Source organism: Gottfriedia endophytica (assembly GCF_017814275.1).
Taxonomy (GTDB): Bacteria; Bacillota; Bacilli; order Bacillales; family Bacillaceae_G; genus Gottfriedia; species Gottfriedia endophytica.
Genome location: NZ_JAGIYQ010000003.1, coordinates 173,015 through 230,685 on the forward strand (window position 1 = coordinate 173,015; position 57,671 = coordinate 230,685).

A 57,671-nucleotide genomic window follows, 5' to 3' on the forward strand; every position below is an offset into this window, starting at 1 on the left:
CGCATTCTTAAATTGCATCAAAGTTTACGAAAACAGTCTAAAAGAAAAAGACTGACTATATTTCGTCAGTCCTTACTTATTTTTATTATATTGCAATCGTAAAAAAGCTAGGTTTTAATTCTTTAGGTGAGAAGTAAATTAACATTGCATATTGACCTTGCTTGATTGTGTTATTTTCTAAATATTCATCAATATCAAACCCGATTGGTTCGATAATAGTATGTTTATTTAAATCTTTTTCACTTAATGATAGTTTAACAAAATCTTCGCTTACACTTTCAGGTGTCGTAATAATTTGCTTATACAGTTCTTTTGCGAAGTCTTTTTCAGACACTTCATCCCACCAAGGTTTTCTAGGTTTGTATTTATGATTTAAAAAATAATCAAGTTTCATTAAATCTTTCGTAACGGAAAGATCGGTTTTTTCATTATTTGTTAAAAAGCTGAATAATCGTTTGAATAAATCTTCTAGTTGGTGACCAATTCTAGACCAGCCTTGTTCCTCCCAATACGAACCAAATAATTGGAAAAAGTCAAACGGCGTTTCAAACACTTCATTTATTATATATTCTAAAGTATTATCCATTCTATGGTCATTCCAGTATTTTTCAAGTACATCCTCAACTTGTTTAATCCGAACAATATCTTCAAATGGAAGAATGTTATTTCCTAGTATTTCATAAGGAGCATAATCCATGTACGCATAGTCATGTTCTTTTGCACGTAATCGAACTCCTGTTCCACGGAGCATTTTTAAAAATCCTAATTGCAATTCCTCAGGTTTTAGTGCGAAAACATCATTAAATGTTTTTCTGAATGAATGGTAATCCTCCTCTGGAAGTCCTGCGATTAAATCTAGATGTTGATCAATTTTGTTTCCTTCTCTTACAAGATTAACCGTACGAGAGAGTTTTTCGAAGTTTTGTCTACGTTGAACGAGTTCATTTGTTTCTTCATTTGTTGATTGAACACCTATTTCAAAGCGGAATAGTCCTTTTGGAGCATTTTCGTTTAAAAACTGAATGACTTCTGGTCGCATGATGTCTCCTGTAATTTCAAATTGAAATACAGTGCCTTCAACATGTTCATCAATTAAAAATTGAAACATGTCCATCGCATAGCTTCTGCTAATATTAAAGGTTCTGTCAACAAATTTAAAGACCCTTGCACCTTTTGCCATCATATATCGAATATCATCTTTAATAACTTCTCGATTAAAATATCTAACGCCAACTTCAATTGAAGATAGGCAAAATTGGCAACTAAATGGACAACCACGACTGGTCTCAATATATTGAATTCTATTACTCAGTTCAGGAAGATCTTCTTCAAAACGATATGGAGAAGGTAGCGTTGTTAAATCGATCTTTTCAACCTGTGGGCGAATGATATTTTTACCATCCTGTCGGAATCCGATTCCACCTATGTTGCTGAAATCATTGGTTGTTTCAATTGCTTTTAAAAGTTTTTTAAATGTGATTTCGCCTTCACCGATTACAACGAAATCAATTTCTAAGGCACGGTCTAACCAATATTGAACATCATAGCTTACTTCGGGTCCGCCAACAATGATGACTACATTTGGATCAATCTTTTTATACAATTGAATGACTTCAATTGTTTCTTCAATGTTCCAAATGTAACAACTGAAACCTAACACTTTTGGTTTACGTTTATATAGGTCAGTAATGATATTTAAGCTTGGATCTTTAATCGTATATTCTGCAAGTTCGGGGTTGTACTCAGGTTGTGCATGAGCTTTTAAATATCGAATGCCTATATTTGTATGAATGTATTTGGCATTTAAAGTTGCTAATACTACTTTCATTTTAATTCCTCTATTTCTATATGTTATTTTCACCGTATTTTATCATATTTAAGGCTAATGAGAAAATTTGAATGAAATCTCCTGATACCACTCTTTAATAGGGAACAGGAAATAGGGAACAGGGTGTAATCAACTAACGCATTCTAAAATAGTAACAATGTATACGATAACAGCCAAATAATTAGAAAAAATATGTAAGATTAATAATAATCGTTCGACATGATTTGAATGAAAAAAGAATAGATGTGGAAGGAAACCAATAAATAGAAAGCGTTTTCTATAAAACAAAGTACAATTTAAAATACCAATAATGGAAGAATGTCACCTTACGTTGAAATTAGAAAAAATATGTTGAGAAACTAGATGTGTCCATAGGGGGATGACTATTGACATTAAAAGTGCACCGTGACATAATTTAATTAAATTTTAAGAATATTTTGAAGTTTAATGATCCGTATATAGATAAACATACTACATGGAGGTGCTAGCAATGAGTTTGTTTTTAGAGCAATGGAAAAAATTAGCTTATATCAAATGTGACTTAGCAAAACGTGACTGGTTTTATGGTACAAGTGGTAATCTTTCTATGAAAATTTCAGATGATCCACTATTATTTCTTGTGACGGCAGATGAAAAGGATAAACGTGACCGATGTGATGAAGAATTTATAGTAGTGAATGAAAAAGGTGTACCTGTTTTTGATACAGAATTAAGTCCATCACTTGAAACGTTGATTCACGCAAATATATATGAACGAACTGCTGCAAAGTGCGTATTACATGTTCATACAGTTGATAATAATATTATTTCAGAATTGTATGGTGATGAAGGGAAAGTTGTATTACAAAACAACGAAATGATTCATATATTAACTGGTTCTTTTGATAATCTATTAACGATACCAATCATTGAGAATGCTACGGATATGGCTCAATTCGTCAAAGCATATACACCTCATATCTGTCATGATTTTGGTGCTGTACTTGTTAGAAATCATGGAATAACAGTTTGGGGAAGAACACCTCTGGAAACTAAAAAATGGTTAGAGGGGATTGAGTTTTTAATTAGTTATCATGTTAAAATGCTTATGATTCAAGGACAGAAGATAAAAGCTTTATAAAGAAAAACCTCATGACAAACTCATGAGGTTTTTTGTTTTAGGATTATGTTTAAATGAACCCAAAAATAGACAGTTTAGAGAAGATTCCGGTGAATATCAACAATGTAGTTAACAAAGCTTTATATAAAAAACTAGTAATTAGGAATGAACACTATAAAAAAGCTGACAATTAGAAAATGTCAGCTTTTTAGTAATATAGACTATATTATTTACGCGGAAAAGCAAAAAAGTAAAATGTGAATTAACAGGTAGGAAGACTCCCATCTCAAAATTGAAAGAGGCAAAGAAGATAAAAAGCGGATAATTGCCCGTTAATTTCGATGATTTTAACTAATCGTAAATGATGAAGTAGAACCCCCTATCAATGGAAGTTTCACTTTAAACTCTTCTGTTTCCACATCCACAACCCCGTTTCTTACTAATCGATTCGTTTGAATTAGAGTAGGGAGGTCTGTTTTGGTTGTTTATATTGTTGTATGGATCGTAAGGATTGTGCGGGTTGTAAGGATTGTTTGGATCATTTGGGTCATTTGTTGACTTTGAAGGACGGTTATACACAAAATCAACTCCTTTGTTTAAAATAAACTAACTGATTTTAATGAAAATGTTAGTTTGACATGGTAGATTTCAATTATCCTAACTTGAACTTACCATATATCATTAGAATATGCTGGGGTTGATAACTTGTCTGTGCAGTTAATCAAATAGTAGGAAATTAGAAGTAAGCTATATAATAAAATTGAGTATTTTTACTACAATCCAATTCAATGTAGCTAACTTTTATAGAGTTTAATATATGTTAAATAGTAAATATGATATGGATTGGATAAAAAAGAGATAAAAAAGTTTAAAAACTACTAGAGAAATAGTCAGATTTACCGATAGATAAATGTGTGGAAAAAATTAATTACTAAGTAATAAAAATTAATTACTAAGTAGTAAAAATAATTGGCTCTAAATAAGCAGTTCTTCCGTGGAAGTGGAGCGAATTTAGAGGAATATCACGATATAAACTTAACAAGAACTAATGATAAAAAAGTGAGCATTCTACACCATTGAAAAAATAGTCAAATTTTAACCTTGAAAGGGGCTTATGATGATGGATGATTCACAACTTAGAGAACTGCTTATAAGTATATCATTAAAGAGAGATGAAATGATTTACTACGCAGAAACTAGTGGATTATCAGAGAAGAAGACAGTGGAAATTAGTCAAGAGCTTGATAATTTAATAGTACATTATCAAAAGGAAACTTTGTCAGTTAAAAATAAAGCTTACTATTATAAAAAATAATTCCCTTTAATAAAAACACTGTTAAAGATAATTGTTGATAAATTATAAAGATGAGGCCAATTGGGTGGGCTAACTATCAGTGGGGGATAAAAAAAACCTCATTGATGGAAGGTTCACTTAATCCAAATCAACAATCTTATTTAACAGTGCCTAAATAAAAATAAAAATTCCTATGCATTGACGGGTATTTTTATCCATTCTATAATTAAAAATAGTAACAAAAAGATTGGATAAAACTAGAGGGTGTTATGATGGAAAAAAATGAGCGCCAAGATGTTGAGCTTTCTTTAAAACTCTTTGTGGTATTATCAAGAGTTTATCGTAAGTTGACAGATTTATCGAATAAATCTATTGCGCAATATAAGTTGAATCCAACTGAATTTGCTGTATTAGAATTATTGTTTCATAAAGGCAAACAACCATTACAATTAATCGGGGAAAAAATATTAATTGCAAGTGGAAGTATAACATATGTTGTAGATAAACTTGAGCAAAAAGGACTAGTAAATCGTCAACAATGTTTAAGTGATCGACGCGTAATTTATGCTCAGTTAACGGACGATGGTGTGAATCTAATGAAAGAAATTTTTCCAAGTCATGAATTAATTCTTCATGAACAAATGAGTGATTTAACGACAGAAGAAAAAAGTTTCTTAATTCACTTATTAAAGAAAATTGGATTTCATGAATAGAAAAACAATAAAGAGAATGGGCTAAGCCCATTCTCTTTATTGTAGAATCGTATTCTTATGATTAGGTTGTACGAATATTTCAACACGACGATTTTTTGCACGGCCCGTAGGAGTATTATTACTAGCAATCGGTTTGAATTCTCCGTAGCCTTTTGCACTGAATAACTGTGGCTTAAGTTGATTATTTTCCAATAAGACTTTCATAAAGTTAACAGCACGAGATACACTTAAATCCCAGTTTGATTGAAATAAATCATTTTTTATTGGGATATTATCTGTATGACCACTTACGATTACATTAAATGGAGGATTAGAAACTAACATGTTTGAAATTTGCTTTGCTATATTTTTTTCTTCTGGTTTTACAATAGCACTTCCTGAATCGAATAATACATCATTTGTAATAGTGATCAATAATCCTTCGTCTGATAAATTTGTTTTTAAGTTACCACTCAGATTTTTTGCTTTAATATATTGATTAACCTGGGCTTGCATCTCTTTTAATGCCTTTTGATCAATATTTCCACTTCCAATATTATTTCGATGTTTTTGATCATTTTTTGTAGGTGGATTCGTTGCATTTAGTGGAGGTGTCTCACTTGGAAAATTCATTACACCATATCCGCCATTAAAGATTGTTTCAAATGACTCAGAAATTTGTTTGAATTTTGTTGAGTCAACTGAACTAGATGCAAATAAAACAATGAATAAAGCCAATAACAATGTTAGTAGATCAGCGTAAGGTATTAACCAACTCTCATCCATATGCTCATCATTGTGCTTATTTTTTTTTCTTTTTCTACTCATCTAACTTCTCTCCAGCAGAATTGATTAGTGATCTTTCTTTTATTGGTAAATAAACAGCTAGTTTTGACTCAATTAAACGAGGAGGTTGACCTTCTAAAATAGATAAAATACCTTCTATCATAATTTCTTTACGCTTAATTTCACCATGTGATTTACGCTTTAGTTTGTTTGCAAAAGGATGCCATAAAACATAACCTGTAAAAATACCCATCATTGTAGCAACAAACGCAGCTGCAATTGCATGTCCTAATAAATTTGTATCACTTAAATTACCAAGTGCCGCTATAAGTCCAATTACCGCTCCTAAAACACCTAAAGTTGGTGCATATGTTCCTGCTTGAGAGAATATCAATGCTCCGGAATTGTGTCTTTCCTGCATAGCATCTATCTCTTCTTCTAAAACATCCCTAATATATTCAGGGGCTTGTCCATCGATTGCTAATGTTAATCCTGACTTTAAGAAAGGATCTTCAACCTCAGATAGCTTTGCTTCAAGTGCAAGTAATCCATCTCTTCTAGCTATGACAGCTAATTCAGAGAATAAATGAATGACATCTAAAAGGCTTTCTTTCTCTTCTTTCCCGAAAATTATTCTTAATAGTTTTGGAATTCTCTTTAATTCACTTAAAGGAAATGCAATACAGATTGCTGCTAGTGTACCTACAAGAATAATTAAAATAGCTGCAGGGTTTACCAATACAGAAGGAGAAACTCCCTTCAATACCATTCCAACGCCAACTGCTATAAATCCTAATAGTAATCCTATTACTGAACTTTTATCCATGTCCCCCGAAATTCCTTTCTCTATATACTTTGACTATGTACGTGATCCGTTAGATGAGATTTTTGTTAAAGTTTGTGAAAAAATGTCAAATCTTCTCCCTTCATTGTATTTAGTGTGCAGAAAATGGAAAAGGTAAATTAGTATCATTTTTTCAAACCTCAAAATAGTCCTATATAATAAAGTATCGGTGAAGTTTGATATATTTTTATAGAAAATAAAAGTAAATTTCATTTATTTAATTCTTAAAATTCGGAATTAACTACATAATTTGGTTATTTAGTATGAAAAATCTGATATAATTATAATAAATGGAAAGGGAGGTATTAATATGCCATTTCAAGATTACAAGTATAGTAGACCGAACATGAAAACGATCGAAGCTAATTTGAAAAAATATCTTCAACAATTTTTTGATGCTTCAACAGTATATGAGCAAGAAATCGCAATGAATGAAATTAACGAAATTCGTAATGAATTTTTAACAATGCAAACTCTAGTTGAGATTCGTCATACTATTGATACGAGAGACAAATTTTATGAAGAGGAGCAAAACTTTTTTGATGAGAATGGACCAATCATTCAATCATTAGGACAACAATTTTATAAAGCTCTTCTAAACTCACCATTTAAAGAAAAATTAGAAGAGAAATATGGAACTCAATTGTTTGCTATAGCAGAAAGTGAAATAAAAGTATTAAGTGAAGAAGTAATCCCAAGTCTGCAAAAAGAAAATAAATTAAAAACTGAATATGATAAGTTAGTTGCCGCTGCAAAATTACCTTTTAAAGGTGAAGAGAAAACATTAGCTCAAATTTCTGCTTATTTTGAAGATCAAGATAGTGAAACAAGAAAAGCCGCATTTGATACATATTTTTCTTATTTTGAACAAAATCAAGAAAAGTTCGATTCTATTTTTGATCAATTAGTTAAGCTCAGAACAGAGATTGCTAAAAAGCTAGGTTTTTCAAATTTCACTGAACTTGCTTATGCACGTTTACTAAGAACAGACTATAACGCTGCTGATGTTAAGAAATTTAGAGATCAAGTATATGATGTGCTTGTTCCAATTACGACTGAGCTTAGAAATCGTCAAGCAAAACGTATTGGTGAAAATGAGCTTGCTTACTATAACAATAATTTTGAATTCTTAACAGGGAATGCCGCGCCAAAAGGAAGTCCGGAGTGGATTATTGAAAATGGTAAAGCGATGTATGAGGAACTTTCTCCTGAAACAAGTGAGTTTATTAATTTTATGATTGATGAAAACTTACTTGATTTAGTAGCGAAGGAAGGGAAATCAGGTGGGGGATATTGTACATATATCCCAAATCATCGAGCGCCTTATATTTTCTCTAACTTTAATGGAACTTCTGGTGACATTGACGTGTTAACACATGAAGCAGGTCATGCATTCCAAGTGTATGAAAGTCGCCGATTTAATATCCCTGAGTACTTATGGCCAACATATGAAGCTTGTGAGATTCATTCAATGAGTATGGAGTTCTTCACATGGCCTTGGCAAGAAAAATTCTTTAAAGAAGATACTCAGAAATATTATTTTACACATTTAAGTAGTGCAGTGACATTTATTAGTTATGGAGTAGCCGTAGACGAATTCCAGCACGCTATTTATGAAAATCCAGATATTAGTCCTGAAGAGCGTCATAGCTTATGGAAGAAGATTGAAGAGAAATATTTACCTTACCGTGTGAATGATGGTAATGAGTATTTAGAAAAAGGTGGATTATGGCAACGTCAAGGCCATATTTATTCAACTCCTTTCTATTATATTGATTACACTCTAGCTCAAATTTGTGCATTACAATTTTGGAACAAAATGCATGAGAATCGTGATAATGCATGGGCAGACTATCTACATTTATGTAAACAAGGTGGAAGTCAGTCATTCTTAAATCTAGTAAAAGAAGCTAATTTAGAATCACCTTTTGAAGAAGGGTGTATACAAAAAACGCTTCAACCTGTAAAAGAATGGTTAGATAAAGTAGACGATCAAAGTTTATAATTTGTAATTCTATAGCTATAGAAACAAAACCCCTTCATTTTGAAGGGGTTATTGTCGATTCATATTCAATTAATTTTTTGTTCTTTTTCTTTCACTACGTGCAAAAAATAATTCATATACAACTGGGATGAAAATTAATGTTAACAAGGTAGATGATGTCAATCCACCGATAACCGTAATAGCCAGACCTTTCGAAATTAGCGTCCCAGAAGATTTCGTTAATGCTAAAGGTATTAATGCAGCGATTGTGGCAAAAGCCGTCATTAGAATCGGTCTTAAACGTGTTTTACCACCCTCAATAATTGCTTCACGGAGAGGTAAATGTTTTTCCTCCATGTTTTGCCCAATTCGATCTACAAGGACAATAGCATTTGTTGTAACGATTCCTATAAGCATTAGTAATCCAATCATAACACTGATCGATAATGGTTCTCCTGATAATGATAGTGCAATGAAAGAACCGATTGGAACGAATACTAATGCAGATAGAATAATAAATGGTATTCTAGCTTTTCCAAAAGTTATTAACATTGTTAAATAGACAAGACCAATTGCGACGCCCATTGCAACACCTAAATCTTTAAATGTTTGCATTGTGTCATCACTTCCGCCTCCGCCTTGTAATGAAACACTTGAAGGTAGCTTAATATTTTTTTGAACTCCATCAATTACATCTTTAGAAACCTTAGCGATATTATTTCCTTTAATCTGTGCTGAGACAGAAGCATACACTTTCCCATCAAGTTTTTGAATCGATGTGAATGTATCTAAATCCTGTACATCAGCAACATCGGTTAATTTGACTGGGCCATTTTTACCAAAAAGGATAACATTTTTAACATCATCAACGGAAGATAATTTTTTATTATAGGTTAGCTGTACTTGTTGGTCTTTTCCATCAATTTTCAATGTACCCATATTAATAGGATTCGTTTGATCAGCGATCGTTCCTAAAATTTGACCAGCAGCTATTCCGTTTTCAGTAGCTTTTTTCTCATCAATTTTAATAACTAACTGACGTTGTTTGTCAGAGAAATTATTCGTAACGTATTTTAAGTCTTTATTCTTATTCATGTAGTCTTCAACTTTTTTAGCTGAATCTTGAAGGGCATTTAAATCATTTGAATACAAGTCAATATCAACTGTATTATTTGTTGGTGGTCCCCCAGAAGAGTTTTCTTGGATTCCAACTTTAGCTCCTTTTACTTCTGAAGTTGCAATTTCTTGCATATTCTTTTGAGCTCTTTTTATAAAAGAATCAACATCTTTTGCATTTTTTAAGTTAATAAAATAACTTGCTTTGTTTTCGACTTTAAGTCCAGTTTGGAAATCACGGCTACCAACCCCGGTTGAAACTTCTTTAACTGCTGTATCGTCTAATAACATTTTTTCAAGCTTCAATGAAACAGCATTTGTTTTATCAATTGAAGTAGAAGATGGTAATTCTAATGATGCAATAATCGATTTTGAAGATTCATTCGGAATAAATGTAAAACCTAATCTTCCTACTAATGAGAATGCTCCTACTAATAAGACAACAGATACTAAGATGACAACCCACTTTAGATTTAAAGATTTTTCAATGATTCGACCATAAAAACGTTGTAGAGCGCCTTCGTTCTCTTCAGGTGGTACTTTTTTAAATGAGAATCGTGCAAGTATCGGTACGACTGTTATAGCGACTAATAAAGAAGCTAATAATGAAAATACAATTGTTAAAGCAAAAGGTAAAAAGAACTTACTTGTTATCCCTCCAACTAATCCTAATGGTAAGAAAACCACAACAGTTGTAATCGTTGAGGAGGTGATTGCTTTTAAAATCTCTTTTGTTGAACTTAGGATTAATTCGTTGGTAATACCTGTCTTTGATTTTCGGACATTCCTAAAAATATTTTCAATTACAACTATACTATCGTCTACTACTCTACCAACAGCTACGGCCATTCCACCTAAGGTCATAATATTCAAACTAATATTTAGACGATTTAAAAAGATCGTAGCAATTAATATTGAAAGTGGAATCGAAACAATCGCAATTACAGTTGCACGAATGTTTCGTAAAAATAAAAGTACGGCTAATGATGCAAAAAGAGCACCTAGTAAGCCTTCTCTAATTAATGAATCAACAGACTGCTTTATTCCATCTGCAGAACTAAAGCCTACATTATATGAAACATCATTTTTATATTTATTTAAAGTTTTAATTACTTGATCCGCTACTTGAACTGTATTGGCATCTTGTTTTTTCGTAATCGCTAAAGAAATTGCATCTTTGTCATTGTACCGTATTAACTCAGATTTTTCGGAAACGGATTTAATTGTAGCAATGTCACCTAAAGTGATTCCTTTCGAAACTGGCGTTAGATTTGATTTACTAAAAGAGTTTCCATGTTGATTCATTGGATTTTGAGCTTGAGCAGTAGAGCCAAATGAACTAGGCTGAAGCTCAAGGTTTTTTAATTTTTCAATTGTATCTAATTTTTCTTCAACTCGAACAGGTATTGTAATATCCTGATCCGTTATTTTGCCAGCTGGAAAAGAAAGGAAATTTGAATTAATCGCATCATTGATCGCATTTAAAGATAATCCAAGTTTATTTGCTTTGTCCTTATCAACGTTGATAGATAAAAGTTGTTCTTTACCGCCACCAACAGTGACACTATTAACACCGTCAATTTTGTTTAAAGCTGGAACAATCTCATCATTTAATTCTTTCTCAAGATCAGTCCCATTTTTAGAGAACATTGAGAGGTAATAAATAGGGAATGTTCCAAATGAAAAACGATTAACTTTTGTAGTAACTTTATCAGGTAATTTTGCATTTTTAATGGAGTCGTTAATTGTTTGCTCAACTTTATCCATATCGGTATCAAATGGAAATTCTAGATTGATGATTGAGACACCATCTAAAGATGAGCTTGCTAGTTTTTTTATTCCTTCTATTCCTTTAAAGGAATCTTCAAGTTTTGAAGTAACTTCGTCATTAATATCCGTTGGTGAAGCTCCAGGATATACGACTTGTACAGAAATCTGAGGGAATTCAACGTTTGGTAATAAATCCACTTTTAACTTTGAATAAGAATATAACCCTCCTAAAATTAATAAGAATGAGATGATAAAAACGGCTACGGAATTTTTTAAGCTAAATTTTGTTAAGAAACTCATTCAATACCTTCCTTTCAAAAAATATGAGTAATTATGTACGATGTAACAAACGAAAATAACTATAATAGAATAAAGAGAATTTTTTCCCGCAGGATTAATTCTAAAATGTGGTAAGCCAAATGTAAAATAAATTATTTCGAATATTATTTTTAACTAATTGAAACAATAGCACTATGGTTTAATAATTTTTCGTAAGGAGTGATACCATGTCAAAATCTAAGCATGAAAGAGAGCGTAGTTGGAACGAACGGAAAACGAACCAACAGCCTCATGATAAAGTAAAGTCATTAAAAGAATTAGATCAAGAAAGAAAATGATTTTTAAATAATGAATTTTGTCTGTACATATTTTAACAAAAATAAAAAGTCCCGTGTCATTTACGGGACTTTGGTCTTTATTATTAGACTTTCAAGATTTTATAATTTTTATGGTTTACAACTGTTAATGGCTCCATCTCCAAATCGCGAAAGTTATCCATAATTGTGATATCTACAATTACAGAGTTTTTATTAACTTTTTGAACTCTTCCTTTTAGACCTTGTTTAAACTCAATTATATTTCCTGCTTCTGCAATTTTCATGGGCAATTCTCCTAAACCAATAATTTTAAGATTATCTTAATTTTATCTTAATTTTATTCTGCATGAAAACGCTACAAAGGTAAAGAGAAATTTTAATTTTCAGGCAAATTTACCTAATTACCCTACACTAAAGGGTAGTAATACCCCGATTGATTCAGCAAACCCTCTTAATGGAAATAACAATAAATAGATTTATAGATTAGTCTCTTTTTAAAGATTGTTATTTTTAAGTTTTGTATTTTAAAAGACAGAAGTTGATTGGAACGGAAGGTTGCCCAGGCTTCTGTGGGAGATGCGGGAAGGCTGAGACCCTACAGGAGCGATAGCGACGATGAGGCTCAGCTCACGCCCCAAGGAAAGCGAGCATCCTGGAGTGGAAATCAACTAACACATATACTAAAATAGCAACGATGTATACGAAAACAGCTAAAGATTAATAACTGGGATGTATGGATTAGTTTCTAATTGGTAAAAACTGTTATATTGATTATTTTTTCTATAGTGCAGTGGGAATACCACTACTATAAGTTTACTTAATTGGAACGATAAATTTTTTGTTTGATGAGGAGAACAGTTAGAGTGTATAGGAAAAAAGATTTATCTAAACTGATCGAGGAAGAATTATTTCGATTTGCAAATTCGAATGTGAATATTGGTGAGTGGAAGACGCTACAGCATGGAATTTCTATTATCCCAGTTTACACAATTATATTAGGCGTGCTTGAATCTAAAATAAAAGGTGGGAATATGAATCTTATACCCAGTGTATTTATTGTTTCAAAAGGAAAAAAATTATTTATTCAAACGATCGAGAAAGATACATATTATTATGAGAAGGTAATCGATGTAGCCCCACAAATACTAGATGAACTTCAGAGAAGTTTTTAGTTTTGGATTGCTTTAATTCACATGATTAAAAGGTTGAATGAAATGAGTTGGTTTGAGATAATAAAATGATTTATTTAAAAAAGGGGATATAAAATGAACCAAGAACAAATTCACTCAATTCTTCAAGATTTATCAAATAGAAATGTAGAAGAAGTTTTAATAAAAAAAGAGGACTTTCTTATATTTAGAGCGGAGCTTGTCAAAAGGGAGGATTTCAAACATTTTCGTGGAATTGCCCATCATGGTGGAGATACTATTTATACTTATTTAGATGAGCCTCGTAGTTAAAAAATAATATGAAGAAAAAACAGATAGGATTATTCTATTAACTTACACTAATAGAATAATCCTATCTGTTTTTACATTAATTAGTTTAGAATCTAGCTTCCAATGTCTTTCGGAGCTATCAAGTCTTCTCCACATTTCGCTCTGTCTAGCTGCAGCAACCATCTCTTCGGTCGTTTCACAATAATGAATTGAAGTGAAAACCGCACTTCATTTCCTTATTGCTCCAACGCCTTTCAGAGATAAGCAGGTTGCCTCCGCATTTCAGTATTGTCTAGTTCCGAGGAGCTACCAAGTCTTCTCCACATTTCGCTTCGTCTAGCTAAGGCAACTATCTCCTCGGTCGTTTCACAATAATGAATTGAAGTGAAACCCACACTTCATTTCATTATTGCTCCAACGCCTTTAGGAGATAAGCAAGTTGCCTCCGCATTTCGTCGTGTCTAGTTCCGTAGGCTAACTCCTCGGCCATTTCACAAAAACTAAAAGAAGGGAAAAATCACCCTTCTTTTAGTTTTCGCTCCAATGTCTGTCGGAGTTAATCAAGCCTACTCCACATTTCGCTTTGTCTAGCTACGGCAACTATCTCCTCGGTCGTTTCACAATAAGGAATTGAAGTGAAACCCACACTTCATTTCATTATTGCTCCAACGCCTTTAGGAGATAAGCAAGTTGCCTCCGCATTTCGTCGTGTCTAGTTCCGTAGGCTAACTCCTCGGCCATTTCACAAAAACTAAAAGAAGGGAAAAATCACCCTTCTTTTAGTTTTCGCTCCAATGTCTGTCGGAGTTAATCAAGCCTACTCCACATTTCGCTTTGTCTAGCTACGGCAACTATCTCCTCGGTCGTTTCACAATAAGGAATTGAAGTGAAACCCACACTTCATTTCCTTATTGCTCCAACGCCTTTCGAAGATAAGCAAGTTGCCTCCGCATTTCGAATTAAATTTCAAATGTTGTTAAGCAGTCTGTTAATACTGGAACAATTTGTTTTTTACGAGATACAACGCCTTTTAATGGAGCTGTATTGTTTGTTAGTGTTACGTTATATGCTTTTTCTACTGCTTTTGCTGCACTTCCTAAAGCTAAGCCGATTGAATCGTTTGTTAAAATATCAGTTACAACAAATAAGAATAAGTCTAAGTTCTTATCTGCAATTAAGTTAGAAATAGTACTTTCTAATTCTCCTTGTTTTACTAATACATCATTTGTATCAACTGCATTTACTTGAGCAATTTCAACTTTATAATTACCCATTTGGAATTCTTTTGAATCCAATGAGATTAATTGTTCAATTGTTTTATCACTTAAATCTGCTCCTGCTTTAAGCATATCTAATCCATATGTCTCAAGATTAACATCTGCAATTTGGGCTAACTCACGAGCTGCTGCGATATCTTGGTCTGTACATGTAGGTGATTTAAACAATAATGTATCAGAGATAATAGCAGATAACATTATACCTGCAATTTCTTTTTTGATTGAAACACCATGTTCTTTGTATAGTTTATTCAAAATTGTTGCAGTACATCCAACAGGTTCTGCACGATAAAATAATGGTTCACTTGTTTGGAAGTTTGCAATGCGGTGATGGTCAATTACTTCTAATACTCTTACTTGCTCAATGTCATCAACACTTTGTTGACTTTCATTATGATCGACTAATATAACGCCATTTACTTCATTTGCAACTGTATGTACTAATCTAGGTACTTCTACTTGGAAATGATCTAAAACAAATTTCGTTTCACCATTAAGATCTCCTAGGCGAACAGGTTCAGCTTGAACTCCGATGCTTTTTTTCAATTCTGAATATGCAATTGCAGAACAGATTGTGTCTGTATCTGGGTTTTTATGACCAAAAACTAATACTTTTTCCATTTCTAAACTCCTTTAAAATTAATCTTGTAGGTTAATAAGTATTCTTCGTACTGGGGTGAAGATTACTTTTCTTTTTATATCATTCATTCTATCACATTGTTGTCGATTTCACTCTTTTTAAGACTTAGAAAACAAGAGTTTATTATAAATAAAAAAGTATTATCGGGCAACCTCGATTTGCAACCTTTTAAGCATTGACAAAAAAAATATTTTCCACTTTATTGACACTAAACTTCATTTTTTGATAAATTTTTCTTATTGTGCAGTGGTATTTCAGAATTGTCGAATACTTTCGAAAATAAAAATTAAAACTATATATTGTGTTATGGACTAAAAGATAATACAATATGTAGGTAAATTAGATTCGGATCGAAAAAAACGAATTATTAAAAATGACTGAAGGTGTTCAAATGGTAATAGTTTATAGTTCTATGACGGGAAATGTGAAACGTTTTGTTAATAAAGTAAATTTACCGTCAATTCAAATTAAAGATGGACTAGAAGTAGAGGAGCCATTTGTACTTATTACTTATACAACAGGGTTTGGTAATATACCAGATAACGTAGAGAGATTTTTAGAAAATAACAGTCATCATTTAAAAGCAGTTTCTGCTAGTGGGAATAAAAATTGGGGAAATCTCTTTGCAGCTAGTGCAGATAAAATTTCAAACCAATATAAGGTACCCGTATTATCAAAATTTGAGCTAGCAGGTACGAATCGTGATGTCAAAAATTTTCTAGAGGGAGTGGAAAAGCTTGAAGCATATTGAACTAAATAATGAACTAATGATCAAAAAGGATGGCTTTTTTAATCTAGAAAAAGATCAAGAAGCACTACTATGTTTTCTAAAAGAAATTGAAGATAAGAAAGTTAACTTTTCTTCAATAAAAGATCGTATAACATTCATGATTCAAGAAAACTATTATTATGATGTGTTAAAAGATTATACGTTAGAAGAAATTGAGCAAATGTATGACTTAGTAAATAATGCGAAGTTTACATTCCAGTCTTATATGGCTGCTTCTAAATTTTATATAGATTATGCTCTAAAGACGAACGATGGAAAGAAATATCTTGAAAGTTATGAAGATCGAGTTGTAATAGTTGCTCTTTATTTAGGAAGAGGTAAGATTAATACAGCACTGTCTCTTGCTAATATGATGATCAAACAAAACTATCAGCCTGCTACACCGACTTTCTTAAATGCAGGGAGAAGTAGAAGAGGTGAGATGGTTTCATGTTTCCTACTCGAAATGGATGATAGCTTAAACTCAATTGGATTCCAAATTAATACAGCAATGCAGCTATCAAAAATTGGTGGTGGGGTAGCACTTAATTTATCAAAGCTCCGTGCACGTGGAGAACAAATTAAGGAGATTGACAATGCAGCAAGTGGTGTTGTTCCTGTCATGAAACTATTAGAAGACTCTTTTTCCTATGCTAATCAATTAGGACAACGTAAAGGTGCCGGTGCAACCTACTTAAATATCTTCCATTGGGATGTTATTGAATTCCTTGATACAAAAAAGATTAATGCTGATGAGAAAAGCCGTATTGCATCTCTATCAATTGGATTAATCGTTCCAAATAAATTTTTCGAAATCGCTGAGAAAAATGAGCCATTTTATGTATTTGCTCCTTATACAGTTTATAAAGAGTATGGAGTTCATTTAGACGATATAGATATTGATGAAAAATATGATGAGTTAGTAAAAAATGATCGTGTGAAAAAGAAAAAGCTGGATCTCTCAGCTCGTGATTTACTTGTAAAAATTGCTACAATTCAATTAGAGTCTGGATATCCATACTTAATGTTTAAAAGTAATGCGAACGAACAACATCCACTAAAAGATATTGGATCAATCAAGATGTCAAATCTTTGTACGGAAATCTTCCAATTACAGGAAACTTCTGAGATTAACAATTATGGTTCAGAAGATCATATCCGTCGCGATGTAAATTGTAATTTAGGTTCTTTAAATATTGTAAATGTTATGGAAAATAAAGAGATACGTGAATCAGTACATGTGGGTATTGAAGCTTTAACAGCAGTTTCTGATATGACGAATATTGAAAATGCTCCTACTGTCAAAAAGGCAAATGAGGAACTTCACTCAGTTGGACTTGGCGCAATGAACTTACACGGTTACTTAGCGAAAAATGGAATTTCTTTTGAAGGTGAAGAAGCAAAAGATTTTGTAAGAACATTCTTTATGATGATGAACTTTTATTCACTTGAGAAAAGTATGTTAATTGCAAAAGAACGCGGGATATCTTTTAAAGACTTTGAGAAAAGTGATTACGCTAAAGGAACATATTTTAAAAAATACATTGAACAATCATTTGTACCAATAACGGACAAGGTTAAGCAATTATTTGAAGGAATTTATGTACCAAACGAATTTGACTGGGTTAAACTAAGTAAAGAAGTACAAGCATATGGTTTATATAATAGCTATCGTCTTGCTATTGCTCCTACTCAGTCAATTAGTTATATACAGAATGCTACTTCTTCAGTTATGCCAATTGTAAATGTTGTTGAATCACGTACATACGCTAACTCAACAACATACTATCCAATGCCATATTTATCTAAACAAAATTTTTGGTTTTATAAGTCAGCATATGATATGAATCAATATAAGATCATTGACTTGATTGCAGAAATTCAAGCTCATGTAGATCAAGGAATTAGTACAATCTTATATGTAAACAGTGACATTTCAACTAAAGAACTTGCACGTTATTATATTTATGCAAATAAAAAAGGTTTAAAAAGCTTGTACTACACTCGAACAAGAAAATTAAGTGTAGAAGAGTGTATCAGTTGTTCAGTATAATATTGTAATTAAATGATGAATAAATAAAGTCAATGTATCGATATACAGGCTTTCTAAAGCTCGAATATAGAATACTGTAAAGTCCCTTCTATATAGTCGAGCTTTGTTTTTGAATCAAGGGGGCTAATGGAATGAAAGCTGTTAACTGGAATAAAAAAGAAGATGATTTTAGTTTAATATTTTGGAAGCAAAATTTATCTCAATTCTGGACAGAAGAAGAGATTGTCGTATCTTCAGATAAAAATGCATGGAATCAATTATCGAAAAGTGAACAAGAAACATTTAAAAAAGTACTAGGTGGATTAACGTTACTTGATACAAAGCAAGGTGGCGAAGGAATGCCACTTATTTTAATTCATCTTCAAAACTTACAAGCTAAAAGTGTTTTAGCGTTTATGGGTGCGATGGAAGAAATTCATGCGAAAAGTTATTCACATATCTTTACGACTCTAGCAACAGAGGATGAAATTGAAGAATTATTCAAGTGGGTTGATGAACATCCTGTTTTAACTAAAAAAGCAGAAACGATCTCATCTTATTACATGAACTTATTAAAGAAAGACGTAACCGAGGAAGAACTATTCATGGCTATGGTTGCAAGTGTATTCCTAGAAAGCTATTTATTTTATAGTGGATTCTTTTTTCCTCTATACTTGGCTGGTCAAGGTAAGATGACAGCAAGTGGTGAAATCATAAACTTAATTTTACGCGATGAAAGTATTCATGGTGTGTATGTAGGAATTCTTGCACAACAAATTTATGCTACTTTTACAGAAGAAAAAAGAGCGGAACTTTTCAAAGAAACAATGGCTTTATTAGTAAAATTATATGACTTTGAGTTACAATATACAGAAGAAATCTATAAAGAGGTTGGCTTAGTGGATGAAGTAAATAAATTTATCCGATACAATGCTAACAAAGCATTAATGAATTTAGGATTCGATCCATATTTTGATGAAGAAGATATTAATCCAATTGTTTTAAACGGGTTAAACACAGACACAAAAAACCATGATTTCTTCTCTGTAAAAGGAAATGGTTACGTAAAAGCAGTAACAATTGAAAAATTATCGGACGACGATTTCGTATTTGATTTTTAATCTTTAGACTCTGTTCTATGAAGTCTAAAAGAGCTAATCTTTAAAACATAAATTCTTTTCTAAAGGTGCTTTTTTAAAGATTGTTGCTTTTAGGTTATGTAATATAAAAGGCAGAAGTTGATTGGAACGGAAGGGTGCCCAGGCTCCTGTGGGAGATGCGGGAAGGCTGAGACCCCACAGGAGCGATAGCGACGAGGAAGCTCAGCTCACGCCCCTAGGAAAGCGAGCATCCCTACGTTCCAATCAACTTACACATACTGAAATAGCAACAATTTATACGAAAACAGCAAAAAACAAAACAGCCTCCTAAATAAGTCATAAAGAAAAGGAAGAATGCCATCATGAAAGCACTTGTATTTAGAGAGTTTGGTAATTCAGAAGTTTTACATATGGAAGAAATAGAAAAACCATCTATTCAAAAAGATGAAATATTAATCGAAATGAAAGCAGTTGGAGTAAACTTTGCAGATATTTATCGTCGAAAAGGAAACTACCATTTAGCCGGTGAACCTCCATTTATCCTTGGATATGAAGGTTCTGGAATCGTTTCAAAAATAGGAGAATCAGTAACAGATTTTAAGATTGGTGATCGAGTTGCTTTTGCTGATGTGCCTTTTGCGAATGCTGAATATGTGGCAGCAAAAGAAACTCATGTCGTTCCAATCCCTGATGAACTTTCTTTTGAGATAGCAGCATCAATTATGCTTCAAGGCTTAACAGCTCATTATTTAGTAAATGATAGTTTTCAAATAAAACAAAATGACATAGCACTTGTACATGCTGTTGCAGGTGGTGTTGGCCAACTTTTAACTCAAATGATTAAATTAAAGGGTGGAAAAGTTATCGGTTTAACTTCTTCTGAAGAGAAGAAAAATACTGCACTAAAAATCGGCGCAGATGAAGTATTTCTTTATTCCGATAATTGGGTAGACAAAGTAATCATTTCAACAGGTGATAAAAATGGCGTAGATGTCGTTTATGAGTCTGTAGGGTCTACAATTATGGATAGTTTCAAATGTACAAAAATTCATGGAACGGTTGTGTTCTATGGTATGGCAGGTGGAGACCCTGTTCATATCGATCCACGAATGTTAATGGATACTTCTAAAACATTAACAGGTGGGGATCTTTGGAATGTTCTAACTTCTAAGGAAGAACGTAGAAAAAGAAGTACTGAGCTCTTTAGTTGGATAGTAAACGGTCAAATTTCAATTCAAACGCCTACGATGTTTTCACTTGAGGAAGGCAAAAAAGCGCATGAATTACTAGAGAGCCGTAAATCAACTGGAAAAATTATTTTAACCGTTTAACGATAAAACAACTTCTTCTCGTATATTATGTGTGAAGGGGGTGTTGATCATGGAATTTTGGTTACAGTGTATTAAAGAAGTCGGTTTTCCAATAGCTGTGACATTGTATTTATTATATCGAATTGAACAGAAGCTAGATATGGTAATTACTTCAATAAAAGAGTTGCCAAATGAATTGTATCAACCCACGCACACAACAAAAGGACCTTTTGCTAACTAAAGCAAAGGTCTTTTTCGTTGTAATTTACTTCTAAACTAAATTATAAATTATAAACGTTTGTTAAGACAGGTAGTCTAACCGTAAAAGTCGTACCTGATGAATCACTTTCTACCTGAATTGTACCTTTATGGTTTTGGATTAATTTCCGTGTAAGTGGAAGACCAAGTCCTGTTCCTTCATCTTTAGTAGAAAAGAATGGATCAAATACAAAAGGTAAAATTGAATGTGGAATTCCTTCACCGTTATCTTTAAAAAAGATAATGATTTCATTGTCTACCAATTGACTCGATAGTGTGATACATAAAGAGTCTTTTGATGTAGATTCAACTGAGTTTTGGAACAAATTTAAAAAAACTTGAACTAATTGTTTTTTATCAATATAAACTATCAAGTCATCCAATTTAGGAGATAAATCATAGCTAATTTGAATGTTTCGTAATATAGCCGTACTGTTAAATAATTGAGACAGATATTGTTTGAAAAAAAGATTTATATTTAAAGGTTCAGGTTTATAGGGTGCGTTTTTTGTAATTGATAAGAAATCAGTTATAATTCCATTTGCGCGATCTAACTCAGGTATTAATAAATTATGGAATAATTGTTTCATTTCATTTGATACGTTATCTTGGAGAAACTGGAGATAGCCACGTACGGTAGTTAGTGGGTTTCGAATTTCATGGGCAATTCCTGCAGCAATTCTACCAGTCATGACAAGTTTTTCTGCATTTCGAGCATCATTTAAAAATTGAAACAACCCTACAACTCTAATAATTTCTCCCTTCGAATTACGAAGTATACGAGTATTAATAATTCCGTAATTTACATCATGGATTTCCTTATTATGTACTTCCTTACCTGTTTCTAAGGTTTTTAGTAATTCAATTTGACTATTGTCAATTTGTAGTAAATCACTAATATGTTTGCCAATAAATTCAGTTTTGTTTATCTTAAAATCAAGAGCTGTTTGTTGATTATATAAAGTTATTAAACCGAATTGGTCAATAATTGTTATATGAATTGGTGTGGCGTCTAAAATTGTTAGGATCCATTTGTTTAATATCTGTTTAAAGTTTGCATAATTAGGAGAAGATGTGATTTCTTTTTCTAAAATAGTTGATTTACTGTTTTCGGTAAACAGTATTAGGTCGAATAAATCTTTATATAGAAAGTCATCATTTTCATTCGTATTGATTGAAAAAGATTTGAGAAGAGATTCATAATGATGTACTTTTTCTTCGAGAGATTTAATTTTTTGTAAAAGTTCATTTGTTGATAGACTACTCATTAGCTCTTAACTCCAATTCTTTGAAAGCGTATCTTATTATTAGTATATCAGAAAAAACGGAATATTTTTAAATTTAGTGTCCTATTTTTGTAAAATAATGGAAAATAAGGACAAAAAGGAGGTGGAAGGATGATTAAAATAGGAGTTACTGGATGGGGAGATCACGATATTTTATATAAAGAGCGAACCTCTTCCAAAAGGAAATTAAGCATATATAGTACGTATTTTCCTATCGTAGAGCTGGATGCCTCTTATTATAGTATTTTACCAACATCTAATTACCAAAAATGGGCACTCCAAACTCCAAATGATTTTTCATTTGTGATCAAAGCATATAATGGGATTACATTACACTCAAATAGTTTTCGCTCAAAAAGTGAACAAAAAAAGATGATTGAGTCATTCATCCATTCAATCAATCCCCTCCAAGAGGCAGAAAAAATAAAAGGAATACTATTTCAATTTCCACCATGGTTTTCATGTAAAAGAGAAAATGTGGATTATTTACGTTTTTTAAAAGAGGAAGTGAATGAATATCCTGTAATGCTAGAGTTTCGTAACCGAACTTGGTTTTACTCACAATACATTGATCAAACTTTAGCATTTATGGAGAAAGAAGGGTGGATTCACACGATTTGTGATGAGCCTCAAGCTGGCATCGGATCAGTTCCAACTATATTACATCCAACTAATAAGGATGTTACATTAATTCGATTTCATGGTCGAAACGTTTACGGATGGAATAATAGTGGACAAGAAAACTGGAGAAAAGTAAGGTTTCTATATCGGTATAATCAAGAGGAATTGGAAAAATGGGCGAAAGATATATTGAAACTCCAGGAACAAACAAAAGAAATTTGTATTTTATTTAATAATAATTCTGGAGGAGATGCAGCGGACAATGCGATTCAATTGATGAAACTGTTAGGAATTCAGCATGGGCCATCATTGTCCGAGCAACTTGGCTTGTTCTAAGATAGTTATTTTGTTTGACGAAGTAAATAGATACTACTAATTGTTATGATGACAAATGCTAAAAATGCAAGCATTGGAATCGTGATCCATCCGAACAAATTTAAGTAATCTCCTGTACACGGTACTGGTCCGCATTGTATTACCGTCTCTTTAAAGTAAGGAACTTTTTGGACTAAAATATGATAAAAAGAAATACACATACCAATTAAAGAAAAAGGTAAAACATAAATTAGATCCTTAATCTTATTTTTGTATAACATAATTCCTAATAGAAATACGATTGGATACATAAAAATCCTTTGATACCAACAAAGAGAACACGGTACCCAATGATTGATTATTGAAAAAGATAAACTACTTATTGTAGCGACAATACTGACAATCCAAGTAAAACTTAGGATGAACTGATTTTTCTTCATAATATATTACCTTTCTATCATTTTCTATATTCCTATTGTACAAACTGTAACCTTGAATGTGAAATAGTTTGATAACATTAATATAAAAAATGGATGTTTTCAAATCTTTGATGCTATTTAAGAATGAGAATAGTCACCGATCTAGGGGACTAGGAATGAAAAAAGGAGAATAAATTAGGAGAAACGTATTTTTAGTGAAATGAATTTGACGGAAGTTGTGTAACTAGACAAAAGAGCTGCCCTTTAATAAAGGACAGTTCTTTTACTTATTCTGCAATCGCAGCATCTAATGCAATACGGATCATATCATTAAATGTCGTTTGACGTTCTTCTGCAGAAGTTTCTTCACCAGTGAATACATGGTCACTTACAGTTAATACAGACAGAGCCTTAACATTGTGTTTAGAAGCAATTGTGTAAAGTGCAGTAGTTTCCATTTCAATTGCTAAAACACCATGCCCTGCAAGCTTTTTAACCATATCCATGTTCTCACGGTAAAATATATCGGCTGTTAAAATGTTACCTACTTTAACACTTAAACCTGCGTTTACAGCAGCATCATAAGCCTTTTTTAATAAATCAAAATTTGCGCAAGGTGAAAAATCAAATCCAGGGAAAGTAAGACGATTCATATTTGAATCAGTACAAGTTGTCATAGCAATAATTACATCTCTTACTTTAACGTCTTCTTGGATAGCTCCACAAGTACCGATACGAATTAATGTTTTTACACCATAGCTATTAATTAATTCGTTTACATAAATACCGATAGATGGAATACCCATCCCAGTCCCTTGTACAGATATTCTTTTTCCTTTATAAGTTCCCGTAAAACCTAACATACCACGTACTTCGTTGTAGCAAATAACGTCTTCTAGAAAAGTTTCAGCAATATATTTTGCACGAAGTGGATCTCCTGGTAATAAAATTTTGTCAGCGATTTCATTTTCTTTTGCAGCAATATGTATACTCATTTCATACCCTCCCAAAAATTACTCCCTAAACTATACACTAAAAAAACGATTACTTCCATACAGCTTATGCTTTCATATAAATGGAAAATTATGTATAGGAAAGAATAGTTTACAAGAAAATGTACGATGAAAACTATTATTTTTTATCTCATATTAATAGACATTTAAAAAATAAGTCTCTTTTAAAATAGATTTTGTTATATGAAACTGATGAAAAAGAAGTTGATTGTAGCGGAATTCAAAGTCTCTCATTAAATATAGCGACAAAGTTTTCAATAATAACCCAAAATATTGTAAAAATTTGTTTAAAGGAAATAGAGAAGGAATGTTGTACTTTTATTTTTAAGCTCTTTTTTTTAGATTGTAGCTTTTAGGTTTTTCCTAATTTAAAAGACAGTAGTTGAATGGAACGGAAGGGTGCTCGACTCCTGTGGGAGATGGGGGAAGGCTGCTGAGACCCCACAGGAGCGTATGCGACGAGGAGGCTCAGCTCACGCCCCAAGGAAAGCGAGCATCCTGGAGTGGAATTCAACTTACACATACTGAAATAGAAACAATGTATACGAAAACAGCCATTTTTAAGAGGGACTGTTTACCAACATTTTGGATATTTACTTAAAAACTGTACTTTTAATAGACCGAAATTAGAAAAAAGTTAGGGGAGAAATAAATGAAAAAATATAACATTTATGTGCTATGTCTTGGTTTAATTCTACTGGTTTTTATCGCAAAATATATGCACTTAACTCCTGGGAAACTAGAGCAAAATCAACAAGTATTTTCTAAAAATATAGTTGAGGATGTAAAGTGGCAGCTTAGTTCAAAAATAAATAATCAAAGTTTAAAAATCAATTCAAAGCAATTAAATGAAGAATTACGTGATCAAATAAAGGTTTTTATTACTTCCAATAAAACTGATAAATTTACGATAATTCAACCAGAATATATTGGGAATGATGAATATACTTTTCATTATAACTTTAAAAAAAATATTCCTTATAATCTAGCTTTGTTTTTAGAAGGAACTACTCTATCTACATTTACCTATCAAAATGAAAATAATCAAAATGACCCTATTTTCCCTTCAACAATCTTAACAAATAAAAAATCAAATTATACAGCTTCACTATTGTTTGGCGCACTTTCTCCTAAAGTTAATGAAAAACTTACTTTTCATTTTACTAACTTTAGTGCAACAAAACATGAGTTTACGAATCAACATCTTTATATCATGAATATGGACGGAAGTAGTTTCCAACAATTGACTGTACCTGACGCAAATAAATCAGACTATCGGTTTACTTATCACTTTCCAAACGAAGGTAACTATAAGCTTTGGTATTTATTTACGTTAAACGGGAAAAATGAAAAATTATCATATATACTAAACGTAGATAAGAAAGAAAATAAAAAGGGGTAATGAAATGCATAACATCTTACTTAATGCTGAAGTTCTTGTTTTTGACTTAGATGGTACACTTTATGATGGGACAGAGCATTATGATTATTATGCTTCGCAATTAGAAAAAGAAGTTGATGTACGCTACCTGGAATCATTTCGAAATGATTACGAGCAAATGAAAAAGAATAATCATATTCTATCAATCGGCAAAGTTTATGATTCTAAAAATGATTATGTTTTAACGTTGGATCCACTTACTTTAACGATATCTGAAGTGCATACTTGGGATGGTAAACTAGTTGATAAAAATCAACTAGATGACTCATACATACAATCTTTTTCATTAACAGAACCTTTTATCCCCATCGGTGATGGTTGGTGGTTACCTTTAGTTACTAGTTATCATTACGGTGCAAGAGATGTTTGGCACTGTTATGATAAGACAAAAGAGTTCATGTCAACAGAACAATTTAAAATCCCTCAGATAAAAGGCTTAATTGAAGGATTACATGCGATAAAAGATACAAAAAAACTTGTCTTACTAACAAATTCTGACCGTGCAGATGTGACAAGACTATTGAAGATTTTAAATCTAGATAACTTATTCCATTTAGAATTAACTGATGGTAATAAACCGCTAGAAACTGAAAAACATCTAAAACACATTATGAATTTATACAATGTTAAACCAGAAGAAGTAGTCTCGGTTGGAGATAACTTTATTAATGAGATTGCACCAGCTTTAAAGCTTGGAATGCATGGGGTTTATATTACTGATCAATCTTTTAAACAAATAAGTCCAACCCTATCTATCATTCCGAAATTAGACATGTTATTTGAATAGGATATATAACCCGAAAGTAGTTAACTTCTTTTGGGGTATTTAATTTGACAGTATTTGTATACATTGTTGCAATTTTAGAATTCGATAGTTGATTACAACTCCAGGAGTCTCGCTTTCCGTGGGGCGTGAGCTGAACCTCCTCGGCAAGCCTGCGGGGGCTCAGCCTTCCCGCTAATCCCACAGGAGTCTCGCACCTTTCGTTGTAATCAACTTTTGTCTTTATAATGACACATCTCAAAAGCAACAATAATTTAAAATAGAGCCATTAATATTTATGATAAAAATACTACATAATTTCATCAGCTTCTGAAAAACTATTTTTAGGAGGAACGCACTGATGAAAAGAAAACTTGTTTATAAAATCCTCAGTTTATTTTTGATAATGGGTATTTTCGTTATTTCTATTCATAAAATATCAGCCCAAGCATCAACTCATTTACCATCATTATCTAACGAATTACTTGTCATCCGGTTCCTAAATGTTGGCCAGGGGGATGCATCGCTAATTACTTTTCCGAATGGGAAAGTAATGCTGATTGATGGTGGAGATATTGAACATGGTAAAGTTGTGGTAAATAAGTTAAAGAAATATCATGTCCAAAAAATTGATACGATTGTTAGTACTCACCCAGATATAGATCATATTGGTGGTCTCATTACTGTTTTAAAACAGTATAAAGTTGGGAAAGTAATTGAAAGTGGTAAGAAATACGGTGGACACGCCTATTATCTGTTTAAAAAAGTCATTCAATCCAAGCATATTCCAATTATTATTGCAAAGAAAAATAATAAGATTAATATTGATCATAAAGTGTCACTCACAATCTTAAACAGTGCCCATAAAAATGAATCCAATAACGATTCTTCCATCGTTATTAAATTACTCTATCATCAACTAAGTGTATTATTTACTGGAGATATTGAGAAAAAGGCTGAAAGTAGATTGATAAAAAATCCAGATATCTCTTCCAAAGTGTTAAAAGTTGCACATCATGGTTCTTTTACTTCAACCACCTCGAAGTTTCTCAAACAAGTAAATCCAATGGTCGCAATCATTTCATATAAAAAGCGAAATCCATATGGACATCCTCATAAATCGGTAATGAGAAGACTACAGAAAAATGGATTAAGGATCTATTCAACAGCTAAAAACGATGATGTTGAGATTGTTTCAACAGGGAACCGTCATTTTATAGAAGATGAAGAAGTGAAGTTTGCTAAGTAAGGAAAACTTTACTTCTTGTTTTTTATTTATCACAAATTAACGGACAGTAATAGCCTCACTGATGGAAGTTTCACTTTATAGAAATAGTAAAAAGTGAGGAAATTAGTAATGATTAAATAGTAGTACAGACAAATAATGCTCTGTATTTTATGATAGAAATAAAAAAAGATAGAAATTATTTCGAATTATATATGAATTAAATGTATTTTCGAGAAAATTAACGGCTTTTTTCTATAATATTGTTGCTTTTGAGAGTTTTAATATTAAAGACAGAAGTTGATTCGGGCGGAAGGTGCTAGACTCCTGTGGGAATAGCGGGAAGGCTGAGACCCCGCAGGCTTGCCGAGGAGGCTCAGCTCACGCCCCAAGGAAAGCGAGTATCCTGGAGTTGTAATCAACTAACGCATTCTAATGTAGCAACAATGTATACGAAAACGAAAACAGCCAAATTAAAAAATATATTTCATTCTATTTTTACATGGAGTGATAACTGAATGAAAAGTTTAATTAATGTAAAAATCTATACTGGTAAAAATATAATTGAAAATGGTTATTTACGCTATGCAGAGAAAATAGAAGAAATTGGTTGTATGAGTGAATTTAAAGTAAGAGAAGAAGAACACGTGAAAGATGGACAAAACTCAATTGTTATTCCAGGAATGATCGATATTCATATTCATGGTGGGTATGATGTGGATGCGATGGATGCAAATCCACAAACTCTTCTAAAATTAGGACATGCATTGATGAAAGAAGGTGTCACCACTTTCTTTCCAACGACCATTACGCAATCGCCTGATTCTATTCAAAAGGCATTACTTGCAATTAGGGAAGCGAAAGATCTTGGTGGGCACTTTGACTATATTCATCTAGAAGGGCCGTTTGTAAATAAAAAACGTGCTGGTGCACAACCACTTCAATACATCGTAAAGCCAGATGTAATGCTTTTTAAAAAATGGCAAGAAATATCGGGGAATTTAATTAAATTAGTTACTTATGCACCAGAGCTCAAGGGCGCTTCAGAATTAAAAGAAGAATTTGAAAAGATGGGTGTTGTAGGAACCGTTGGGCATTCTGATGCAAAGATAAATGACTTTCTAGGTAAAAAAATTACGCATGCTACACACTTATTTAATCAGATGAGAGCTATGCATCACCGTGAACCGGGAACCGCCGGATATGCTCTTTTATCTGATGAAGTAATGGTTGAGATCATTGCAGATGGAATTCATGTACATCCAGACATGATCAAGCTTGCATATAAGTTGAAAGGGCCGAGAAAAATAAGTGTAATTACTGATTCTATGAGAGCAAAGGGGCTCGATGAGGGTGAATATGAATTAGGTGGACAACCTGTATTCGTAAAAGAAAAAAGTGCAAGGTTAGCTGATGGTACTTTAGCAGGAAGTATTTTAAAAATGGATGAAGCATTTCGGAATATAATGATATTTACAGGCTGTTCAGTTGAGGAAGCGGTATTAATGACCTCAGTTAATCAAGCAGAGGAATTTGGCTTATTGCAAAAAGGTGTATTAGAAATTGGGAAAGACGCAGATTTTGTTGAAATGACCCTAGATTTTCATGTGATTGAAACAACTAGACTAGGTAAAACATATGAAGAGGTGACAGTATGAAGGTTATTGAGGTGAAAAATGCAGAAGAACTTTCTATGGTTGCATATGAAAAAATAGTAGACAAAATTAATTCAAAGGAAGAAGTAACATTAGGACTAGCAACTGGAGGTTCACCTCTTGGCATATATGAATTGTTTCGTATAAATAAACCGAACACTGCGCATGTCACTACAGTGAATTTAGATGAATATGTTGGGTTAAATGAAAATGATCAAACAAGTTATCATTCTTATATGAAGAAGCAGTTGTTTAATCATCTATCTTTTAAGGCTAATTATCTGCCTAATGGAAATACAACAAATTTAAATGAAGCATGTAAAGCATATGAAGAAATAATTCGAAAAAATCCAGTAGATCTTCAGCTTTTAGGATTAGGAGAGAATGGTCATATTGGATTTAATGAGCCAGGAACATCATTTACTTCGTCTACTCATATTGTAGAATTAACCAAATCAACAAGGAACGCAAACAAAATTTATTTTGAAAACGAAAAAGATGTCCCTACATATGCAGTTACAATGGGAATCGGTTCAATATTAAAAGCGAAGGAAATTGTAATAATTGCTTATGGTTTGAAAAAAGCAGCGGCGGTAAAGGAAATGTTAATTGGACAAGTTTCTGACGGTTGTCCGGCTACAGCTTTACAAAACCATCCAAATGTTACGGTTGTTGTAGATGAGGAAGCATATACTCTTTGTAAAAAGATGGTTTTACAATAATAGAATAGTAGAATTTTTCGTTAAATTGTATTTGATTTAAAAGAGTATTTAAAAACAAGCTTGGCTATTTAGCCAAGCTTGTTTAAGTTATAACTTAACACCCTTTCGACTGCTTCCGCAACTGATTTTACAACATGAGAAGCACTTGATTTTACCTGATCATCAGCATTCATCATTGCAAAACTATGAGGGGTAATAGAAAACATAGGAATGTCATTATAAGAATCTCCTACACAAGCCATTTCATTTGGAGTTAGATCTAGCTTGTCCATTAAGATCGAAATAGCAGATCCTTTACTAACATTTGCTGGTACAATATCTAAACAATTTTTTGCAGAAATAAATGAAGTAACTAATTCTGGCATTTCTGTTTGTAACTGTTCTTGAAGGGTTAATAAGTCATCATCTTCACCTAATACGACAAACTTTCCAGGGATGACTGATATTCCAAGTTGATTTTTTAGGTCAGGTTCTTCAATTGTAAGTAACTGTGCTTTTTCTTCAATTTCCTTTACAAGCTCAGTTTTTTCTTCGATGTAATAAGCTTTATCGTCCGCAGCATAGCGTAAAAACTTATCTGGAGATATTGCTTCATAAATTGTAGTTAATGATGAAGGTTTAAAACTAGCTTTTAATAGTTCATCACCTTCTTTTGAATAAATATATGTTCCATTCATACTAATTCGATGGAAATTTCCACCAAGCTCTTCCATAATCGTTACAATTTCATTGTCTACTCGACCGGATGCGAAGCAAAGATAAATATCTTGGTCTATTAGTTCTTTTAAGGCTCTAATATCAGTTTCAAAAAGCTGACCTTCATGTAACATCGTACCATCTAGATCACTTACAAAAAGTTTAATCATATGTAAAACTCCTTTAGTTATATGGAAATAGAAAATTATACCAAATTAAAAAATACTATAGTAAACAGTTACAGTAAAGTTTATTCTACTATTAATGGTAACAAAAATGATTATTCTCTTTGGGGAAAATTATTATTCTTCCTACAAAGAAATAGTGTATGCTATGATGAGAATGTTTTCAAATAAAAAGGGAGGGAGATAGTTGGAGCGCAATTTTATTGTAAAAAAAGTACTAAATAATAATGTCATTATTGCTAAGGATAATGATAATGCTGAAGTTGTTCTAATTGGAAAAGGAATTGGCTTCAACAAAAAGAAAGATGATCATTTACCAATCGATCCAGTTGAAAAAATATTTGTACTAAAGGATGAAGAAAAGCAAGAACAGTATAAATTACTGTTACCATATATGGACGAAAAATTAATGGGAATCATTCAACAAGCTATTTTTACGATTGGACAAAGTATTGGTTCAAATTTAAATGAACAAATTCATATATCATTAACAGATCATCTACTCTTTGCAATTATAAGAATTAGGAAAGGATTTTCTGTTGATAATCCATTTTTATATGAAACGAGAGCGATGTACCCTGATGAATTTGCGATAGCGATGGAAGTAGTGAATGAGATTAATAAAGAATTAGATGTAAAATTGCCGATTGAAGAGGCAGGATTTATTACATTGCATATTGTAAGTGCTTTAGCGAAAGAATATGCATTCGATGTAAATAAGTATTCACAGATCATGAAAAATTTAATTGAAGTTATAGAAGAATCCATGCAAGTAAAATTAGACAGAAGCTCGATTAATTATATTCGATTAGTAAGACATCTAAGGTTTTTAATTGAACGGATTATTCGCAATGAACCATCTAAGGAATCGCAATCATTATCACTTATTTTAAAAAATGAATATCCCGAGAGCTATAGTTTAGCATGGAAAATCGTTAAATCGTTACAAACTAAATTACAAAAACCGGTTAGTGAAGCAGAAGTAATCTATCTTACAATGCATCTAGAAAGATTAATTCAAGCAAAAAATTAGAAAAAATATTTTTCTATAGTTTATTGTTGAAACATTCACATTATCTATGTATAATGTAACCGTAAACAATAAAACGTTTGCAATTTCAAAAGAATAGAACTTGTATTCTTTCGTGTTACTAATTCGATTAGGCATGAGAAAGAAAAGTGTGAATTTTTAAGAATGGGTTGGAAAAACTATGCCCATGATTAAAAGTACATTTTTCTATCTCATGCCTTTTTGTATGAAAATAAAAGGAGGAAGACCTTATGTTTAAAAAGCTTTTCGGTGTTTTACAAAGGGTTGGTAAAGCATTAATGCTACCTGTAGCAATTTTACCAGCTGCTGGTTTACTACTTGCATTTGGTAATGCATTTCAAAACCCACAAACACTAAAATATTTACCATTCTTAGATGCTAGTTGGTTCCAATTAGTTGCAAAAGTAATGGAAAACTCAGGAAGTATTATTTTTGGTAATTTAGCACTTTTATTCGCAGTAGGTGTTGCAGTTGGGTTAGCTGATGGGGAAGGTGTTGCTGGTTTAGCAGCAATTGTTGGCTTCTTAATTATGAATACAACAATGGGAACTTTCTTACATGTAACTCCACTTATGGCTGATAAAAATCCAGCTTATGCAAGCGTTTTAGGGATTCCTACAGTACAAACTGGGGTATTCGGTGGTATTATCGTAGGTCTTCTAGCCGCATGGGCATATAATAAGTACTTTAATATAGAATTGCCATCATATTTAGGATTTTTTGCAGGTAAACGTTTTGTACCGATTGTTACAGCTGCGTGTGCAGTAGTAATCGGTATTATTATGTGTTTTGTATGGCCACCAATTCAACATGGCTTAGATTCATTCTCACATAATATGATTGATGCAAATCCAACAATAGCAGCATTTGTTTTTGGTGTGATTGAACGTTCATTAATTCCATTTGGATTACATCACATTTTCTATGCACCATTCTGGTTTGAGTTTGGATCATATACAACAAAAGCTGGTACAGTGGTACATGGTGACCAAGCAATTTTCTTTGCACAATTAAAAGATAATGTAAAATTAACTGCAGGTACATTCATGGTTGGTAAATTCCCATTCATGATGTTTGGATTACCAGCAGCAGCATTAGCAATGTATCATGAAGCAAAAGAAGAAAATAAAAAAATCGCAGGTGGTATATTAGCATCTGCTGCATTAACATCTTTCTTAACAGGTATTACAGAACCAATTGAATTTTCATTCTTATTTGTTGCACCTGGATTATTTGCGGTTCATGCAATTTTTGCCGGACTTTCATTTATGACGATGCAACTATTAAATGTAAAAATTGGTATGACTTTCTCTGGTGGTTTAATTGACTTCTTATTATTCGGTGTGCTTCCTAACAGAACAGCATGGTGGTGGGTAATTATTGTAGGTCTTGTACTTGCAGTTATTTACTACTTCGGTTTCCGTTTTGCAATTCGTAAATGGGATTTAAAAACACCAGGTCGTGAAGACAAAGTTAATGAGAACATTGGAGGAGCTGCTTCAGCTGGAGAACTACCTTATGAAATTCTTCAAGCAATGGGTGGTAAAGAAAACATCGCTTCATTAGATGCTTGTATTACTCGTTTACGTGTTCAAGTAAACAGTAAAGATGGAGTTAATAAAGAGAGATTAAAAGAATTAGGAGCTGCTGGTGTGCTAGAAGTTGGAAACAACATTCAGGCAATCTTCGGACCTAAGTCAGATACTTTAAAATCACAAATGAAAGACATTATGTCTGGTAAAACTCCTGTCATTAAGAAAGAAGAAAAAACTGAAGTGAAAGAAGTAAAAAATACTTCAAATAAGGACGACATTATAAATCCTATTGAAGGTGAAATTATCCCGATCACTGAAGTTCCTGATCAAGTATTCTCAGGAAAAATGATGGGTGATGGCTTTGCAATCAAACCTTCTGAAGGTACAGTATTATCACCAGTGGATGGGGAAATTGTCAATGTTTTCCCTACAAAACACGCAATTGGAATCTTAGCTAACAATGGCCGTGAAATATTAATTCACATCGGTATTGATACGGTGAAATTAAATGGCGAAGGTTTCGAAGTTTTTGTATCACAAGGTGATAAAGTAACAAAAGGTCAAAAACTTGTGAATGTTGACTTGAAATTTGTAAAAGAAAATGCGCCGTCAATAATTACACCTGTTATCTTTACGAACCTTGCTGAAGGACAACAAGTTCATATCAATAAACTAGGTAGCCAAGCTAAAGGTGAAACAGGAATTATTACAATTAAATAAATAATTATTTGAAAATATTCATAAATTATTAGGGGGTGTATTGTTTGACATGCCCCCCTATAATTTATAAAATTAGCAAGTAAAACTCAGTTGTCTATACCAATTTATATAGGCAAAATATAAAGGAGATTGAAAATAATGGAAAAAACTTTTAAAGTAACTGCAGAATCTGGTATACATGCTCGTCCAGCTACACTATTAGTAAATGTTGCAGGTAAATTTAGTTCAGATATTAACTTAGAATATAACGGCAAAACTGTTAACTTAAAATCTATTATGGGTGTTATGTCTTTAGGTATTCAACAAGGTTCAGACATTAAAGTTGTTGCAAATGGTGACGATGCAGAGCAAGCATTAACTGCTATTGAAGATACAATGAAAAAAGAAGGCTTAGGCGAATAATGACTTTCACTATTAAAGGAATTGCTGCTTCAAGCGGAATCGCGATTGCAAAAGCTTTTCGTTTAGAAAATGCAGAGTTAGATGTTACTAAAAAATCAATTTCTAACCCTGAATCGGAAGTAGCTCGATTCGATGAAGCGATCAAAGTATCAAATGGTGAATTAGAAGTAATTCGTGATCATGCAAATGCTGAACTTGGTGAAGACAAGGCGGCGATCTTTTCTGCACATCTTTTGGTATTAAATGATCCTGAGCTTTTAAATCCCGTTAAAGACAAAATCAAATCTGAAAATGTAAATGCCGAATTTGCATTAAATGAAGTAGCATCAATGTTTGTTCAAATGTTTGAAAGCATGGACAACGAATATATGAAAGAGCGTGCTGCTGACATCCGTGATGTAACAAAACGTGTATTAGCACATCTTGTTGGAGTTACGATTTCAACTCCTGCTAGCATTACAGAAGAAGTTATTATCATTGCTGAAGATTTAACACCTTCTGATACAGCTCAGTTAAATCGTAAATACGCTCTTGGTTTTACAACTGATATTGGAGGACGTACTTCTCACTCTGCTATCATGGCTCGATCTCTTGAAATTCCTGCGGTCGTAGGAACAAAAGAAGTAACAGCTAAAATCCAAAACGGTACAATGGTAATCGTTGATGGATTAGATGGTGAAGTGATTGTTGATCCAACAGCTGAAGAATTAGCTACATATCGAGCTAAAAAAGATAAATTTGAGCAACAAAAGTTAGAGTGGGCTAAACTTAAAAATGAACCGACTGTAACGAAAGATGGGCACCATGTTGAGCTTGTTGCAAATATTGGTACGCCAAATGATGTAGAGGGAGTTTTAAATAACGGCGGTGAAGGTGTAGGTCTTTATCGTACGGAATTCCTTTACATGGGTCGTGATAATTTCCCAACTGAAGAAGAACAATTTGAAGCATACAAATCAGTACTTGAGAACATGGGTGAAAAACCAGTTGTTGTTCGTACTTTAGATATTGGTGGAGATAAGGAACTTCCTTACTTACACTTACCGAAAGAAATGAATCCATTTTTAGGATATCGTGCAATTCGTCTATGTTTAGACCAAAAAGAAATTTTCCGTACACAACTACGTGCGTTATTACGTTCAAGTGTATATGGAAACTTAAAAATTATGTTCCCTATGATCGCAACTTTAGATGAGTTCCGTGCAGCAAAAGCTGTATTAATAGAAGAGAAAGAAAAATTAGTTGCAGAAAATGTACAAGTATCTGATAACATTGAAGTTGGAATGATGGTTGAAATTCCTGCATCTGCTATCTTAGCTGATCAATTTGCAAAAGAAGTTGATTTCTTTAGTATTGGAACAAATGATTTAATCCAATATACTATGGCTGCAGATCGTATGAATGAACAAGTATCATACTTATATCAACCATATAACCCATCAATTTTACGTCTTGTTAAAATGGTAATCGATGCTGCAAATAAAGAAGGCAAATGGGCTGGTATGTGTGGAGAAATGGCTGGAGATTCAGTAGCAATTCCATTACTAGTAGGTCTTGGATTACACGAATTTTCAATGAGTGCTACTTCAATTCTTCCAGCACGTAGTCAAATGGCTAAACTTTCAAAAGCTGACATGGAAAAACTTGCTGAAAAAGCATTATCAATGTCAACTGCAGCTGAAGTTGTGGAGCTTGTAAATTCAATTTCTTAATGTTAAAAATTAGACTGTCTCAAGACTATTATTAGTCTAAATACGAGACAGTCTTTTGTTTATTAATCCCACATTAACGGGCAGTAAGACCACTACTTCAAGATTAAGAGAGATGCAAAGAAGATAAGTAAACGAGGAGGTTCGGTGGTTCGTCCGCGGAAAGCGAGTAGATTTTATCGAAACAATCTTGTTTAACAGATTCTATTGTTATAAAAAAAGCTACCCTGAAAATAACATCTAAAAAGACAATCTTTATTGGATGAATTCTTTATTTTCATTCACCATGTTGTGAACTTTATTAGCATGGATGTCTCTAAAAGATAGTTTCATTTGAGATTATTAATAATAAGTACAGAAGTTGATTACAATGGAAGGTGCGAGACTCCTGTGGGAATAGTGGGAAGGCTGAGACCCCGCAGAAGCGATAGCGACGAGGAGGCTCAGCTCACGCCCCACGGAAAGGGAGCAACCTGGAGTTGTAATCAACTAACGCATTCTAAATAGCTAAAAACAGCGTAAAAAAATAGGCAGTCCATTTAAGGAACTACCTATAAACACTTAAATCCAGATCGATGAATCCTGGACTGAAAATCTTGCTGTTTGATGGCCTGGAACTTTTTCTTTACCAACCGTAACAAGCATAGTTGGGAAGTAACGGTCTTCAATATTAAATTCTTTTACGAATGCTTGTGGATTGAATCCACCGATTGCGCATGTATTCCAACCTTTTGCAGATGCAGCTAAAATTAATTGCATACCAGCAAGAGAAGAATTTAGGATACCTTGTTCACGACGAATTTGCTCAGTACTATATGCATTTTCGACATTTTGTTTTAAATTATCTTTTGCTTCCTGTGTCATATAACCCGCTTCTACCGCTGGACCAAATACAGGATCAACATTTCTAAATGCTTCTTTATCTGCTAAGATTGCAATTACACATGAAGCATCAACGATTTGTTGCTGATTATATGCAACTGGTAATAATCGATTTTGTGCTTCATCGCCTTTGAATACAACAAATTTCCAATGCTGTAAATTCCATGCAGATGGAGCTTTTATAGTAGCAGTTAAGATTTCACTTATCTCTTCGTTTGTTATTTCTACATCATTTTGAAATGCACGAGTTGAATTACGTTGTTCAATCATGCTGAAAAATTCTTTGTTTTCCATATGAACCTCCATTATTTTATGTAACATAATTGGCATGTTTGCACTCCTAAATATAGAGAGAATTACATCTTTCGTCAAATAGTTTGCTCTGTCGATTTGTTTTATTATACATAAGATATCTGAGGTTATTAATGGAAAAGATTGTTGCTTTTAGGTTATGTAATTTAAAAGACAGACGTTGATTGGAACGGAAGGGTGCCCAGGCTCCTGTGGGAGATGCGGAAAGGCTGAGACCCCACAGGAGCGTATGCGACGAGGAGGCTCAGCTCACGCCCCTAGGAAAGCGAGCATCCTGGAGTGGAAATCAACTTACACATACTGAAATAGTAACTAATCAAAAATCTTGTCTAACAGAAAAGTAATTTCAGGGTAGCCAATGGAAACAGTAAGTAGGGAAGATTAGAAAATTCTGTTTGTTCGTTTTGACAAGGTTTTTTCTTTTCTGACAATGTAAAATATGATAGTTTAGACATATCATCTAGTTATAAAGGAGAGACTTAAATGTTTGAATTAAAGGGAAGTAATATAGGATTTATTGGAATAGGCGTTATGGGAAAAAGTATGGCCAAGCATTTAATGAATGCAGGAGCAAATTTACATATTTATAATCGTACAAAAGAAAAGGCAGAAGAACTAATCGAAATGGGTGCTAGTTGGTATAATACTCCTTCTGAACTAGCTCCTAATTGTGAAGTAATTATAACAATGGTAGGGTTTCCGTATGACTTAGAAGAGGTTTTCTTTAATGAGACTGGCTTACTAACGACTGCAAAAGAAGGAACAATTTTTATTGACTTTACGACCTCAACTCCATCATTAGCTAAAAAGATAGACCAAATTACAAAAGAAAAAGGAATGTATTCACTTGATGCACCAGTATCTGGTGGTGATTTAGGAGCAAGAGAAGCGAAACTAGCAATTATGGTAGGTGGAGATGAAGAAATCTTTCAAAAAATGTCCACCATCTTTAATAAATTAGGTCAAAATATTGTTTATCATGGCGTTGCTGGAAGTGGACAGCATGTAAAAATGTGTAATCAAATTGGTATTGCTGGAAGTATGTTTGGCGTTTGTGAAGCTTTAGCTTATGCAAAAAAAGCAGGTTTAAACGGTGAAAAGGTCCTCTCAAGTATCTCTACTGGTGCAGCAGGTAGTTGGTCACTAACGAATCTAGCACCGCGTATTTTAAAAGGAGATTTCGAACCTGGCTTTTATATTAAACATTTCATAAAAGATATGAAGATTGCATTAGATGAAGCGAAGAAAATGGAATTAGAATTACCTGGTTTATCTTTAGCAAAGGAATGCTATGAGCTGCTTGCAAATAAAGGGTTGGATGAAAAAGGAACACAGGCTTTATATATGATGTATGACCCATCACATCATATGGAGTAATGATATGGTTGGCTCTGAAATAGTTTAATGTTGTTTTTAGATCGTTTGATTAGACAGAGAATCCGCATCCACTGGTAAAAGTACTGCTGATACCATACAGGGAGGAACTATTGAGGATGCTTAGTAGTTCTCAACTAAAAGGAAGCGGATTCTCCTTAAAATAACAATTAAGTATAAGAGAGTCATCAGTTTAATAATAGAATTGAGGATAACAATTGAAAAATTTTACATTAGCAAAGTATTATCATCGTCTAGGAGCATTTTTTCTAGATTTATTTTTAATATCTTGTTTATATGGTATTTTAGAATCTCTTATTAATTTAAATATTAAAACGATTTTTAATCGCTTTTTTGTAACAACTGGCAATTCATGGATTGACTTTACTGTTATAACAGTCTCTCTACTTCTATTTTTGGTAGTAGTACCGCAGTTTAATAAAGGGATGACGATTGGCCAAAGAGTTATAGGGATTAAAATGATAAATGATCGATATGATGAAACTGATTGGAAAGTATTTTTGTATCGCTTACTAATTATCTATCCACTTACGATATTGTTTTTAGGAATTCCTTTAATTATTAACATCTATTTAATAGGTTATAGAAAAGATCGTAAAACAATTCAAGACTTAATTATGAAAACAAGTGTCATCTGGATTCGTTAAGTAAGATATAAATTAAATTTCTTTCTTGAAATAAAATAAAACGATGGAAAGCTATTAAAAAAATAGTTTACCATCGTTTTTTCTTTTTTTATTTGGTTTTTTTCTCAAAGATTGTTGCTTTTGAGATAATAAATGTTAAAGATACAAGTTGATTACAATGGAAGGTGCGAGACTCCTGTGGGAATAGCGGGAAGACTGAGACCCCGCAGGAGCGCGATAGCGACGAGGAGGCTCAGCTCACGCCCCACGGAAAGGGAGCAACCTGGAGTTGTAATCAACTAACGCATTCTAAATTAACAACGATGTATACGAAAACAGCCTTTTATTTAGCAGATCTTAATGAAACAATAAAACGCTCTAATCTATCACACGCGTTTTCTAACTCTTCCATTGAATAAGAATAAGATAATCGAATGTATTCGTCACCAAAACTAGAAAAAGCATTTCCAGGTATAACTGCTAATCTCTGCTCTTCAACTAATCTCAATGCAAATGTCATTGAATCCATGTTAAATTCGTTAATTGAAGGGAAAACATAAAACGCGCCATTCGGTTTTACACAAGGCAAATTCATAGCTTCAAGTCGTGTTAGTAGATAATCTCTTCTTTTATGATATTCAGTGACCATTTCTAATGGAGAATCAATGCAAGATGTTAGTGCTTCAATTGCAGCATACTGTGAAATTGAAGTTGCACATGAAACGTTGTATTGATGTACTTTTAATATTTGCATGGACAAATAGGATGGTGCAAAAATAAATCCAATTCTCCAGCCTGTCATCGAATGTGATTTACTTAATCCATTAATAATAATTGTTTTTTCTCTCATACCTGGAAAACTTGCAATTGATTGATGCTTTTCATCATATCTTAATTCGCTGTATATTTCGTCTGAAATAATAAATATGTCGCGGTCTTTTAAAAATGATGCAAGTGCCTGTATTTGTTCATTTGACATTGTAACCCCTGTTGGATTATTTGGATACGGTAAAACAATACAGCGAGTATTAGATGTTAAATATGGCTCAAGGCGTTCAGGTGTTAAAATAAATCCATCATCTGAAGTATCAATAAAGATTGGTTTTGCTCCACAAGTCGTAATAATTGGAGCATATCCAGGATAAATCGGTGCTGGTAAAATTACCTCATTGCCTTCAGTCAAGATTGTACGAAAAGCAACATCTAATGCTTGGCTTGCTCCTACAGTTACAATAACCTCATCAGAAGGATTATAAGTAAGATTATACTTGGATTGAATAAAATCCGCTGCAGCTTTTCTTAATTCAACTAATCCAGCATTTGGTGTATAAGTTGTTTTGTTTTCATCTATTGCTCTCTTAGCTGCTTCGCGAATTGGTTCTGGGGTAGGGAAATCTGGTTGGCCAAGTGTTAATGCTACAACTTGATCATATTTTTCAATCAGCTGAGAAAATTTTCGAATCCCCGATATTTCAATTTCTTTAACTTGTTTATTAATAAAATGTTCCATTATTTTACCTCGACAAAATAGATTGTACTTTAATTATTACCCTATTTTATCATACGATTGCTAAAAATTAATTGAAAGTGTATAAAGTAAATAGGAAAGTTTAATTTTAGGAGATAAATATGATATCTGTAATAGGAATTGATCAAAAGAAGAAGATTTTTAAAGATCTAACATTATCAGAAGCAAAATCTGAAAAATATAGTTGGTATTGGGTTGATATAAAGGAACCAACTACAGAAGAAATAGAAATTTTGAGCACGGAATTTCATTTTCATCCACTTGCAATTGAGGATTGTGTTGAATATGTTCAAAGGCCAAAAATTGATTATTATGAGGGATACCATTTTATCATTTTACATGAACTAAATAAAATGGAAATGGACGAAAATGAAATCGATCTTTTCGTTAGTGAACGATTTTTAGTTTCGTTTAATTTAAAGTCTAGCTCTACATTAGAAATAGTAAAAGATCAACTTTCTTCTGAAAAGAGAATGACAAAAAGCCCTTTACATTTTCTACATTTGATTATTGATCGGTTAGTGGATAGCTATTTTCCATTAATGTACCGTATTGAAGATGAGTTAGGTGATTTAGAATTTGAGCAAATGAAAAAGTCAGTAAATAAAGCGGTAGAAAGCCTTTATGATATTCGATCAGATTTATCAAAGATTAGGCGAACAGTATTACCGACAAGAGATTTACTATACCGAATTTTAAATTCAAGTCGATTTAAAGATTTATCTGAGCACCGTATCTATTTTGAGGATATTTATGATCATTTAATGAAGCTATCAGATATGATCGAGGCAAATCGTGATTTAGCTGCGGATATTAGGGAAAGCTATTTTTCGTTAAGTACAGAACATATGAATAATATTATGAAGACATTAACGATTATTTCTTCTTTTTTCTTACCATTAACCTTTATTGTAGGACTATATGGAATGAATTTTCATTATATGCCTGAGTTATCATGGAAATATGGATACGCTTTTATTTTGCTTGTAATGGGTTTGGTTACAGTAAGTATGTATATCTTTTTTAAACGAAAAGGGTGGTTTTAAGGTCGTCAGTTTTAGTTTTTGACGACTTTTTGTTTTTAATGAAGAGTATTGTTGTATTTTGTAAGAGAATGTAGAAATGTTTTTCTGAATAATTTGTAAAATTTATAAGAATTAATAAAGGATATGATATAATTTGTTGAAAGAAATGTAAGTGGAGGGTTATGGTTGCCTCATTTAAAAGATATCCTTATTCAATTTGCGATTATTATTATACCTGTATTTTTATATGAAATGTTATGGTTAAGTCGTTATCATAGTACAAGTCCGAAACAAAATCGATTATTAGTTGGGCTTCTTTCTTTTTTTAATATTATTATTTGTTTAATGTACCCCATAGAGGTAGGTAAACATTTTGGTATTAGCTTTAGTATACTTTTATTGTTCTCTGCTTTTTTATATGGTGGTCGATTAATCGGATTCATCGTACTTTTATCAAAAGGTGTTTTTATTTATGTATTATACGGAATTCATGCATTCAAATTGTTTCCGATCGAATTAATTGCTTGTATATTACCATTCTTAATTGCACCTATGTGGGTTGGCTATTCAAAAAGAAAGAAATTTGTACTAAGTTTAATTATGCCCACAATTCATCATTTAGCTATAATTGGACTGATATACTTCCGAACAATTTTCACAGATTTTAACTACATAAGGAATTATGAAACGATTCTCTCTTTAATCATCGTATTAACAATAATAACATTTACGATGCTATTTCATGTGTATATACGAGAATTTTTATTTGAAAATGCAGTTATTCGTGTTCAAATGCAAAAATCTGAAAAATTAAACATCGTTAGTGAATTAGCAGCTAGTGTTGCCCATGAAGTACGGAATCCTTTAACGGTTGTGAGAGGGTTTATTCAATTATTAGAGAACGAGGAAAGTAGAACAAATCGTGAATATTTTAAATTAGTATTAACGGAGCTAGATCGTGCGGAAAATATCATTACTGATTATTTAAATATTGCGAAACACCAAATTGAAGAAAGTAAATTAATCTCTTTAACAGATCAACTACATGAAGTGACGACCATTATGTCTTCTTTTGCTTCATTACAAGGCGTATTTTTGCAAGTAAATGTAGATGAAAATCTGTACATAATTGGAGATCGTACAAAAATCAAGCAAGCGATAATGAATATTCTTAAAAATGGTGTTGAAGCAATTCAAGAAACAAAAGGATATATAAAAATTGATGCATGTTTAGAAGAAATTAATGAAAAAAAATATGTGAAAATTATTGTAAAAGATAATGGTGTCGGGATGTCTAAAGAACAATTAGAAAGATTGGGAGAACCATTTTATTCTTTAAAAGAAAAAGGTACAGGCTTAGGCTTAATGGTTACATTCAGTATTATCGAAGCACATAAAGGAAAGATTGAATATTTAAGTGATAATGGAAAAGGAACTGAGGTCCATGTGTTATTACCAGCTGTAGAGCTAGAAGAAGGGAATAACAATGATTCAGTATAAAGAAAGGTGTTCTACGAAATGATTTGTATCATTTGAAGAACACCTTTTTTATATTGAATATTATCTAAAAGATTGTTGTTTTTGAAAATTTTAATTTTAAAACAGAAGTTGATTACAACGGAAGGTGCGAGACTCCTATGGGATTAGCGTAAAGGCTGAGACCCCGCAGGCTTGCCGAGGAGGCTCAGCTTACGCCCCATGGAAAGGGAGCGTCCTGGAGTTGTAATCAACTAACGCATTCTAAAATAGCAACAAAGTATAAATAAACGTCCTTTATATTTAATTTTTTTTATATTACTTCGTGACCTAAACAAATCTATTTTGTTTTTCAGGATTATTTTTTTGTTTTACAAATAAAGATTTAATAGATTGTTTCCAAGATTTTTTCTCCGTAGCAGCAATCATTTTTTTTGTTTCCTGTAATTCGCGAATCATTCTCATTACTTGGGCATCTCTGGTAATTTCACGTTCTTCAAGCTCTTCAAATAATTCTTCTAGTTTTTCATCTTTTTCCTCAATTACTGTGACAAGTTGTTGTAATTCTTCACTTTTTTCTTCAACTGAATGCAAGATTTTTTCTAGCTTTTGATCTTTTTCAATATTTTGTTGTATTAAAGTATTATTTTGAATTAAGATTTGTTCATTTTGCTCAGTTAGACCTGTGATTTTTGTCATGAACTCTTGAAATAATTCCTGATCATTATCATTCATAGAGGATGCTGAACTATGATGCTCGTTTAATACAATTATTTTACTATCTGAAGATTTATTATTTATTAATTCTATAGAATCGATATCATTTGATTGAGCGATTTGATCGAACTGTCGCTGTGTAGTTTCTTTGCTTTGATTGCTATCAGGATTGAAAGCTACTTCTATAATGTCATCCTTTTTTTCAATCTGAGTAGATTCATTATGTTGATAATTGTTGTGATTGTTTTCAAGGTATTGGGAAGTGAATGAATCGATATTATTTTGACCTGTTTCATTTATAGTAGGAGATGAGTTAATAGTAGATAAATACATTTTTACAGCATTATATAAATTGTTACTAAGTTTATACTCTTTGTAAATTAATTCAATTGAATGAATTTCAAGTTCATTAAATTTGCGGGTATTTCCATTTTTCAAAATAGAATAACCTTGTTTTTCTAATTCTTGACTAATACGCCTAACATCGGATTTTGAAACTTTTAATCGATTCGAAACATCACTCATTGTATATTTTGATTTCATCCATTTTCCTCCTGTTAAATCTATGTAAATACAAAATTCAATACAATTAAAGAATAATCCTACTAATAAAAAACAAAAAAATTCTACATAGTTTGAAAGAATAGAAAAAAATGATAGAAAGAAAGATAAAATTGTAAAAATAAAAGAGATTTTGGACATTGAAAAGCGAAAGTCCTGGAGCGGAGATCAACTATTCTCAATTTAAATAACAATAAAGTGTACAAAATCTTCTAAATAAAAAAGAATTCAAGTTGTATAATTTCGACCTGAATTCTGAGAATGAGATAGTATCTTTCATTCTTTTATTATGGCTCTTTTCTAAAAGATTATTGCTTTTGGGAGTATTAATTTTAAAGACATAAGTTGATTACAACGGAAGGGTGCCCAGGCTCCTGTGGGAGATGCGGGAAGGCTGAGACCCCACAGGAGCGTATGCGACGAGGAGGCTCAGCTCACGCCCCTAGGAAAGCGAGCATCCTGGAGTTGTAATCAACTAACGTATTCTAAAATAACAACAATATATACGAAAACAGCCTTCATTAAAGAAATTGTAAACATATCCTTAGTTAGAAATGAGAGAAACCAGAGTAAACATCCCTACTTTTCCATTTTATCTGCCGGTTTATCTTTACATTTCTCAAGTCCAGCTTTTTGTAAAACAGCTTTTTGTGCTTGTCCTTTTTTTCCAAGATAGTTATGTTTAGCACCAAAATAAAGAATATATAAGAAAGAAATAATGTTTACAATAGCTTCAATTTGGTTGTTTTTTAAGAAATTGATACCAAACGAATGTAATAAAAGTTGAAGAGCTAATAGAAATCCGGTTAAAAATCTTAAAACGTCAGGTAAATTATCTTTAGACATTATGATGGTCACCTCCTACCATATCATACGAAAACTTGTCCAAAATGTGCATAGCATTAAAAAGTCGTTTGAAATTAAGAGTTTCGTCTATTGTAGGAATGATTGAAAAAGAGATATTCACACAAAAATTATCATTTTACTATTAAAATTGATCAACATTTAACCGAATAGTTAAGAGAAAAGTAAGATTTAAGAATCTATCAAAAGGTCATAAAACTCAAAATTAATAAAGTTTTTTAAGTGAGTGTAATGAATAGGAACTAATTGGATAAAAGATTAATATCTATTATTTTTAAATATTAAGAATAATAATATAATTGATAGTAATTAATTGAAGGAAGGTTGACGGAAATGGAGCAAAATAAAGGCATATTAATGGATAGTGGAACAAATGAACTTGAAATTGTAGAATTTACAATTGGAAATAGTAAATTTGGTATAAATGTGATAAAAGTTAGAGAGATTATTAATCCTTTACCAATCACTCAAGTCCCAAGATCACACAAAAATATTGAAGGAATTATTGAGCTTCGTGGAGAAGTTCTACCTGTCGTTGATGTTGCTGCAACAATCGGTTTCCCACCTTCTGACGAACCACAGTATGATAAATATATTGTAACTGAATTTAACAATACAAAAATGGTATTTCATGTACATACTGTAACTCAAATTCATCGTATCTCTTGGTCACAAATTGAAAAACCAAATGAAATGTACCAAGGATTAGAAACTCAAATTACTGGGGTAGTAAAACATAATAATGAAATGATATTATTACTAGATTTTGAGAAGATCGTTGTTGAAATTAATACAGAAACGGCTATTTCAAAAAAGAAATTAAAATTACATGAAACAAGAGAAGTTTCCAAAAAACCAATTTTTATTGCAGAAGACTCTCCTTTATTACGTACCTTAATTAAAGATACGTTAAAAGAAGCAGGTTATGTAAATACTAGTTTCTTTGAAAATGGACAAGAATTGCTTGATGAATTAACATCTATTAAAGCTTCAGACAAGATTATTGAAGACGAGGTAAAGTTAATCGTTACTGACATTGAAATGCCTCAAATGGATGGCCATCATTTAACGAAACGAATCAAAGAAGATCAAGTTTTACAAAAAGTTCCTGTTATTGTATTCTCCTCATTAATTACAGATAGTTTACGCCATAAAGGCGAACAAGTTGGAGCAGATGCGCAAGTTAGTAAGCCAGAAATCGGTGAATTAGTTGAATTAATTGATAAACTAATACTATAAAAAACAGTAAACCTACCATTAAAAAAAATTAATGCTAGGTTTTACTTTTTTTTATAAAAAAACTTAATGAACTTTAGAAAATTTCCAGATTTTTGTGTTACCATGTAATAGGAATTTTAAAATTACATAAAAACATTTTCAATTTTTAGGCATTTATGCAACCTTTAAGTAGATAAACTAATAGAAGGAGGGGAAATTATGGCATTTAGAAAAAAGGGAACTACAAAAAATCCTTCTTCGTTTAGAAAAAAATTTTTTGTTATCTTCATCAGTTCATTGCTAGTACTATTTATCATGCCTTTATTGAAGCTGAATGGTTCTTCAGACAATGCAAAAGCGATTCAAAATTTGAAGGTTAGTCCTGTTAGTAAAATTAAGTTAACCACTACAAAAAAACCCCTGATTACAACCTACAACGGTAAAACACAGAAGGTTATGTATTTAACATTTGATGATGGAGTTTCCAAATACGAAAAAGATATTGTTAATATCCTAGAAAAGAATAATGTTAAAGCAACATTTTTTCTTATTGGTACTACCCTTAAGGAGTATCCTCATAATCCTCAGTCCTTATTACAAAAGGGTGAATATGTAGGAATGCATAGCATGTCACACAATTATAAAAAACTGTACATTGAAGGGCATTTTACAGAAGAAATGTTGACTGAGCAAAAGCTCCTAAAAGGTTTAACTGGTAAAGAAATTCATTTGGTTCGACCTCCATATGGTAGCAAACCTGGTTTAACGTTAGATGAACGAAATCAATTAGCTAATTCAGGACTTAAAATGTGGGATTGGACAATTGATTCGTATGATTGGAATTTACCTCACAATCCAAAACAAATTATTAACAATGTTTTAAGACATGCCAATCGTAATGTAGAAGTTGTTTTATTACATGAAAAGAAACAAACTGTAGAAGCACTGCCTAGTATTATTAAAGGTTTAAAGGCAAAAGGTTATACATTTAAAGCTTATGATGAAGATCAGCATTTTCCATTAAATTTTTGGCATGACGGAAGATTGTAAAAAGAGATTTAGGAGGTACCAAGTTTGAGGAAATTTTTCACCATTGTGTTAGGCATAATCATCTTGGGAAGTTTGTGCAGTTGTAATAATCAAAAAGAAAATATTACATTAATTAATCATTATGAAAAAGTAGCAAATAGCGAGAAAAATTTTACAAAATCCGTAGAAACTATTCAAAATCTTACGAATGAAAATGATAAGCTTCTTGCTCAAATATTAAAAGAGGGCCAGAAGTCAAATCAAAATTTACTTCCTATTTTAAACAAGACAAGAAAAAATGTTAGTATGATTCAGGAGCAACTTAAAGAAGAAAAGAATTTACTACAAAAATCTGTTACTTTACACAATGAGTATAAAAAGTATGCAAATAAATTAGACTCAAAAGAACTTCAAACAGATGCATTTAATATTAATGAACTATATGAAAAAAGATACGAAGCCTTTATAAATTACTATAACCAATTTCTAGACATTACAAAACAAGAGAATGATTTTATTAATTCTCTTTCAACATCAAAAACGAATATTGATTTACTAAGTAAACAATCCCTTAATTTAAATTATGAATATGAAAAGTTAGATAACTTAATAAATACATTTAATCAATTATCTGGAAACTATACTAATAATGAAATGAAATTTATTCATAAATTAAGTTCTAACGAATAAGAAAAAGTACACATTGTGTGATTTAAGCACAATGTGTACTTTTTTATTTAGAGAATTTTATTAATATGAATAATGGCATTATTTTTATTTCTTTCGAATCGGATCACTAGGAAAAGTAAAAGTAGATTTACTATTAAAATACGAATTATAAAGTGATTTGTTTGTGTTTTTTTTATTTATTGTACTTTTTTGTACCTTAAAACTTTTCTCAGAAATCCCTAAGTAATGATAAATTATTTTTTTCGCATAGCTTAATGACATGATTACTTTTGGATTTCGATGGGAATTTTCTAAAAATCCTAGATGAGGTAATTGCTGAAAGTCTTCTTTAGTAGGAGGTATGTGAAAGAAGAAATCTTCGCATTTTACTAAGACGTCTGATTGCTGTTTGCTAACACGTGGATTATTTGAAAAGTGTAGCCCTACTTTTTTTGCCATTCCTTCATGTATTAATTTAGAAAGCGTTTGCTTTTTTAGTGAATATAATTCAGCGGGTTCTAAAGCTGTTTTCGCGTGGCGATTTACAATAAAGACCGCTTGATAAATATCGTATGTATTATAGTTTATTTGTTGCTGATTTGCATCTCTATTGTACATTCAAAATGAACCTCCGATTACGTTATATGTATATTATACTGATAATAGCTTAATTTTCCAAATAATACTATATAAGAAAAAATAAAAGTTGACTAATAAATTACATAAATCTTATTAGTCAACTAGTAGAATAGTTTAATTAATCTTGTTTTAAAAAGGCTTTTGCTGAAAACCATAGCCCGGACTAGGTGGATATGCGGGAGATAGTGGTATAGTAGGACCACCTGCAAAAGTAGGACCACCTGCAAAAGTAGGACCGCCTGCAAAAGTGGGACCGCCTGCAAAAGTAGGACCAGCTGAAAAAACAGGACCAGGTGGATAGAAAGGATAACCATATCCATATCCATATCCAAAACCATAAGGTCTAAATGCTAGAGCTCCTACTGCTAAACCTCCGATTAACCCTCCTATAAAAGGGAGAAAAGGAAAAAATCTTTCATCGTTAGGGTCAATTGGGTAGTCTGGAAATTGAGCTGTACGGTAATAGTGATATGGATCAAAGTAATATTGGTTGTACAAAATTATTACCTCCTCTCAAGTGTACTGTTCATTTTATGGAGTGAAGGGATAATTAGAGCAGGTACAAAAAAAATAGGGCTACTGCCTATTGTTTAATTAATAGAGGATTAAAACTATCGAACATGCTGATTTACCTATTTTCAGAATATTAATTTTCGAATATAGTAAGATTAGTAGATTTTGTTTTTACATCATTGATTTTACCTCATCGTAACTACTTAAATATTTCGTTAAAGGATGTTTATGATGATGTCACAATTTCTAAATTTAAATACTAATTCTATTGATCCTAAAATAATTGAAGGTGTTATGTCTTCGATTAATGATTTAGTTTTTATAATGAGAGTGATTGGTAATGAATTTTATTATTATTTTGCAAATGAAAATGCAATGGAATTTGCGGGGTTAGATCATGATCATGACTTTATTGGCAAAAGTATTTATGAAGTAATGCCAGCAGATGTTGCTAAAGGTATAAATGAAAACTATCTTACTGCAAAAAATAGAAAAGAATCAATTTGGTATAATGATGTAATTGTGAAAAATGACACAAATACTTATTTTGAGACAGTATTATCACCAATTTTTGACTCAAATGGAAATTGTACATACATAGTAAGTGTGACACGAGATGTAACACTTTCGACAGTCGAAACGAAAGAAAAGTTGGAAAATGAATTAAGATATCGTTCTTTATTTGATCATAATTTAGATAGTATATTGATGGTAAATAATGAAGGAACCATTGAACAAGCTAATCCTTCAACCTATCATGTTCTAGGATATAAACAAAAGGAATTAGTAGGGAGAAAAGTTACAACTATTATTTCGGAAAAAGAATTAAAAGAATTTCAAAACCTATTTACAATTACTCTTCAAGGGCATTCATCAGAAATAGAAAATTCGATTGTGTTTCATAAAAATGGACAATATATTAGAAGTCACATTAAAGGTATTCCAATAGTTTATAAGGAAGAAATTAGAGGGATTTATTTAATTATTAAGAATGTATCTTCAATTAGTGAAAAAGACAATTATATTTACTACCTTTCTCAAAGAGATCAGTTAACTGGTTTTTATAAACGGGATCAATATCCAACAATTGCAGATCGAATGATAAAAGAAAATCAGACCCAAAACCAACAATTTGCTATTATTCTATTTAATATTAATCGGTTAAGTCATGTAAATGAAACATACGGTTATGATGTTGGTGATTTAGTTATTGAATCTGTTTCAAAAATATTATTTTCCTATGTAGAACAATTGATTGGTGGAAGTAGTCCAATTATTAGGCATAGTGGAGATGAATTTATTCTCTTTGTTTCAATGAAATCTCAATATCAAATTATATCAATTGTTAAAAAGTTAATCGATTTAGTCAATGTAACGATTAATATACCGAATAGAGACGAAAAAATTGGAATATCCTCTTCAGTAGGAATCAGTGTATACCCTAAAGATGGAAATACAAGTGACATTCTACTACGAAATGCAGAAAGAGCTTTATTAGCTTGTAAACAAAAAGAAAGAGAACTCTATTCTTTTTATGATGCAAAATACTCTTCAATTACACAAAATAAATTGTGTATTGAAAACTTACTAAAACAAGCAATTGACAAAAATGAGTTAGAAGTATATTATCAACCCCAGTTCAGTTTAAATAATTTTGAACTTGTTGGACTTGAAGCATTGCTTAGATGGAATAATGATAAGTTAGGATTTGTTCCACCTAACGAATTTATCCCCATTGCTGAGCAAACCCATTTAATAAACGAGATAGGTTATTGGGTTTTTGAAAATGTAGTCCAACAGATCAAAAAGTGGAAAGAAATGGGCTATCATGTGCAAAAAGTAGCTGTTAATCTTTCCGCAAAACAGTTTTATTCAAATGAAATCGTGCAATATATAAATAAATGCTTAAATCATCATAATCTTTCTCCAGATTTATTATCGATTGAAATTACCGAGGGAGCTATGGTGGACCGAGAGGAAACGGCTTATATTTTAAAAAGATTAAAAGCTTTAAATCTTAAAATCGCTGTTGATGATTTTGGAACGGGTTACTCTTCACTCAGCTATCTAAAGGATTTTCCTGTTGATATGCTTAAAATCGATCGAAGTTTTGTTCAAGCAATTACCGAAGATAAGAAAAATGCTGCAATTGTAACAACAGTTATCAATTTAGCACAATCTTTAGGTATGGATGTAATTGCTGAAGGTGTTGAAACAGTCGAACAAATTGAATTTTTAAAAAGGAAAAATTGTTTAAAAGCCCAAGGTTTTTATTTTAGTAAACCATTACCTGCAAATGAGATTGAAGAAAAATATTTTTCTAGTCGAACTAGTTAGCTTTTCATTGGAAGCTAGCTATTTTTTTTGGGCTGTTTTCTTAAACATTTTGGCTATTTAAGAATGCGCTTAGTTGATTGGAACTCCAGGATGCTCGCTTTCCGTGGGGCGGACGGTGAGCCTCCTCGTCGCTAACGCTCCTGCGGGGTCTCACCTGTCCCGCTGCTCCCACAGGAGTCTCGCACCTTCCGTTCCAATCCACTTCATTTTCACAAGTTTCCTTTGGCAAATTCTTTATAAGAACAACAATCTTTTAAAAAAGAGAATTTTTTTATGTCTATTCAATAAATATCTCTTCTTTTCACAAAAACCGCTCTTCTCTTAGTTATTGCTCCAACGCCTGTCTAGCTTCGACAACCATTCCCTCGGTCATTTCGCAAATAACATAAGGAAGTAAAAAAACACTTCCTTATGTTATTTACTCCAATGCCTGCCGGGGATAAGCAGGTGTCTCCGCATTTCTATCTCACAAAGCTAAGCGAGTCCGCTTCACTTTTCGTTTTTGTCTAGTTCCACAAACTAGCTCCTCGGCCATTTCACAAATAACAAATGAAGTGGTAAAAGCCCACTTCATTTGTTATTTGCTCCAATGTCTGTCTAGCTCCAACAACCATCCCCTCGGTCATTTCACAAATAACAACGGAAGTGAAAAAGCCCACTTCCTTATGTTATTTGCTCCAATGCCTGCCGGGGATAAGCAGGTTGTCTCCGCTTTTCTACCTGCCGGAGGTAACCAAGTTTGTTCCACTTTTCGTTTTTACTTCAATTATTGTTAGTTCTGGGGGTGTCAGAAAGCGGAATGGTATTTTTGAGGTGCCGATGCCATTGTTAACGATTAATGTTGTAAATTCATTAGCAGGTAATGAGTTGTTTTTTAATACGTATTTCCCTTTATAATAGTTTTTTGCAAAAGGTGGCATAAAAAGTGTGGGTGAAAATGGAAAAGGAAATTGCCCTCCATGACTGTGTCCTGATAATTGCAGAGATACAGGATAGTGCAATATATATTTTGCTACATCAGGTTCATGAACTAAAGCGATCGAAAATGAATTTTTTTCTATTTTTGATAGGGTGGAATTTATTTCTCTTTTTCCAAGCATGTAGTCATCTATTCCAATAAATGAAACTTTTTGGCTATTAATATATAGTGTTTTTATATTGTTTTTAAGAACAATAAAATCGCTATCTAGTAACAATTTTTCATATGCCTCTGTAAAATATCCCCCATGATCATGGTTTCCGTATATTGCAAATTTTTTATACTTTGCATGAATTGATAGAAGTAACTTATTAACTTCTTTCGCATAAGAAAATTTACGAATATCACTAATTAAGTCTCCTGTAAATATGACAATGTCTGAGTTAATTTTGTTAATTTTTTTAACTACTATTTTTAGATGGTTCACATCATGTTGATTTCGTAAATGAGTATCTGAGAATTGCACGATTGTCATACTATGGTTCGAATGATAAAGAGTTGATTTTATTGTATATTTCTTCGTCCAAACAAAAGAAGGTTCAATAAAAAAAGCATAGATTATGATAAAGGCGAAGCAAAAGAAAAAATACTTTTTAATCTTTTTCATTTTTTACCCTAACCTTTCAATGACATCTCTATTAATATATGTTTGACAAAGATTAAAATAGTAAAAAAATTTAAATTATTCTCAAATTTAACGTAAATTGGTAAACTATAGATATAATAGATTAGGAGGTTGTGAAATGAAGGGGAAAGTAGTGATTGTTACAGGTGGTTCAAGTGGAATGGGAAAGGCAATGGCAAAACGTTTTGCTAAAGACGGTGCGAATGTAGTTATTACTGGTCGGAATCTTGATACATTACTTGAAACAAAGAGTGAGATCGAACAATTCGAAGGTCAAATCTTACCATTTCAAATGGACGTAAGAGAAATCGAACACGTTAAGCTAATGGTACAAAAAGTTGACGAAACATTCGGGCGAATTGATTTTCTCGTAAACAATGCTGCTGGAAACTTTATTTGTGCAGCAGAAGATTTATCTGCAAATGGATGGAATTCAGTAATAAATATCGTATTAAATGGAACATTCTATTGCAGTTCAGAAGTTGGAAAGTATATGATCAAGCAAGGGATAAAAGGTGCCATTACAAATATGGTTGCTACATATGCTTGGGATGCAGGTCCAGGTGTAATTCATTCAGCTTCAGCTAAAGCAGGTGTTCTTGCAATGACAAGAACATTGGCAGTAGAATGGGGAAGAAAATATGGTATTCGTGTAAATGCTATCGCTCCAGGGCCGATTGAACGAACTGGAGGAGCGGATAAACTATGGATATCTGAAGAGATGGCAAAGCGCACAATTCAAAGTGTGCCACTAGCGAGACTTGGAACACCAGAAGAAATTGCAGGTTTAGCAGCTTATTTATTTTCTGATGAAGCAGGCTATATTAATGGAGCATGCTTTACAATGGATGGCGGTGCGTCACTAAACCAATATCCGTTTTAATATAGGAGGTAGAAAATGGACCCTTTAGATGTTGTTAGTAATATAGAAAAAGTCATTCCTTTTTTTCAGCCTGTCTATAGTGCCGACACACAAAAGGTTGCTGGGTTTGAATCAGTAGGTAGAATTCATTTAGAAACATTTCAAAGCCTGGAATTTTTCTTTAAAAATGATACTGTACCAGAAGAATTCTTATTAGAAGTTGAAAATGAGCTTTTAAAGAAAAGTTTACAAAAAGTAGTAGACTTCGGTAGAGAGTATTTCCTTTTTATTAATCGTCATCCAAAAGCTTTATTAATGGATGATCCCGATAATTTTATTACCCTTTTACAAGAATATGAAGATAAAGGATTAAAATTAAGTAATATTGTATTAGTTTTAAATCACGGATTATTTCATGGTTCTGAAAAGGAATTAAAAAATTTAATGACGTATTATCAAACATATGGTATTAAGATTGCAATTGATAGTATTAGTGAAAAAGTGATTAATTTAAGTACACTTAGATATTTATCTCCAGATATCATCAAAATTGATTTTAAGCATGTAAAAAATAGTATTCATACATCTTCCTTCCAGGACATCTTACAAGCTATAATTTATGTGGCAAGTAAAATGGGAGCATCGATATACTATGATGGAATATCAGATTCTCATCAACTTCGCCAAGCATGGAAGAATGGTGGACGTTTTTATCAAGGCGCTCATTTGAGCTTACCGGATCATGAAATGAAGGATTCCATTCATTTTAGCGAAACATTAAAAAATGATATCCAACATTTTATAGCAGCTGAAAAGACAAAGCTGGAGTCTTTAAGTAATGTTACTCATTTACTTCAACAGAGAGTTGAAGCTGTTATAAATAAATATCAAAAATACGAAAACTTCACTGATTTATTATCAAAAATGACAAATGACTTACAATCATTCTGTTTTCGAATGTATATTTGTGACGGAGATGGTTATCAACAAACGGCAAATTTATTTAAATTAAATAATGACTCTTGGATTATTCAAGAGGAGTATGTTCATAAAAATTGGAGCTGGAGACCGTATTTCTTAGAAACCGTCTTAAAAATGAGAGTAAATGAACAAGGAATCTTGTCTGATCTGTATCGGGATATTGAAACCGGTGAAAAAATTCGGACATTCTCTTATCCAATGGAAAAAGGCTACGACCTTTATATCGATTTGAGTTATGATTTTTTATTTAAGCATGATGAGCTTTTATTTTAAAGAAGAGTTCTGTTAAACCAATTGAAAACACCTAATTTTTCTGTTGATGGTAACATTTTTGTTACCGTCTACTTGGAAAAGTTAGGTGTTTTTTAATTGAGAGCTTGATTTGATTTGTAGGAAAAAGGGTTATTGTGTCAATTGATGATTGAATTTTTAGAAAGATTAAGGTGGAGCAATTTAGTGTGAAATGCTAAGCTAAAATTAGGATAAATTGGACAAGCTAGTATTGGAGGTTAGAGTGTGCGTACTTTTATTCTAAAAGTTGTGGTTATTTTGTTTGTTTCATTTTTTGCATTTCATTTCATAGGTGTTGGAAAAGTAAATGAGCTAGATAGAGAAGAGGCATTTGCATTACTTCAAAAGACACGGACTATTCAAGAAGATATTACGAACAAATATTATACGTACGAACAGTTATATAATAAGCTTTCCCCATACGTTACAGATTCATATTTTCAAGCATTTTTTGATACGCATATAACGAAAACAGAAAAAGGGTATATCGCTTTAGGAACTGATGTTAGTGGCTTATATATACCTAAATTTAGTTATTCAAATCGAACAAAGATTAGTTATGATGAACAAAATAATTTAATTTATATTTATGAAAAAATGCCTAAAATGACTGAACCTGTTATTCGTCCCCAACATTATGAATATGTTGTTCTTTCAAAAGAAGGTAATACATTAAAGGTAAGTGGTATATTACAAAGTAAAGAATTATTAACAGAAGTAAAACAATTAACAAATTAGCTAGATATAAAGGAGTTTCCAATAGTAAAAGGAAGCTCTTTTTTTGTAGGTAAATTTACAATAAAATTTTTTACGGAATAACTAGTTGTAAAAAATTCAAAGGCTGTCTTCGTATAAATTGTTGCTATTTAAGAATGCGTTAGTTGATTACAACTCCAGGATGCTCGCTTTCCTAGGGGCGTGAGCTGAGCCTCCTCGTCGCATACGCTCCTGTGGGGTCTCAGCCTTCCCGCATCTCCCACAGAAGCCTGGGCACCCTTCCGTTGTAATCAACTTCTGACTTTTAAATTACAAATCCTAAAAGCAACAATCTTAAAAAAGAGCCTTTTAGAAAAGAGACATCATGCTAATAAAATTCTCACCATGTCCCATGAAAATAAGGAATTCATCCTATAATAATTGACTTTTCATTTGTTATTTTCAGGGTAGCAAAAAAAAATATACGTTTATTATTTTTGTTAAGAATCTTTAAAGTTTCTTAACAAAGATTGTTTATTTAATCTTTAGAAGAGACATAATTTGATCAATTTGCGGCCCGCGAATAATTTCGTTTCCAATTACTAATGTTGGTGTAGAGAATGAATCTAATTCATGAATCATTTTCTGTTTTGCTTTGGAATCCTTTGATACATTAAATTCTTGATAAGAAATATTATTTTCCTTTAATAACATTTTTACATAATCACATGGTGGACATCCATCTTGTGTAAAAAGTTGCACTTCCATTTCTGCACTCCTCTAATTGAAAGTTTTTTATTATCTTCTCATGAACTAGAATGTTAAACAAATATTTAGTTCTACTAACCGACAAA

Annotated in this window: 51 protein-coding genes; 33 read left to right on the plus strand and 18 right to left on the minus strand. The window is 32.2% G+C overall.

The genetic code is table 11. The annotated features are described in order from the left end of the window. Positions 1-85 precede the first annotated feature (85 nt). On the minus strand, positions 86-1,828 hold the full coding sequence (locus J5Y03_RS05705; RefSeq protein WP_209403451.1) for a B12-binding domain-containing radical SAM protein: 1,743 nt from the start codon (positions 1,826-1,828) through the stop codon (positions 86-88). Positions 1,829-2,318: 490 nt separating this feature from the next. Here J5Y03_RS05705 and mtnB point away from each other — a divergent pair, with 490 nt between their 5' ends. The 3 genes from mtnB to J5Y03_RS05720 all read left to right on the plus strand — a co-directional run bounded on the left by mtnB (position 2,319) and on the right by J5Y03_RS05720 (position 4,934). Then, positions 2,319-2,948 (plus strand): methylthioribulose 1-phosphate dehydratase, encoded by a 630-nt coding sequence (mtnB, locus tag J5Y03_RS05710; RefSeq protein ID WP_209403453.1) that lies wholly within the window; start codon positions 2,319-2,321, stop codon positions 2,946-2,948. A 1,099-nt stretch (positions 2,949-4,047) separates the two neighbouring features. Continuing rightward, entirely contained in the window at positions 4,048-4,242 is a 195-nt protein-coding gene (locus tag J5Y03_RS05715; RefSeq protein ID WP_245208776.1) for an aspartyl-phosphate phosphatase Spo0E family protein, read from the plus strand. A gap of 248 nt (positions 4,243-4,490) precedes the next feature. Beyond that, on the plus strand, positions 4,491-4,934 hold the full coding sequence (locus J5Y03_RS05720) for a MarR family winged helix-turn-helix transcriptional regulator (protein WP_209403457.1): 444 nt from the start codon (positions 4,491-4,493) through the stop codon (positions 4,932-4,934). Between the two features lie 36 nt (positions 4,935-4,970). Here J5Y03_RS05720 and motB read toward each other — a convergent pair whose 3' ends face one another. Both motB and motA read right to left on the minus strand, forming a co-directional pair. Continuing rightward, positions 4,971-5,741 carry a flagellar motor protein MotB gene (gene motB, locus J5Y03_RS05725; protein WP_209403459.1) on the minus strand — a complete coding sequence of 257 codons (771 nt, stop codon included), beginning with the start codon at positions 5,739-5,741 and terminating at the stop codon, positions 4,971-4,973. Beyond that, a complete protein-coding gene (gene motA / locus J5Y03_RS05730; RefSeq protein ID WP_209403461.1) occupies positions 5,734-6,525 on the minus strand; it encodes a flagellar motor stator protein MotA in 792 nt (263 codons plus the stop codon). Before motA ends, motB begins: the two co-directional genes overlap by 8 nt. Before the next feature lie 328 nt (positions 6,526-6,853). On the opposite strand from motA, the gene J5Y03_RS05735 reads away from it, so the two are divergent. Next, positions 6,854-8,548 carry a M3 family oligoendopeptidase gene (locus J5Y03_RS05735; protein WP_209403463.1) on the plus strand — a complete coding sequence of 565 codons (1,695 nt, stop codon included), beginning with the start codon at positions 6,854-6,856 and terminating at the stop codon, positions 8,546-8,548. A 69-nt stretch (positions 8,549-8,617) separates the two neighbouring features. Here J5Y03_RS05735 and J5Y03_RS05740 read toward each other — a convergent pair whose 3' ends face one another. Further along, complete coding sequence (locus J5Y03_RS05740) at positions 8,618-11,713, minus strand: efflux RND transporter permease subunit (RefSeq protein ID WP_209403465.1); 3,096 nt, start codon at positions 11,711-11,713, stop codon at positions 8,618-8,620. A gap of 206 nt (positions 11,714-11,919) precedes the next feature. Between J5Y03_RS05740 and J5Y03_RS19800 the strand changes: the two genes are divergently transcribed. Continuing rightward, positions 11,920-12,030 (plus strand): DUF6254 family protein, encoded by a 111-nt coding sequence (locus J5Y03_RS19800; RefSeq protein WP_245208777.1) that lies wholly within the window; start codon positions 11,920-11,922, stop codon positions 12,028-12,030. 83 nt (positions 12,031-12,113) lie between these two features. On the opposite strand, the gene J5Y03_RS05745 is transcribed toward J5Y03_RS19800, so the two are convergent. Further along, on the minus strand, positions 12,114-12,293 hold the full coding sequence (locus J5Y03_RS05745; protein ID WP_209403467.1) for a YkvS family protein: 180 nt from the start codon (positions 12,291-12,293) through the stop codon (positions 12,114-12,116). Positions 12,294-12,872: 579 nt separating this feature from the next. On the opposite strand from J5Y03_RS05745, the gene J5Y03_RS05750 reads away from it, so the two are divergent. Next, on the plus strand, positions 12,873-13,181 hold the full coding sequence (locus tag J5Y03_RS05750) for a hypothetical protein (protein ID WP_209403469.1): 309 nt from the start codon (positions 12,873-12,875) through the stop codon (positions 13,179-13,181). Between the two features lie 93 nt (positions 13,182-13,274). Then, entirely contained in the window at positions 13,275-13,469 is a 195-nt protein-coding gene (locus J5Y03_RS05755; RefSeq protein WP_209403471.1) for a hypothetical protein, read from the plus strand. Positions 13,470-14,407: 938 nt separating this feature from the next. Here the strand turns inward: J5Y03_RS05755 and J5Y03_RS05760 are convergent. Continuing rightward, positions 14,408-15,346: a manganese-dependent inorganic pyrophosphatase gene (locus tag J5Y03_RS05760; protein WP_209403474.1), complete on the minus strand. Its 939-nt coding sequence runs from the start codon at positions 15,344-15,346 to the stop codon at positions 14,408-14,410. A gap of 410 nt (positions 15,347-15,756) precedes the next feature. On the opposite strand from J5Y03_RS05760, the gene nrdI reads away from it, so the two are divergent. From nrdI to J5Y03_RS05785, 5 genes are all read left to right on the plus strand, one after another. After that, positions 15,757-16,116, plus strand: a complete 360-nt coding sequence (nrdI, locus tag J5Y03_RS05765; protein ID WP_209403476.1) for a class Ib ribonucleoside-diphosphate reductase assembly flavoprotein NrdI — start codon at positions 15,757-15,759, stop codon at positions 16,114-16,116. After that, positions 16,103-18,187, plus strand: a complete 2,085-nt coding sequence (nrdE, locus tag J5Y03_RS05770; RefSeq protein WP_209403478.1) for a class 1b ribonucleoside-diphosphate reductase subunit alpha — start codon at positions 16,103-16,105, stop codon at positions 18,185-18,187. The genes nrdI and nrdE overlap by 14 nt, the downstream gene beginning before the upstream one ends. A 131-nt stretch (positions 18,188-18,318) precedes the next feature. After that, positions 18,319-19,287: a class 1b ribonucleoside-diphosphate reductase subunit beta gene (gene nrdF, locus J5Y03_RS05775; protein WP_209403480.1), complete on the plus strand. Its 969-nt coding sequence runs from the start codon at positions 18,319-18,321 to the stop codon at positions 19,285-19,287. A 341-nt stretch (positions 19,288-19,628) separates the two neighbouring features. Then, positions 19,629-20,597: a quinone oxidoreductase family protein gene (locus J5Y03_RS05780; RefSeq protein ID WP_209403482.1), complete on the plus strand. Its 969-nt coding sequence runs from the start codon at positions 19,629-19,631 to the stop codon at positions 20,595-20,597. Between the two features lie 49 nt (positions 20,598-20,646). Continuing rightward, complete coding sequence (locus tag J5Y03_RS05785; RefSeq protein WP_209403484.1) at positions 20,647-20,817, plus strand: YvrJ family protein; 171 nt, start codon at positions 20,647-20,649, stop codon at positions 20,815-20,817. A gap of 40 nt (positions 20,818-20,857) precedes the next feature. Here the strand turns inward: J5Y03_RS05785 and J5Y03_RS05790 are convergent, their stop codons facing one another. After that, complete coding sequence (locus tag J5Y03_RS05790) at positions 20,858-22,102, minus strand: two-component system sensor histidine kinase NtrB (RefSeq protein ID WP_209403486.1); 1,245 nt, start codon at positions 22,100-22,102, stop codon at positions 20,858-20,860. 129 nt (positions 22,103-22,231) lie between these two features. On the opposite strand from J5Y03_RS05790, the gene J5Y03_RS05795 reads away from it, so the two are divergent. Further along, positions 22,232-23,077 (plus strand): DUF72 domain-containing protein, encoded by an 846-nt coding sequence (locus J5Y03_RS05795; protein WP_209403488.1) that lies wholly within the window; start codon positions 22,232-22,234, stop codon positions 23,075-23,077. A 5-nt stretch (positions 23,078-23,082) separates the two neighbouring features. Here the strand turns inward: J5Y03_RS05795 and J5Y03_RS05800 are convergent, their stop codons facing one another. Further along, complete coding sequence (locus tag J5Y03_RS05800; protein WP_209403490.1) at positions 23,083-23,496, minus strand: disulfide oxidoreductase; 414 nt, start codon at positions 23,494-23,496, stop codon at positions 23,083-23,085. Between the two features lie 266 nt (positions 23,497-23,762). Continuing rightward, complete coding sequence (gene deoD, locus J5Y03_RS05805) at positions 23,763-24,470, minus strand: purine-nucleoside phosphorylase (protein ID WP_209403493.1); 708 nt, start codon at positions 24,468-24,470, stop codon at positions 23,763-23,765. A 670-nt stretch (positions 24,471-25,140) separates the two neighbouring features. Between deoD and J5Y03_RS05810 the strand changes: the two genes are divergently transcribed. From J5Y03_RS05810 to nagB, 5 genes are all read left to right on the plus strand, one after another. Further along, positions 25,141-25,890, plus strand: a complete 750-nt coding sequence (locus J5Y03_RS05810; protein WP_209403495.1) for a hypothetical protein — start codon at positions 25,141-25,143, stop codon at positions 25,888-25,890. A 4-nt stretch (positions 25,891-25,894) separates the two neighbouring features. Beyond that, positions 25,895-26,716 (plus strand): HAD family hydrolase, encoded by an 822-nt coding sequence (locus tag J5Y03_RS05815; RefSeq protein ID WP_209403497.1) that lies wholly within the window; start codon positions 25,895-25,897, stop codon positions 26,714-26,716. Positions 26,717-27,053: 337 nt separating this feature from the next. Next, positions 27,054-27,941 carry a ComEC/Rec2 family competence protein gene (locus J5Y03_RS05820; RefSeq protein ID WP_209403499.1) on the plus strand — a complete coding sequence of 296 codons (888 nt, stop codon included), beginning with the start codon at positions 27,054-27,056 and terminating at the stop codon, positions 27,939-27,941. A gap of 494 nt (positions 27,942-28,435) precedes the next feature. Beyond that, positions 28,436-29,575 (plus strand): N-acetylglucosamine-6-phosphate deacetylase, encoded by a 1,140-nt coding sequence (nagA, locus tag J5Y03_RS05825; protein WP_209403501.1) that lies wholly within the window; start codon positions 28,436-28,438, stop codon positions 29,573-29,575. Beyond that, entirely contained in the window at positions 29,572-30,294 is a 723-nt protein-coding gene (gene nagB / locus J5Y03_RS05830; protein ID WP_209403503.1) for a glucosamine-6-phosphate deaminase, read from the plus strand. Before nagA ends, nagB begins: the two co-directional genes overlap by 4 nt. 68 nt (positions 30,295-30,362) lie before the next feature. Here nagB and J5Y03_RS05835 read toward each other — a convergent pair whose 3' ends face one another. Next, the gene (locus tag J5Y03_RS05835; protein ID WP_209403505.1) at positions 30,363-31,160 is read right to left on the minus strand and encodes an HAD family hydrolase; all 798 of its coding nucleotides are present in this window, start codon (positions 31,158-31,160) and stop codon (positions 30,363-30,365) included. Positions 31,161-31,362: 202 nt separating this feature from the next. Between J5Y03_RS05835 and glcT the strand changes: the two genes are divergently transcribed. The 4 genes from glcT (at position 31,363) to ptsP (ending at position 36,595) form a co-directional block, all read left to right on the plus strand. Continuing rightward, positions 31,363-32,208 (plus strand): glucose PTS transporter transcription antiterminator GlcT, encoded by an 846-nt coding sequence (gene glcT, locus J5Y03_RS05840; protein WP_209403507.1) that lies wholly within the window; start codon positions 31,363-31,365, stop codon positions 32,206-32,208. 248 nt (positions 32,209-32,456) lie between these two features. Then, positions 32,457-34,481 (plus strand): glucose-specific PTS transporter subunit IIBC, encoded by a 2,025-nt coding sequence (ptsG, locus tag J5Y03_RS05845; protein ID WP_209403509.1) that lies wholly within the window; start codon positions 32,457-32,459, stop codon positions 34,479-34,481. A gap of 138 nt (positions 34,482-34,619) precedes the next feature. After that, a complete protein-coding gene (locus J5Y03_RS05850; RefSeq protein WP_209403511.1) occupies positions 34,620-34,883 on the plus strand; it encodes a phosphocarrier protein HPr in 264 nt (87 codons plus the stop codon). Beyond that, positions 34,883-36,595: a phosphoenolpyruvate--protein phosphotransferase gene (gene ptsP, locus J5Y03_RS05855; protein WP_209403513.1), complete on the plus strand. Its 1,713-nt coding sequence runs from the start codon at positions 34,883-34,885 to the stop codon at positions 36,593-36,595. Before J5Y03_RS05850 ends, ptsP begins: the two co-directional genes overlap by 1 nt. Before the next feature lie 558 nt (positions 36,596-37,153). Here ptsP and J5Y03_RS05860 read toward each other — a convergent pair. Further along, positions 37,154-37,768, minus strand: coding sequence for a nitroreductase family protein (locus J5Y03_RS05860; protein ID WP_209403871.1), 615 nt, complete (start codon positions 37,766-37,768; stop codon positions 37,154-37,156). Between the two features lie 501 nt (positions 37,769-38,269). Between J5Y03_RS05860 and J5Y03_RS05865 the strand changes: the two genes are divergently transcribed. Together J5Y03_RS05865 and J5Y03_RS05870 are read left to right on the plus strand one after the other, a co-directional pair. Then, positions 38,270-39,163, plus strand: a complete 894-nt coding sequence (locus tag J5Y03_RS05865; RefSeq protein ID WP_209403515.1) for an NAD(P)-dependent oxidoreductase — start codon at positions 38,270-38,272, stop codon at positions 39,161-39,163. Positions 39,164-39,378: 215 nt separating this feature from the next. Further along, positions 39,379-39,828 (plus strand): RDD family protein, encoded by a 450-nt coding sequence (locus J5Y03_RS05870; RefSeq protein WP_209403517.1) that lies wholly within the window; start codon positions 39,379-39,381, stop codon positions 39,826-39,828. Between the two features lie 322 nt (positions 39,829-40,150). Here the strand turns inward: J5Y03_RS05870 and J5Y03_RS05875 are convergent, their stop codons facing one another. After that, positions 40,151-41,317: an aminotransferase A gene (locus J5Y03_RS05875; RefSeq protein WP_209403519.1), complete on the minus strand. Its 1,167-nt coding sequence runs from the start codon at positions 41,315-41,317 to the stop codon at positions 40,151-40,153. Between the two features lie 119 nt (positions 41,318-41,436). Here J5Y03_RS05875 and corA point away from each other — a divergent pair, with 119 nt between their 5' ends. After that, positions 41,437-42,381 carry a magnesium/cobalt transporter CorA gene (gene corA, locus J5Y03_RS05880; RefSeq protein WP_209403521.1) on the plus strand — a complete coding sequence of 315 codons (945 nt, stop codon included), beginning with the start codon at positions 41,437-41,439 and terminating at the stop codon, positions 42,379-42,381. Between the two features lie 165 nt (positions 42,382-42,546). Further along, a complete protein-coding gene (locus tag J5Y03_RS05885) occupies positions 42,547-43,860 on the plus strand; it encodes a sensor histidine kinase (RefSeq protein WP_209403523.1) in 1,314 nt (437 codons plus the stop codon). 306 nt (positions 43,861-44,166) lie between these two features. Here J5Y03_RS05885 and J5Y03_RS05890 read toward each other — a convergent pair whose 3' ends face one another. Further along, positions 44,167-45,096, minus strand: coding sequence for a DUF3967 domain-containing protein (locus J5Y03_RS05890; protein WP_209403525.1), 930 nt, complete (start codon positions 45,094-45,096; stop codon positions 44,167-44,169). Positions 45,097-45,693: 597 nt separating this feature from the next. Next, positions 45,694-45,960, minus strand: a complete 267-nt coding sequence (locus J5Y03_RS05895; RefSeq protein ID WP_245208778.1) for a phage holin — start codon at positions 45,958-45,960, stop codon at positions 45,694-45,696. Positions 45,961-46,311: 351 nt separating this feature from the next. Between J5Y03_RS05895 and J5Y03_RS05900 the strand changes: the two genes are divergently transcribed. The 3 genes from J5Y03_RS05900 to J5Y03_RS05910 all read left to right on the plus strand — a co-directional run bounded on the left by J5Y03_RS05900 (position 46,312) and on the right by J5Y03_RS05910 (position 48,915). Further along, positions 46,312-47,217, plus strand: a complete 906-nt coding sequence (locus J5Y03_RS05900; RefSeq protein ID WP_209403527.1) for a chemotaxis protein — start codon at positions 46,312-46,314, stop codon at positions 47,215-47,217. Positions 47,218-47,415: 198 nt separating this feature from the next. After that, a complete protein-coding gene (locus J5Y03_RS05905; protein WP_209403529.1) occupies positions 47,416-48,246 on the plus strand; it encodes a polysaccharide deacetylase family protein in 831 nt (276 codons plus the stop codon). 24 nt (positions 48,247-48,270) lie between these two features. Continuing rightward, a complete protein-coding gene (locus J5Y03_RS05910) occupies positions 48,271-48,915 on the plus strand; it encodes a YkyA family protein (RefSeq protein WP_209403531.1) in 645 nt (214 codons plus the stop codon). Between the two features lie 84 nt (positions 48,916-48,999). On the opposite strand, the gene J5Y03_RS05915 is transcribed toward J5Y03_RS05910, so the two are convergent. Next, entirely contained in the window at positions 49,000-49,512 is a 513-nt protein-coding gene (locus tag J5Y03_RS05915; RefSeq protein WP_209403533.1) for a YkyB family protein, read from the minus strand. 150 nt (positions 49,513-49,662) lie between these two features. After that, complete coding sequence (locus J5Y03_RS19805; RefSeq protein ID WP_245208800.1) at positions 49,663-50,031, minus strand: hypothetical protein; 369 nt, start codon at positions 50,029-50,031, stop codon at positions 49,663-49,665. 249 nt (positions 50,032-50,280) lie between these two features. Here J5Y03_RS19805 and J5Y03_RS05925 point away from each other — a divergent pair, with 249 nt between their 5' ends. Then, on the plus strand, positions 50,281-52,383 hold the full coding sequence (locus J5Y03_RS05925; RefSeq protein WP_209403535.1) for a sensor domain-containing protein: 2,103 nt from the start codon (positions 50,281-50,283) through the stop codon (positions 52,381-52,383). Between the two features lie 716 nt (positions 52,384-53,099). Here J5Y03_RS05925 and J5Y03_RS05930 read toward each other — a convergent pair. After that, the gene (locus J5Y03_RS05930; protein WP_209403537.1) at positions 53,100-53,969 is read right to left on the minus strand and encodes a metallophosphoesterase; all 870 of its coding nucleotides are present in this window, start codon (positions 53,967-53,969) and stop codon (positions 53,100-53,102) included. Positions 53,970-54,105: 136 nt separating this feature from the next. On the opposite strand from J5Y03_RS05930, the gene fadH reads away from it, so the two are divergent. The 3 genes from fadH to J5Y03_RS05945 all read left to right on the plus strand — a co-directional run bounded on the left by fadH (position 54,106) and on the right by J5Y03_RS05945 (position 56,859). Then, a complete protein-coding gene (gene fadH, locus J5Y03_RS05935; protein WP_209403539.1) occupies positions 54,106-54,870 on the plus strand; it encodes a 2,4-dienoyl-CoA reductase in 765 nt (254 codons plus the stop codon). A gap of 15 nt (positions 54,871-54,885) precedes the next feature. Then, positions 54,886-56,103: an EAL domain-containing protein gene (locus tag J5Y03_RS05940; protein WP_209403541.1), complete on the plus strand. Its 1,218-nt coding sequence runs from the start codon at positions 54,886-54,888 to the stop codon at positions 56,101-56,103. Positions 56,104-56,346: 243 nt separating this feature from the next. Beyond that, positions 56,347-56,859 (plus strand): DUF3993 domain-containing protein, encoded by a 513-nt coding sequence (locus J5Y03_RS05945; protein ID WP_209403543.1) that lies wholly within the window; start codon positions 56,347-56,349, stop codon positions 56,857-56,859. Positions 56,860-57,351: 492 nt separating this feature from the next. On the opposite strand, the gene J5Y03_RS05950 is transcribed toward J5Y03_RS05945, so the two are convergent. Next, on the minus strand, positions 57,352-57,585 hold the full coding sequence (locus J5Y03_RS05950; RefSeq protein ID WP_209403545.1) for a glutaredoxin family protein: 234 nt from the start codon (positions 57,583-57,585) through the stop codon (positions 57,352-57,354). Positions 57,586-57,671 lie beyond the last annotated feature (86 nt).

What these genes read in the sequence shown, in the direction of transcription:
- J5Y03_RS05705 (WP_209403451.1), bottom strand. Translation starts at nt 1,828, where the DNA reads ATGAAAGTAGTATTAGCAACTTTAAATGCCAAATACATTCATACAAAT.
- mtnB (WP_209403453.1), top strand. Translation starts at nt 2,319, where the DNA reads ATGAGTTTGTTTTTAGAGCAATGGAAAAAATTAGCTTATATCAAATGT.
- J5Y03_RS05715 (WP_245208776.1), top strand. Translation starts at nt 4,048, where the DNA reads ATGGATGATTCACAACTTAGAGAACTGCTTATAAGTATATCATTAAAG.
- J5Y03_RS05720 (WP_209403457.1), top strand. Translation starts at nt 4,491, where the DNA reads ATGATGGAAAAAAATGAGCGCCAAGATGTTGAGCTTTCTTTAAAACTC.
- motB (WP_209403459.1), bottom strand. Translation starts at nt 5,741, where the DNA reads ATGAGTAGAAAAAGAAAAAAAAATAAGCACAATGATGAGCATATGGAT.
- motA (WP_209403461.1), bottom strand. Translation starts at nt 6,525, where the DNA reads ATGGATAAAAGTTCAGTAATAGGATTACTATTAGGATTTATAGCAGTT.
- J5Y03_RS05735 (WP_209403463.1), top strand. Translation starts at nt 6,854, where the DNA reads ATGCCATTTCAAGATTACAAGTATAGTAGACCGAACATGAAAACGATC.
- J5Y03_RS05740 (WP_209403465.1), bottom strand. Translation starts at nt 11,713, where the DNA reads ATGAGTTTCTTAACAAAATTTAGCTTAAAAAATTCCGTAGCCGTTTTT.
- J5Y03_RS19800 (WP_245208777.1), top strand. Translation starts at nt 11,920, where the DNA reads ATGTCAAAATCTAAGCATGAAAGAGAGCGTAGTTGGAACGAACGGAAA.
- J5Y03_RS05745 (WP_209403467.1), bottom strand. Translation starts at nt 12,293, where the DNA reads ATGAAAATTGCAGAAGCAGGAAATATAATTGAGTTTAAACAAGGTCTA.
- J5Y03_RS05755 (WP_209403471.1), top strand. Translation starts at nt 13,275, where the DNA reads ATGAACCAAGAACAAATTCACTCAATTCTTCAAGATTTATCAAATAGA.
- J5Y03_RS05760 (WP_209403474.1), bottom strand. Translation starts at nt 15,346, where the DNA reads ATGGAAAAAGTATTAGTTTTTGGTCATAAAAACCCAGATACAGACACA.
- nrdI (WP_209403476.1), top strand. Translation starts at nt 15,757, where the DNA reads ATGGTAATAGTTTATAGTTCTATGACGGGAAATGTGAAACGTTTTGTT.
- nrdF (WP_209403480.1), top strand. Translation starts at nt 18,319, where the DNA reads ATGAAAGCTGTTAACTGGAATAAAAAAGAAGATGATTTTAGTTTAATA.
- J5Y03_RS05780 (WP_209403482.1), top strand. Translation starts at nt 19,629, where the DNA reads ATGAAAGCACTTGTATTTAGAGAGTTTGGTAATTCAGAAGTTTTACAT.
- J5Y03_RS05785 (WP_209403484.1), top strand. Translation starts at nt 20,647, where the DNA reads ATGGAATTTTGGTTACAGTGTATTAAAGAAGTCGGTTTTCCAATAGCT.
- J5Y03_RS05790 (WP_209403486.1), bottom strand. Translation starts at nt 22,102, where the DNA reads ATGAGTAGTCTATCAACAAATGAACTTTTACAAAAAATTAAATCTCTC.
- J5Y03_RS05795 (WP_209403488.1), top strand. Translation starts at nt 22,232, where the DNA reads ATGATTAAAATAGGAGTTACTGGATGGGGAGATCACGATATTTTATAT.
- J5Y03_RS05800 (WP_209403490.1), bottom strand. Translation starts at nt 23,496, where the DNA reads ATGAAGAAAAATCAGTTCATCCTAAGTTTTACTTGGATTGTCAGTATT.
- deoD (WP_209403493.1), bottom strand. Translation starts at nt 24,470, where the DNA reads ATGAGTATACATATTGCTGCAAAAGAAAATGAAATCGCTGACAAAATT.
- J5Y03_RS05810 (WP_209403495.1), top strand. Translation starts at nt 25,141, where the DNA reads ATGAAAAAATATAACATTTATGTGCTATGTCTTGGTTTAATTCTACTG.
- J5Y03_RS05815 (WP_209403497.1), top strand. Translation starts at nt 25,895, where the DNA reads ATGCATAACATCTTACTTAATGCTGAAGTTCTTGTTTTTGACTTAGAT.
- J5Y03_RS05820 (WP_209403499.1), top strand. Translation starts at nt 27,054, where the DNA reads ATGAAAAGAAAACTTGTTTATAAAATCCTCAGTTTATTTTTGATAATG.
- nagA (WP_209403501.1), top strand. Translation starts at nt 28,436, where the DNA reads ATGAAAAGTTTAATTAATGTAAAAATCTATACTGGTAAAAATATAATT.
- nagB (WP_209403503.1), top strand. Translation starts at nt 29,572, where the DNA reads ATGAAGGTTATTGAGGTGAAAAATGCAGAAGAACTTTCTATGGTTGCA.
- J5Y03_RS05835 (WP_209403505.1), bottom strand. Translation starts at nt 31,160, where the DNA reads ATGATTAAACTTTTTGTAAGTGATCTAGATGGTACGATGTTACATGAA.
- ptsG (WP_209403509.1), top strand. Translation starts at nt 32,457, where the DNA reads ATGTTTAAAAAGCTTTTCGGTGTTTTACAAAGGGTTGGTAAAGCATTA.
- J5Y03_RS05850 (WP_209403511.1), top strand. Translation starts at nt 34,620, where the DNA reads ATGGAAAAAACTTTTAAAGTAACTGCAGAATCTGGTATACATGCTCGT.
- ptsP (WP_209403513.1), top strand. Translation starts at nt 34,883, where the DNA reads ATGACTTTCACTATTAAAGGAATTGCTGCTTCAAGCGGAATCGCGATT.
- J5Y03_RS05860 (WP_209403871.1), bottom strand. Translation starts at nt 37,768, where the DNA reads ATGGAAAACAAAGAATTTTTCAGCATGATTGAACAACGTAATTCAACT.
- J5Y03_RS05865 (WP_209403515.1), top strand. Translation starts at nt 38,270, where the DNA reads ATGTTTGAATTAAAGGGAAGTAATATAGGATTTATTGGAATAGGCGTT.
- J5Y03_RS05875 (WP_209403519.1), bottom strand. Translation starts at nt 41,317, where the DNA reads ATGGAACATTTTATTAATAAACAAGTTAAAGAAATTGAAATATCGGGG.
- corA (WP_209403521.1), top strand. Translation starts at nt 41,437, where the DNA reads ATGATATCTGTAATAGGAATTGATCAAAAGAAGAAGATTTTTAAAGAT.
- J5Y03_RS05890 (WP_209403525.1), bottom strand. Translation starts at nt 45,096, where the DNA reads ATGAAATCAAAATATACAATGAGTGATGTTTCGAATCGATTAAAAGTT.
- J5Y03_RS05895 (WP_245208778.1), bottom strand. Translation starts at nt 45,960, where the DNA reads ATGTCTAAAGATAATTTACCTGACGTTTTAAGATTTTTAACCGGATTT.
- J5Y03_RS05900 (WP_209403527.1), top strand. Translation starts at nt 46,312, where the DNA reads ATGGAGCAAAATAAAGGCATATTAATGGATAGTGGAACAAATGAACTT.
- J5Y03_RS05905 (WP_209403529.1), top strand. Translation starts at nt 47,416, where the DNA reads ATGGCATTTAGAAAAAAGGGAACTACAAAAAATCCTTCTTCGTTTAGA.
- J5Y03_RS05915 (WP_209403533.1), bottom strand. Translation starts at nt 49,512, where the DNA reads ATGTACAATAGAGATGCAAATCAGCAACAAATAAACTATAATACATAC.
- J5Y03_RS05925 (WP_209403535.1), top strand. Translation starts at nt 50,281, where the DNA reads ATGTCACAATTTCTAAATTTAAATACTAATTCTATTGATCCTAAAATA.
- J5Y03_RS05930 (WP_209403537.1), bottom strand. Translation starts at nt 53,969, where the DNA reads ATGAAAAAGATTAAAAAGTATTTTTTCTTTTGCTTCGCCTTTATCATA.
- fadH (WP_209403539.1), top strand. Translation starts at nt 54,106, where the DNA reads ATGAAGGGGAAAGTAGTGATTGTTACAGGTGGTTCAAGTGGAATGGGA.
- J5Y03_RS05940 (WP_209403541.1), top strand. Translation starts at nt 54,886, where the DNA reads ATGGACCCTTTAGATGTTGTTAGTAATATAGAAAAAGTCATTCCTTTT.
- J5Y03_RS05950 (WP_209403545.1), bottom strand. Translation starts at nt 57,585, where the DNA reads ATGGAAGTGCAACTTTTTACACAAGATGGATGTCCACCATGTGATTAT.